43 protein-coding genes (2 of these 43 only partly in view) are annotated in these 57671 nt (G+C 49.4%); 26 read left to right on the top strand and 17 right to left on the bottom strand.

Going from position 1 to position 57671, the window contains the following annotated elements; translation table 11 throughout:
* The 3 genes from ICL80_RS06100 to ICL80_RS06090 form a co-directional block, all read left to right on the top strand.
* Window positions 1-804: the 3' portion of a LysR family transcriptional regulator gene (locus tag ICL80_RS06100; protein ID WP_194215207.1), read on the top strand. Its footprint begins 174 nt before the window's first position; only the last 804 of its 978 coding nucleotides appear in the window; its start codon lies beyond the left edge, outside the window; the stop codon is at window positions 802-804.
* A 134-nt stretch (window positions 805-938) separates the two neighbouring features.
* On the top strand, window positions 939-2207 hold the full coding sequence (locus ICL80_RS06095; protein WP_194215206.1) for a serine hydrolase domain-containing protein: 1269 nt from the start codon (window positions 939-941) through the stop codon (window positions 2205-2207).
* A gap of 19 nt (window positions 2208-2226) precedes the next feature.
* The gene (locus ICL80_RS06090; RefSeq protein ID WP_194215205.1) at window positions 2227-3471 is read left to right on the top strand and encodes a serine hydrolase domain-containing protein; all 1245 of its coding nucleotides are present in this window, start codon (window positions 2227-2229) and stop codon (window positions 3469-3471) included.
* 73 nt (window positions 3472-3544) lie between these two features.
* On the opposite strand, the gene ICL80_RS06085 is transcribed toward ICL80_RS06090, so the two are convergent.
* On the bottom strand, window positions 3545-4399 hold the full coding sequence (locus tag ICL80_RS06085) for an N-acyl homoserine lactonase family protein (protein WP_228073833.1): 855 nt from the start codon (window positions 4397-4399) through the stop codon (window positions 3545-3547).
* A 234-nt stretch (window positions 4400-4633) separates the two neighbouring features.
* Here ICL80_RS06085 and ICL80_RS06080 point away from each other — a divergent pair, with 234 nt between their 5' ends.
* The 3 genes from ICL80_RS06080 (at window position 4634) to glmS (ending at window position 8981) form a co-directional block, all read left to right on the top strand.
* On the top strand, window positions 4634-5668 hold the full coding sequence (locus ICL80_RS06080; RefSeq protein ID WP_194215204.1) for a phytanoyl-CoA dioxygenase family protein: 1035 nt from the start codon (window positions 4634-4636) through the stop codon (window positions 5666-5668).
* Window positions 5669-5804: 136 nt separating this feature from the next.
* Entirely contained in the window at window positions 5805-7160 is a 1356-nt protein-coding gene (gene glmU / locus ICL80_RS06075) for a bifunctional UDP-N-acetylglucosamine diphosphorylase/glucosamine-1-phosphate N-acetyltransferase GlmU (RefSeq protein WP_194215780.1), read from the top strand.
* A gap of 6 nt (window positions 7161-7166) precedes the next feature.
* The gene (glmS, locus tag ICL80_RS06070) at window positions 7167-8981 is read left to right on the top strand and encodes a glutamine--fructose-6-phosphate transaminase (isomerizing) (RefSeq protein ID WP_194215203.1); all 1815 of its coding nucleotides are present in this window, start codon (window positions 7167-7169) and stop codon (window positions 8979-8981) included.
* A 2-nt stretch (window positions 8982-8983) separates the two neighbouring features.
* On the opposite strand, the gene ICL80_RS06065 is transcribed toward glmS, so the two are convergent.
* Entirely contained in the window at window positions 8984-10399 is a 1416-nt protein-coding gene (locus ICL80_RS06065) for a helix-turn-helix domain-containing protein (protein ID WP_194215202.1), read from the bottom strand.
* Window positions 10400-10523: 124 nt separating this feature from the next.
* Here ICL80_RS06065 and ICL80_RS06060 point away from each other — a divergent pair, with 124 nt between their 5' ends.
* The 5 genes from ICL80_RS06060 (at window position 10524) to ICL80_RS06040 (ending at window position 19364) form a co-directional block, all read left to right on the top strand.
* Window positions 10524-12056: an acyl-CoA carboxylase subunit beta gene (locus ICL80_RS06060; RefSeq protein WP_194215201.1), complete on the top strand. Its 1533-nt coding sequence runs from the start codon at window positions 10524-10526 to the stop codon at window positions 12054-12056.
* 20 nt (window positions 12057-12076) lie between these two features.
* A complete protein-coding gene (locus ICL80_RS06055) occupies window positions 12077-14038 on the top strand; it encodes an acetyl-CoA carboxylase biotin carboxylase subunit (RefSeq protein ID WP_194215200.1) in 1962 nt (653 codons plus the stop codon).
* Window positions 14032-16173: a methylmalonyl-CoA mutase gene (gene scpA, locus ICL80_RS06050; RefSeq protein WP_194215199.1), complete on the top strand. Its 2142-nt coding sequence runs from the start codon at window positions 14032-14034 to the stop codon at window positions 16171-16173. Before ICL80_RS06055 ends, scpA begins: the two co-directional genes overlap by 7 nt.
* Window positions 16174-16325: 152 nt before the next feature.
* Window positions 16326-17348, top strand: coding sequence for a GlxA family transcriptional regulator (locus ICL80_RS06045; RefSeq protein WP_228073831.1), 1023 nt, complete (start codon window positions 16326-16328; stop codon window positions 17346-17348).
* 105 nt (window positions 17349-17453) lie between these two features.
* Window positions 17454-19364 carry an autotransporter domain-containing protein gene (locus tag ICL80_RS06040; RefSeq protein WP_194215198.1) on the top strand — a complete coding sequence of 637 codons (1911 nt, stop codon included), beginning with the start codon at window positions 17454-17456 and terminating at the stop codon, window positions 19362-19364.
* Window positions 19365-19463: 99 nt separating this feature from the next.
* Here ICL80_RS06040 and ICL80_RS06035 read toward each other — a convergent pair whose 3' ends face one another.
* Complete coding sequence (locus tag ICL80_RS06035) at window positions 19464-19913, bottom strand: hypothetical protein (RefSeq protein WP_194215197.1); 450 nt, start codon at window positions 19911-19913, stop codon at window positions 19464-19466.
* Window positions 19914-20113: 200 nt separating this feature from the next.
* On the opposite strand from ICL80_RS06035, the gene ICL80_RS06030 reads away from it, so the two are divergent.
* The 6 genes from ICL80_RS06030 (at window position 20114) to ICL80_RS06005 (ending at window position 26374) form a co-directional block, all read left to right on the top strand.
* Window positions 20114-20725, top strand: a complete 612-nt coding sequence (locus ICL80_RS06030) for a 2OG-Fe(II) oxygenase (RefSeq protein WP_194215196.1) — start codon at window positions 20114-20116, stop codon at window positions 20723-20725.
* Between the two features lie 89 nt (window positions 20726-20814).
* Complete coding sequence (locus tag ICL80_RS06025; RefSeq protein ID WP_194215195.1) at window positions 20815-22086, top strand: glucose-6-phosphate isomerase; 1272 nt, start codon at window positions 20815-20817, stop codon at window positions 22084-22086.
* A gap of 35 nt (window positions 22087-22121) precedes the next feature.
* Window positions 22122-22988, top strand: a complete 867-nt coding sequence (gene galU / locus ICL80_RS06020) for a UTP--glucose-1-phosphate uridylyltransferase GalU (RefSeq protein ID WP_194215194.1) — start codon at window positions 22122-22124, stop codon at window positions 22986-22988.
* A gap of 110 nt (window positions 22989-23098) precedes the next feature.
* On the top strand, window positions 23099-24727 hold the full coding sequence (locus ICL80_RS06015) for an alpha-glucosidase family protein (protein WP_194215193.1): 1629 nt from the start codon (window positions 23099-23101) through the stop codon (window positions 24725-24727).
* 52 nt (window positions 24728-24779) lie between these two features.
* Complete coding sequence (locus ICL80_RS06010) at window positions 24780-25604, top strand: cytochrome b/b6 domain-containing protein (RefSeq protein ID WP_194215192.1); 825 nt, start codon at window positions 24780-24782, stop codon at window positions 25602-25604.
* Entirely contained in the window at window positions 25601-26374 is a 774-nt protein-coding gene (locus ICL80_RS06005; RefSeq protein ID WP_194215191.1) for a molybdopterin-dependent oxidoreductase, read from the top strand. Before ICL80_RS06010 ends, ICL80_RS06005 begins: the two co-directional genes overlap by 4 nt.
* Before the next feature lie 6 nt (window positions 26375-26380).
* On the opposite strand, the gene ICL80_RS06000 is transcribed toward ICL80_RS06005, so the two are convergent.
* The 4 genes from ICL80_RS06000 to ICL80_RS05985 form a co-directional block, all read right to left on the bottom strand.
* Window positions 26381-26833, bottom strand: coding sequence for a cupin domain-containing protein (locus ICL80_RS06000; RefSeq protein WP_228073830.1), 453 nt, complete (start codon window positions 26831-26833; stop codon window positions 26381-26383).
* Between the two features lie 10 nt (window positions 26834-26843).
* Window positions 26844-28277, bottom strand: a complete 1434-nt coding sequence (locus tag ICL80_RS05995) for a mannose-1-phosphate guanylyltransferase/mannose-6-phosphate isomerase (RefSeq protein ID WP_194215190.1) — start codon at window positions 28275-28277, stop codon at window positions 26844-26846.
* Window positions 28278-28339: 62 nt separating this feature from the next.
* Window positions 28340-29296 (bottom strand): hypothetical protein, encoded by a 957-nt coding sequence (locus ICL80_RS05990; RefSeq protein WP_194215189.1) that lies wholly within the window; start codon window positions 29294-29296, stop codon window positions 28340-28342.
* On the bottom strand, window positions 29293-30462 hold the full coding sequence (locus ICL80_RS05985; RefSeq protein ID WP_194215188.1) for a glycosyltransferase: 1170 nt from the start codon (window positions 30460-30462) through the stop codon (window positions 29293-29295). Before ICL80_RS05985 ends, ICL80_RS05990 begins: the two co-directional genes overlap by 4 nt.
* A 121-nt stretch (window positions 30463-30583) precedes the next feature.
* Here ICL80_RS05985 and rfbC point away from each other — a divergent pair, with 121 nt between their 5' ends.
* The 6 genes from rfbC (at window position 30584) to ICL80_RS05955 (ending at window position 39496) form a co-directional block, all read left to right on the top strand.
* Window positions 30584-31147: a dTDP-4-dehydrorhamnose 3,5-epimerase gene (gene rfbC, locus ICL80_RS05980; protein ID WP_194215187.1), complete on the top strand. Its 564-nt coding sequence runs from the start codon at window positions 30584-30586 to the stop codon at window positions 31145-31147.
* Window positions 31148-31165: 18 nt separating this feature from the next.
* On the top strand, window positions 31166-32215 hold the full coding sequence (gene rfbB, locus ICL80_RS05975; protein WP_194215186.1) for a dTDP-glucose 4,6-dehydratase: 1050 nt from the start codon (window positions 31166-31168) through the stop codon (window positions 32213-32215).
* Between the two features lie 4 nt (window positions 32216-32219).
* Window positions 32220-33116, top strand: coding sequence for a dTDP-4-dehydrorhamnose reductase (gene rfbD / locus ICL80_RS05970; protein WP_194215185.1), 897 nt, complete (start codon window positions 32220-32222; stop codon window positions 33114-33116).
* A gap of 56 nt (window positions 33117-33172) precedes the next feature.
* A complete protein-coding gene (rfbA, locus tag ICL80_RS05965) occupies window positions 33173-34051 on the top strand; it encodes a glucose-1-phosphate thymidylyltransferase RfbA (RefSeq protein WP_194215184.1) in 879 nt (292 codons plus the stop codon).
* 2 nt (window positions 34052-34053) lie between these two features.
* Window positions 34054-36450 carry a glycosyltransferase family 2 protein gene (locus ICL80_RS05960; protein WP_194215183.1) on the top strand — a complete coding sequence of 799 codons (2397 nt, stop codon included), beginning with the start codon at window positions 34054-34056 and terminating at the stop codon, window positions 36448-36450.
* Between the two features lie 76 nt (window positions 36451-36526).
* Window positions 36527-39496 carry a rhamnosyltransferase WsaF family glycosyltransferase gene (locus ICL80_RS05955; protein ID WP_194215182.1) on the top strand — a complete coding sequence of 990 codons (2970 nt, stop codon included), beginning with the start codon at window positions 36527-36529 and terminating at the stop codon, window positions 39494-39496.
* Between the two features lie 6 nt (window positions 39497-39502).
* Here ICL80_RS05955 and ICL80_RS05950 read toward each other — a convergent pair whose 3' ends face one another.
* The gene (locus ICL80_RS05950; protein WP_194215181.1) at window positions 39503-40174 is read right to left on the bottom strand and encodes a sulfotransferase; all 672 of its coding nucleotides are present in this window, start codon (window positions 40172-40174) and stop codon (window positions 39503-39505) included.
* Between the two features lie 159 nt (window positions 40175-40333).
* Between ICL80_RS05950 and ICL80_RS05945 the strand changes: the two genes are divergently transcribed.
* Window positions 40334-41317 (top strand): hypothetical protein, encoded by a 984-nt coding sequence (locus ICL80_RS05945; protein WP_194215180.1) that lies wholly within the window; start codon window positions 40334-40336, stop codon window positions 41315-41317.
* Window positions 41318-41329: 12 nt separating this feature from the next.
* Here the strand turns inward: ICL80_RS05945 and ICL80_RS05940 are convergent, their stop codons facing one another.
* The 9 genes from ICL80_RS05940 to ICL80_RS05900 all read right to left on the bottom strand — a co-directional run bounded on the left by ICL80_RS05940 (window position 41330) and on the right by ICL80_RS05900 (window position 56187).
* A complete protein-coding gene (locus ICL80_RS05940) occupies window positions 41330-41917 on the bottom strand; it encodes an acyltransferase (protein WP_194215179.1) in 588 nt (195 codons plus the stop codon).
* Window positions 41918-41931: 14 nt separating this feature from the next.
* Window positions 41932-43818 (bottom strand): hypothetical protein, encoded by a 1887-nt coding sequence (locus ICL80_RS05935; protein ID WP_194215178.1) that lies wholly within the window; start codon window positions 43816-43818, stop codon window positions 41932-41934.
* Window positions 43815-44927 (bottom strand): DegT/DnrJ/EryC1/StrS family aminotransferase, encoded by a 1113-nt coding sequence (locus ICL80_RS05930; RefSeq protein WP_194215177.1) that lies wholly within the window; start codon window positions 44925-44927, stop codon window positions 43815-43817. The genes ICL80_RS05935 and ICL80_RS05930 overlap by 4 nt, the downstream gene beginning before the upstream one ends.
* A gap of 102 nt (window positions 44928-45029) precedes the next feature.
* Window positions 45030-47006, bottom strand: a complete 1977-nt coding sequence (locus ICL80_RS05925; RefSeq protein ID WP_194215176.1) for a glycosyltransferase family A protein — start codon at window positions 47004-47006, stop codon at window positions 45030-45032.
* Window positions 46990-48582 (bottom strand): DUF6212 domain-containing protein, encoded by a 1593-nt coding sequence (locus ICL80_RS05920; RefSeq protein WP_194215175.1) that lies wholly within the window; start codon window positions 48580-48582, stop codon window positions 46990-46992. Before ICL80_RS05920 ends, ICL80_RS05925 begins: the two co-directional genes overlap by 17 nt.
* A 34-nt stretch (window positions 48583-48616) precedes the next feature.
* Window positions 48617-49981, bottom strand: coding sequence for an HlyD family type I secretion periplasmic adaptor subunit (locus tag ICL80_RS05915; RefSeq protein WP_194215174.1), 1365 nt, complete (start codon window positions 49979-49981; stop codon window positions 48617-48619).
* Window positions 49981-51828, bottom strand: a complete 1848-nt coding sequence (locus ICL80_RS05910) for a type I secretion system permease/ATPase (protein WP_194215173.1) — start codon at window positions 51826-51828, stop codon at window positions 49981-49983. Before ICL80_RS05910 ends, ICL80_RS05915 begins: the two co-directional genes overlap by 1 nt.
* Window positions 51829-52134: 306 nt before the next feature.
* Window positions 52135-54726 (bottom strand): beta strand repeat-containing protein, encoded by a 2592-nt coding sequence (locus ICL80_RS05905; protein ID WP_194215172.1) that lies wholly within the window; start codon window positions 54724-54726, stop codon window positions 52135-52137.
* A gap of 234 nt (window positions 54727-54960) precedes the next feature.
* On the bottom strand, window positions 54961-56187 hold the full coding sequence (locus ICL80_RS05900) for a glycosyltransferase (protein ID WP_194215171.1): 1227 nt from the start codon (window positions 56185-56187) through the stop codon (window positions 54961-54963).
* 173 nt (window positions 56188-56360) lie between these two features.
* Between ICL80_RS05900 and galE the strand changes: the two genes are divergently transcribed.
* Together galE and ICL80_RS05890 are read left to right on the top strand one after the other, a co-directional pair.
* A complete protein-coding gene (gene galE, locus ICL80_RS05895) occupies window positions 56361-57350 on the top strand; it encodes a UDP-glucose 4-epimerase GalE (protein ID WP_194215170.1) in 990 nt (329 codons plus the stop codon).
* A 97-nt stretch (window positions 57351-57447) separates the two neighbouring features.
* Window positions 57448-57671 carry the beginning of a glycosyltransferase gene (locus ICL80_RS05890; RefSeq protein ID WP_194215169.1) on the top strand. It continues 904 nt past the right edge of the window, so only the first 224 of its 1128 coding nucleotides appear in the window; the start codon lies at window positions 57448-57450; its stop codon lies beyond the right edge, outside the window.

The raw sequence follows: 57671 nt of genomic DNA, 5'->3' as shown, positions 1-57671 counted from the left end.
ACCGTTGCCCGCCGCATTACGGCGCTAGAGGAAAAGCTGGGCATTATTCTGTTTGACCGCACCAACCGGGCATACAGCCTGACAGCAGAAGGTAGGCGGCTGCTTATTCATGCAGAAGAAATGGAAGCAAAGTCCATTGCGCTGATGGATGACATAACCCCCGCAAAAGAAGGGCCACGCGGTGTAGTCCGCCTTGCCACACCGGAAGCATTTGGCAGCCAATTTTTTGCCCGCCACTGCAAAAACTTTCATGCCTACAACCCCGGCATTATGCTGGAGCTGGTGGCAGAGACACGGCAGTTTTCCTTTACCCGGCGCGATGCAGACGCCGCTATTACACTAGCGCGGCACGACCACGGCCGTGTAATGAGTGAAAAACTGGGAGATTACCGACTTGGGCTATATGCGGCCCCCGCGTACCTACAGCAGCGCCCGCCTATTGTGCAGCTGTCTGACCTGAGGCAGCATCATTTTATCTGGTATATAGACGACTTGCAGCCCCTGCCAGAACTACAGCTTCTCGATAAAGCCATACCCGACCCCAAAATTATTATGCGCACCACCAGCGTAACCGGACAGGCCAATGTTGCTGAATCTGGCCTAGGGATCGCCCTTTTGCCCTGCTACCTTGCAGACCGCATGAAAGTGCTAACCACCGTGCTGCCGGGCGAAGTGAGCATCACCCGTGAACTATGGCTCACGATGCACGAAGATACCCGCCATATGCCCCATATGGAATGTGTGTGGAACTTTATGGCAAACCTTATATCTGGTGAACGCCCTGTTCTGATGGGCCACCGCTAACTATTTCACCAGCTAAGCTATACTCACAATTCTGGTTCGTAAAACCTAAAAAACCTGTTTCTCTTGAAATTTTCGAAATTTTCTGATTTAACAAAATACGAACATATGTTCGGATAATTTAGGGGAGAGATAAAATGCAGCCTTCACCGTATATAAAGCACCATAAGATAAAACAAAAATGGTTTCATATTCTGGCATACAGCATAACACTGAATGCCCTTTTAGCTCTTCCCACTGTAACAGCAGCGCCCGCACAAGAACACCCGGAGCTCTCTGAAAAATCCAACGTGTTTATGGCCCGAAAACATGTTGCAGACTATACCATAAGCCCGGTTTCATTCCGCAGTATGGATGCGTTTTTCAACACGGCCCCGGTTACTGCCAAGCCCGGCAAGCCAATCGCTACCGCTTTAGCGCCGCTGGATATAAGCGTACCCATAGCAGGCAAGACCATGTCGCTTCCTGAAGCGCTAACTTACACAGATACAAATGCCCTTCTGGTGATAAAAGACGGCAAAATTGTTTACGAAGAATATAGAAACGGCGCAAACCCTGATAGTCGCTTTATCTCATGGTCGATTGCGAAGTCTGTTACCTCTATCCTTATGGGTAAGGCACTGGAGGCAGGCCTTATTAAAAGTCTTGATGATACTGTTGGTATGTATGTACCCGAGGCAAAAGGCACCGTATTTGAAGATGTAACCCTGAAAAACATGCTGCAAATGCGGGCTGGCACCAGCTATGACGAAATGGGGTCAAACGGTATTTCCCATATAAATATACTGAAAGACCATTCGCTGGTAACAGGTGAAAAACGCTTCACAGATGTAAGCACACTCGGCCTAACACGCACCAGCGAACAGGGTGCGGTATTCAACTATTCTACCCTGACAGCCTCCCTCCTTGGTCGTGTAGTGGAAGAAGCAACAGGCATGTCACTTGCCAACTACACAGAGAAAGCCCTGTGGCAACCTGCAGGTATGCAAATGCCTGCTTACTGGTTGCTGGACGGCAAACTAGGCGAGGGCCAGGCCTTTGCGGGCGGAGGCTTTAACGCAGTCCTGCGTGATTTTGGCCGCATCGGCCTGATGATGCTGAACAAAGGCTATATAAACAACACGCAGGTTGTGCCTGAAAGCTGGGTTACAGAATCCACTATTTATAAAAGCACTGAAGTGCTTATTCCGATCGAAAACCGGGGTTACCAGCATCAGTGGTGGACCTTTATTGACACCCATATTTTCGAGGCTATAGGCGTTTACGGCCAGTATATTTCGGTCGACCCAGACACAAACACCGTGATTGTAAAGCTAAGCTACTGGCCCGACAAAGGCGGCCTTCAGTATGAAATGGATAACAGAGCGCTGTTCGATGCTATCCGCACCTATGTAACACAGCATTAACAGCCTGAAAGAACCGCACATGAAAAACGCATACACCCATCACACATACCTTAAAAAGCACATGTTAAAAGCGGGTATAATAGCGCCCCTTATGCTTATAATAGCAGCCTGTGGCAGTAATAGTTCAGAAACCGCAGAAGGCGGCATTGTGGCCGCCCGCCGCCATGTGGAAGATTATACCATCAGCGCTGTAAGCTTTCGCAGCATGGATGACTTCTTCTACACGGACAGCGTGGCAGCATTGCCGGGTGAACCGCTTGCTTCTGATCCCGTATCGCTTGATTTCAGTGTAACACTGGGAAACACCACAATGGGGTTGCAAGATGCCCTTCGCCACACTCATACCAATGCTTTACTCGTCATGAAAGACGGCAAAATACTGTATGAACAATATCTAAATGCCTCAAACCCTGACAGCCGCTTTATATCCTGGTCGATGGCCAAGTCTGTTACATCTATCCTGTTTGGGATTGCGCTTGAACAAGGCGCTATCAATAGCCTTGATGATACGGTTGATATGTATCTGCCCGAATTTAAAGATACAGCCTTTGAAGGCGTGACCCTTAAAAACATGCTGATGCAACGGGCTGGTACCAGCTACAGCGAATATACCCTAACAGGTACACCGGATGTAAACATACTTGCCGACCAATCCCTGTTTCGCGGTGAAAAGCGCTTTACAGACATACGCACCCTTGGCCTGAACCGCGACAGTGACCAAGGCGAAAGCTTTAACTATTCCACGCTTACATCCTGCATTTTAGGCCGGGTTATTGAGGTAGCAACAGGCGTGCCTCTCGCTCAATATACAGAAGATATGCTCTGGAAGCCCGCAGGCATGCAGAAATCTGCTTACTGGATGCTCGACGGTAAACCCGGCACGGGGCAGGCTTTTGCAGGCGGTGGCTTTAATGCTACCCTTGTTGACTATGCCCGCATTGGCCAGCTTATGCTAAACGGTGGCAGCATAGACGGCAAACAGGTGGTGCCCGCAAACTGGGTGAAGACATCCACCACCTATACGGGCAGCGATCCAGTGCTATCCGGTACGCCGCGCGGCTATGGCTACCAGTGGTGGACCTTTCTAGGCACCGAGATATACGAAGCCGTTGGCATTCATGGTCAGTTTATCTCTGTTGACCCCAAAACAAACACGGTGATTGTAAAATTAAGCTACTGGCCTGAGCGTGGCAGCGGCGATTTTGCCAAAGAAAATCACCAGCTATTAACTGCCATACGCCAACATATTACGGCACCTCAATAGCTTGCATACATACGCCGTAAACAAAAAAGCCCTCCAAAACTGGAAGGCTTTTTTTATTTATTCTACAAATGCTCTAGTCAAGATATTCAGGGAATTTGGGGAAATCTTGAAAATCAGCCTTTTCATGCTGAATAACCACACGGGCACTTTCAATTTCCGCCAAATCCTCAAACACATCCATTGAAACAAGTGTTTGCTCTGGGTCTGTATTAAATCTGGGTACTGTACGCAGTTCCCGTGCGCGGGTCAGGTGGTACATATCGCCTGTGAGCAAAACCGCGCCGCTATTTGGCAACCGCACGAGCAGGGACGAATGGCCGGGTGTATGGCCCGGGGTTGGAATAATCTCCACACTGCCATCGCCGAACACATCATAGCGATCTGTAATCTTAACGGTTTTCGCATTTTCCAGCGCCTTATAGGATGCAAATGTCTGTTCGTCTGCACGGGCTTCATCGCGGAACATATGATCATATTCATTAGCGTTCACGACAAACTTGGCACGGGCAAACAGGCCTGCATTGCCCACATGATCAAAATGGGAATGGGAAATGCTCAAAATTTCAATATCCGCAGGTGTCATGCCCAGCTCTTGAAGCTGATCAGTAAGTTTAACCGGTACCTTGATATGAAACGGGCCATTAATCAGCCCTTCTGGCAAGGCATTTAAACCTTCCGGCAAGCCTGTATCCCACAGCATGTCGCCGTCAGGGTGCCGAATTAGGAAACACGTATCCACAGCAGAGTTTTTCTGGCCGTCATATTTGCCTTCCCGTGAAAAAAGACCAAGATCGAGCATTTCAATCTCGCCGCAATCAAGCGCATAAAGTTTAATAGACGCGCCTTCAGCGTGGGCAGAAAAGCCAGCAACCATGCTTGCCCCAATACAGCCAACAAGTCCAACAAACGCTTTAATACCAATATTCATAAATAGCCTCCACTAGGGTTCCCCTGCTACAGCAAGTGCAGCGATGTATATAGCACTCTGTAAAACAGGATAAAGCTTTACGGACAATTTTGTTAAAAACATGACCATAGGTTTTATTATACGCCGTAACCTTGTTTAACGCAGTAATTATATCCTGTGCTTGCCATATTATTGTAACAGCTATAATACAGCGATTATATTGCAACAGCCCGGAAGCACAATTGTGTACAGGCCATGAAAACAATAACTACTCTGTTAAAGTTGCCATTTTATATGCTTGCGCTTGTAACCGGGGCAAAGTCCTTTCGGGACAATCCTGTTATTGGCTCAACTACACTGAACCGGCTAGGGCTGCATATACTAAGGGTGAAGCTTGCTCACTTTGTTATGCAATGCCGGTGGCTAATGTTAAGCCCCCTTATGCCAAAAGAGTACCGCAAAGAATATCGCCGTAATGGCTTTGTTGTTATACCAGATTTTATAAGCAAAAAGCAGGTAAAGGCCTTGCGCCGTGACATTGCGGGACACACCGGCCCTGTGCGGCAGTTAACACAGGGCAACACTGCAACACAGCGTATTCTGCTCGATAAAGCTGCCACTGAAAATTACCCGGCTCTAAAAGCCCTGACAGAAAACCCTACCCTCGCCAAATACCTGAGCTATGCGGGCGGCAAACTGATGGCCCCTCTCCTGTACGTACAACGCATCAGGAACGGTAAAGGTAGTGATCCGCAAAAAAGCATGCACAGCGATACTTTTCACCCCACCATGAAGGCATGGTTATTTCTTGAAGATGTTAAAGATAAAAATGGCCCTTTCACCTATGTACGAGGGTCGCACCATTTCACACCGTTACGGCTTGCATGGGAATATGAGCGCTCTACCCAGCCAGATACCAGGGCCGACAAATATTCCGAAAAAGGCAGCCTGCGCGCAACGGAAGACGACCTTGCTTCAATGAACCTGCCAAAACCCACAGCGGTTACAGTCACGGCTGGCAGCCTTGTTATTGCGAACACTAACGGCTTTCATGGGCGCGGCAAGGCAAAAGCGGGGGCATCTCGGCTTGAGATATGGGCCTTTAGCCGTCATACACCGTTTAACCCTTTACCGGGCCTGATCGTTCCCGGCTGGAAAAACCTGCGCCACACCATTATTCAGGCTTACTGGCGGCGGAAGGACAAAGAAGCCGCTATAAAAGGCAGCAAGGCAAGCTGGCACCTTATTCCGGCGACAGAAATGCTGGACGATATACCCCCCAAACCATAGCCTGAAAAACAGGCGTATGCAGGTAAAATGCTGACCGCTAATATTTTTCACTAAATTTTCTTCGAATTTTGCTTGATAGGGCGCTATGCTCGCGCAACGTTTTGGCAACTGAAAGATGAAAGGCCTTACCCGATCTATGGCTGACACAGGTATCAATGTCATTATCCTTGCGGCAGGCAAAGGCACCCGCATGAAATCTAGCCTGCACAAGGTTTTACATGCTGTAGGTGGTAAGCCCATGCTTTCCTATCTGATGGAAACCGTTTCAGCACTCGGCACCAAAGAAACCATTCTGGTCGTGGGGAGCGGTAAGGAGCAACTGGAAGCGGCTTACCCTCATGCCAAGTTTGTTACGCAGGCAGAACAATTAGGTACAGGCCATGCCGCCCGTGTGGCCGTTGATGCCATGGGGGCTATCACTGGCCCTGTCATTGTATTATTTGGCGATGTACCCTTCATTCCGCTTTCCATTATGCAAACAATGACCGCAAAAGCTGTTGAAGCTGGTACTGGCATTGTTGCCCTTGGCTTCACCCCCGCTGACGCTGGTCGCTATGGCCGCATGATTGTAGGGGCGGATGGCTGCCTTGAACGTATTGTTGAATATAAAGATGCCAGCGATGCTGAACGTGCCGTAACCCTCTGCAATTCCGGCATGATGGTGATCAATGGCACACACGCACAAAAATGGCTGCATGCGCTTTCAAATGAGAATGCCGCTGGTGAATATTACCTGACTGATCTTGTTGCCCTTGCCCGCAAAGACGGCCAAACAGTGCAGGTTGTGGAAGCCGATGAGGCTGACGTGCTGGGCATCAACAGCCGCGCAGATTTGGCACACGCAGAAAAAGTGCTGCAAACAAAATGGCGGCGCGCCGCACTTGATGCTGGCGTCACCATGACAGACCCTGACACAGTATATTTCAGTGCAGATACCAAAATTGCCCATGATGTAACGATCGAACCCGGTGTATTTTTTGGCCCTGGCGTTACCATTGAAACTGGCGCAACCATTAAGGCCTACAGCCACCTTGAAGGGGCGTACATAAAAGCTGGTGCCAGTATTGGCCCCTTTGCCCGCCTCAGGCCCGGCGCCGATATCGGTGCAGATGCAAAAATCGGTAATTTTGTGGAAGTAAAAAAAGCAACAATCGACACAGGTGCAAAGGTTAGCCACCTGTCCTATATAGGCGATGCCACCATTGGTGCAGATGCCAATATCGGCGCGGGTACCATTACCTGCAATTATGATGGTTTCCTGAAATATCAAACCATCATCGGCGCTGGCGCTTTCATTGGCAGTAACAGCGCCCTAGTAGCTCCGGTAAAAATAGGTGACGGTGCGATTATCGGCGCGGGCAGTGTCATTACACAGGATGTTTCACCAGATGCTCTTGGTGTTGCGCGCGGCAAACAGCATGAAAGTGCCGGATATGCCACCACATTCAGAACCAAAAAAGCCGCTGAAAAAGCGAACAAGTCAAAAGGATAAAACCCTATGTGTGGTATTGTTGGCATTCTTGGCAAGGCCCCGGTTACAGACAGGCTTGTTGAAAGTCTCAAGCGGCTTGAATACAGGGGGTATGATAGCGCTGGTATTGCTGTATTAAGTGACGGTAAGCTTGAACGTCGCCGCGCACCCGGCAAGCTGAAAGAGCTGGAACTTGTTCTGGCCGCAGAACCCCTTGACGGTATGGCAGGCATAGGCCACACCCGCTGGGCAACCCACGGCCAGCCCACAAAAGCAAATGCTCACCCCCACATGACACACCGCGTAGCACTGGTGCATAACGGCATTATTGAAAATTTCCGCACCCTGAAGGATGACATGATCGCCGCAGGCATGGTGTTTGAAAGCGAAACAGACACCGAAGTTGTTGCCAGCCTGATGACCCACTATCTGGATGAAGGCGCCACACCGCTTGAGGCCTTTACCAAAACACTTGGTAAACTAGAAGGTGCTTTTGCTCTCTGTGTGCTGGTGAACGGCGAAGAAAACCTGATGTTCGGCGCCCGCAGAGGTAGCCCGCTGGTTATTGGTTACGGCGAAGGCGAAAATTACGTTGGATCTGACGCAACAGCGCTCGCAAGCCTTTCAAACCGGCTGATTTATCTGGAAGAAGGTGACTATGCCACGCTATCACGCGAAACCGTGCAGGTTTTTGATGAAGACGGCACCCCGGTTTCCCGCCCCACCACCATAAGCCAGGTTGCAGCAACCATGGTGGACAAAGGCAATTACCGCCATTTCATGCAAAAAGAGATTTTCGAGCAACCCACCGTGGTGGCGCAGGCCCTTGGTAGGTACCTAGACCCAAATGCTGGCACCGTTTGCCTGCCTGAAACCCCCTTTGACCTTGCGAACATTCCCCGCATTACCCTTATTGCCTGCGGCACCAGCTACTATGCCGCAGAAGTGGCGCGCTACTGGATAGAGCAGTTAGCCCGCATACCGGTTGATGTAGATATCGCCTCTGAGTTCCGCTACCGCGAGCCAGTTTATACCGAGGGCGGTCTTGCCATTTTCATTAGCCAGTCAGGTGAAACAGCCGATACCCTTGCCGCTCTAAGGCATGCGAAAGCTGCAGGCCAGCATATTGCGGCCCTTGTAAACATGCCCGGTTCCACCATGGCACGCGAAGCCGATGTCGTATTGCCTATTCATGCGGGGCCAGAGATCGGCGTAGCCAGCACCAAAGCCTTCACGTGCCAGTTAGCCGTACTTGCGTCGCTCGCGGTTAAACTTGCTTCAGCAAAAGGCGAGATCAACAGCAATGAAGAAGCAGGCTATGTGAAAGAACTTAACCATATCCCGGCCCTTATGGCCGAAGTATTGCACCACGACGAAGCTCTGCAAGGCATTGCCCGCAGCATCAGCACCGCCCGAGACATATTGTTTGTCGGGCGCGGTATTCATTACCCGATCGCCATGGAAGGCGCCTTAAAGCTAAAAGAAATCAGTTACATTCATGCTGAAGGCTATGCGGCTGGCGAACTGAAGCACGGGCCTATCGCGCTCATTGATGAACACGTGCCCGTTATTGGCATTGCACCCGAAGATAGCCTTTTTGATAAAACCCTGTCTAACCTACAGGAAATTATGGCCCGCCAAGGCAAAGTTGTAATGTTCAGTGATTCGGAAACCAAACAGGAGGGCATGTTCGCCCAGCTTAAAATGCCCTCTGCCGGGTTCCTGTCATCCGCAATACTCTATGCCATTCCGGTGCAGTTACTGGCATATTACGCCGCTGTAGAAAAAGGCACTGATGTTGACCAGCCCCGTAACCTCGCTAAATCCGTGACAGTGGAGTAACGTTAAACCTCGTACGGCACCAGCTTGCGCACATTGGGGTTTACCTCAAAAGTGCGGTCGATAGGCGGCACTGCGCGCTGGCTGCAATTGGTGCGTTCGCACAACCGGCAGCTAATGCCAATGGGCTCATAAAGCCTGTCGTTGCCCATAACCAGATCATCTGCATACACAATATCAGACGCGTGCTTCACCTCGCAGCCAAGCGCAATGGCAAAATGCTGGCTTGGTTCGCCGTATGCGCCGCCTTCTTTAATGATAGGAGCAGCAAGGCACAAATAGCGCACGCCGTCTGGTGTTTCGGCAAGTTGACGGTCAATCCCGCTGCCACTCCCAAAGGCACGGTACACATTCCATAGTGGGCAAGCAGAACCAAACCGCGCGAAGGTTAGCTTGGTGGCGCTGTGGCGTTTCGTGATATTTCCGGCCCTGTCCACCCGCACGAAAAAGAACGGAATGCCCCGCGCATCCGGGCGCTGCAACGTGCTTAGCCTGTGGGCGACCTGCTCTAGTGTTGCCCCAAAGCGTATCTCCAGCAGCTTCAAGTCATGGCGGCATGTTTTTGCCGCCGACAAAAACTGCTCGTACGGCAAAAGAAGCGCGCCCGCAAAATAGTTGGCAAGCCCGGTTTGGCAAACGCTTTCTGCCTGCCGGGTTTTAAAACCAGCCTCGCGGATAAGCGTATCCATAATGCTTTTTTGCTCAAAGAGCGCAAGCTGGTGTGCCAAATGAAAAAACTGTGAACCCGCATGCAAATGCGCCGAAAGTTTCAGGGTTTTGTCTGCACTGCTATACCGGCGCAGCACCCCCCTGTCGCTATCAGCAGCCACCAGTTCCACCTTCACGCCGTGAGTTGTTTCTATATATGCCTTCAAAGCCTCTAGCCGCCCAGCACCAGTGCCCCCAATTTTCTCAGCTAAAGCCTCTGCCGCCTTATCAAGGGCATGAATATAATTGTCGCGGTAATGGAAAAAGTCACGCACTTCCTCATACGGTGTGGGCTGCACCAATGTGTCACTGCGGCGCACAGTATCATCCAGTTCCAGCAAACGCTCGTTCGACTGGTGAAACCGTTGGTGCAATTCAATAATGCCCTTGGCAATTTCAGGCAGATTACTAACCAGAAATTTTATATCCTGCACCGGGTAACGTGTATTTTGAAAAACCGGGTCAGCCAATACTTCGCGCAAGTCAGCGACCAGCCGGTCATCATCGTGACCGGCTAAGCTGGTGATATCAACGCCGAAGCTTTCTGCAAGCGCCAACAAAACCGTTGCTGTTACCGGGCGCTGGTTATTCTCTAACTGGTTCAGGTAGCTGGTCGAAAGGCCAAGCTTTTCAGCAAACACAGCTTGCGATAAATCACTATCGCGCCTGATCGAGCGTAATTTTCGGCCTATATAATGTTTTGAATGTTTCATCTTTACACTTTTTTGCAAAATTGTATTTGCAAATTTGCATAACATTAATTGTGTACACTTTCAACGGTTATCAAAGCAGGATTCAGGCGTTATGGTAGGATAACTTTTAATGTAGGGGCGGGATATGAACACCATACTCGAAGTGCTGAGCGAAAAACGCGAGGCAGCACGTCTTGGCGGCGGCCAACACAGGATTGATGCACAGCACAAAAAAGGCAAGCTTACAGCGCGTGAACGCCTTGAGCTTTTATTTGATGAAGGCTCGTTCGAGGAATACGACATGTTCGTAACCCATCGGTGTCAGGACTTTGGCCTTGATGAGCAATCCTACATGGGCGACGGCGTGGTTACAGGCCACGGCACCGTTAATGGCCGCCTTGTTTATGCTTTCAGTCAGGATTTCACCGTATTTGGTGGTTCGCTTTCTGAAACCCATGCCCAGAAAATATGTAAGGTTATGGATGCAGCCGTCCAGAACGGTGCCCCCATTATTGGCCTGAACGACAGCGGCGGCGCCCGGATTCAGGAAGGCGTTGCGGCCCTTGGTGGGTATGCCGACATTTTCCTTAAAAATACACTGGCTTCCGGCAGTGTGCCGCAAATTTCCCTTATTATGGGACCTTGCGCGGGCGGCGCGGTGTATTCCCCCGCGATCACTGATTTCACCTTTATGGTGCGCGACTCGAGCTATATGTTTGTAACCGGCCCTGATGTGGTGAAAACAGTAACCAACGAAACTGTTACGCAGGAAGAACTGGGCGGCGCGAGCGCCCACACTAAAAAATCATCCGTTGCAGACGGCGCTTTTGAAAATGACGTTGAAGCCATCTCTGAAATTCGCCGCCTGATTGACTTTTTGCCGTTAAGTGCGCTCGAAAAAGCCCCGAAGCGACCAACATTTGACCAATCAGACCGCATTGAAATGTCGCTCGACACGTTGATCCCCGCAAACCCCAACGCGCCGTACGACATGAAAGAGCTGGTTGAAAAAATCGCAGACGAAGGCGATGTGTTCGAGATTAAGCCAGACTATGCCCAAAATATCATTACCGCCTTTATTCGTATTGGCGGTGAAACGGTTGGTGTGGTGGCAAACCAGCCCATGGCGCTGGCGGGCTGCCTTGATATAAACTCTGCCCGCAAGGCCGCACGGTTTGTGCGTTTCTGTGATGCGTTTAATATCCCTATTGTAACCCTTGTGGACGTGCCCGGCTTCCTGCCCGGCACCGCGCAGGAACACGGCGGTATTATTGTGCACGGCGCGAAACTATTGTTTGCCTACGCCGAGGCAACCGTGCCGAAAGTTACTGTCATTACCCGCAAAGCATACGGCGGCGCCTACGACGTGATGTCATCAAAGCATTTGCGCGGCGATGTGAACTATGCGTGGCCCACGGCCGAGATCGCCGTGATGGGCGCAAAGGGTGCGGTTGAGATTTTGTACCGCTCAGAGCTGGGCGACCCAGAAAAAATCCAGAAACGTATCAGCGACTATGAAGACCGGTTCGCCAACCCGTTTGTGGCGGCATCACGCGGGTATGTGGATGAGGTGATCATGCCGCATTCAACCCGCCGCCGTATTGCGCATTCCTTGCAGGTTCTCAAGAAAAAGAAACAACAGAACCCGCCCAAAAAACACGACAATATCCCGTTATAATTTCACAGTAGGCTGAAGATATGTTTAAAAAAATCCTGATTGCCAACCGCGGTGAAATTGCCTGCCGTGTGATAAAGTCAGCCCAGAAAATGGGCATTAAAACCGTTGCCGTATATTCAGACGCTGACGCACGTGCCATGCACACGGAAATGGCAGACGAGGCTGTACACATTGGCCCATCTGTTGCCGCGCAGTCGTACCTGATTGCCGATAAAATTATCGCTGCCTGCAAACAAACAGGGGCCGAAGCCGTACACCCCGGTTACGGGTTCCTGTCTGAAAAAGCATCCTTTATGCAAGCGCTTGCAAAAGAAGGTATCGCGTTTATTGGTCCCGGCGAAAAAGCCATTAAGGTGATGGGCGACAAAATAGAATCTAAAATATTTGCGGCAGAAGCAGGTGTTTCTACCGTACCCGGTAGCCCTGACGTCATAGAGGATGCCGACCACGCCCTTAAAATTGCAGGCGAAATTGGCTATCCTGTTATGATAAAGGCATCAGCAGGTGGCGGCGGCAAAGGCATGCGTGTTGCATGGGACGAGGCAGAGGCCCGCGAAGGCTTTGCCCGCGCCAAATCAGAGGCGGCCAATGCTTTTGGTGACGACCGTATCCTTATTGAAAAGTTTATTGTTAACCCGCGGCATATTGAAATTCAGATACTGGCAGACAAAGCCGGTAACACCGTTTACCTGCACGAGCGGGAATGCTCTATCCAGCGCCGCAACCAAAAAGTGGTTGAGGAAGCGCCCTCTTCCTTCCTTGATGCCGCAACACGCAAGGCAATGGGCGAGCAATCTGTCGCCCTTGCCAAAGCCTGCGGTTATCACAGTGCTGGTACTGTTGAATTTATCGTCGATGTTGACCGCAACTTTTATTTCCTTGAAATGAACACACGCCTGCAAGTGGAACACCCTGTAACCGAACTGATCACAGGTGTTGACCTTGTGGAACAGATGATCCGTGTGGCAGCGGGCGAAAACCTGCCGTTCACGCAGAAAGACCTAAAAATAAACGGCTGGGCAATTGAAAGCCGGATATACGCGGAAGACCCCTTTAAGGAGTTCCTGCCCTCTATTGGTCGGTTGCGCCGCTTTAACATGCCTTCAGAAAAATCAGAAGGCGGTATAACGCTTAGGAACGATACGGGTGTCACAGAAGGGTCTGACATTTCGATGTATTATGACCCGATGATCTCGAAGCTTTGCACCCATGCGCCAACCCGTGAAGCCGCGACAGATGCCATGGCAGAAGCGCTGGACCAGTCTTACATTGATGGCATTCAGCACAATATACCGTTCCTCTCGTCCATTATGCAGCACCCACGCTGGCGTTCTGGCAACATTAGCACCAATTTCATTGCGGAGGAATTCCCAGACGGGTTTGACTACCGCATTGCCACCGCTGATGAAAAGAAAACCATTGCAATACTCGCCAGCCTGTTAACATACCGCGAAAAACGCCGCCAGCTGGCGATTAGCGGCCAACTGGATGAGCACCTTGAAGCCCCAACTGATTGGCATGTGGTGATTGACCGCGAAACATACCCGGTTGATATTGCGACCTCCCCTGCCACCCTTGAGTGGTCACCGGGCGACAGGCTTGCAAAACTTATAATCGGCGATACAAGCAATATCTATCAGGTTACGCCGCAACCTGGCGGCTGGAAAATTAGCTTCCGCGATCTTATGGTACAGGTTTTTGTATGCCGCCCTGCGCTTAGCCCCTTGCTGGCCCACATGCCGGAAAAGGTAGAGGCTGATACCAGCAATATGCTGATATGCCCTATGCCGGGCGTGCTAACATCCCTGCTGGTAAAAGAAGGCGATATCGTGCAGGCGGGGCAATCTCTCGCAATTCTGGAAGCCATGAAAATGGAAAATGTGCTTCATGCTGTGAAAAAGGCTATTGTAACCAAAATTCATGCGGAACAAGGCGCGCAGCTTGCTGTCGATACTGTTATTATGGAATTTGAAGCATGTTAAAAAACTGGCGTAATCTGGCAGAAAAAGAACTGCGCGGTAAAAACCCGGATGCCCTTGTCTGGCAGACCCGAGAAGGCATTGACCTGAACCCTCTTTACACCAAAGAAGATACCGAGCATTTGGACCCTGGTGTACCGGGCTTTTTCCCGTTCACACGCGGGGTAAAGGCCACCATGTATGCAGGCCGCCCGTGGACCATCAGGCAGTATGCGGGCTTTTCAACAGCCGAAGAAAGCAATGCCTTTTACCGCCGCAACCTAGCGGCTGGGCAAAAGGGCCTGTCTGTTGCCTTTGATCTGGCAACCCACCGGGGCTACGACAGCGACAACCCACTTGTTGTGGGGGACGTGGGCAAGGCTGGCGTTGCGATCGACAGCATCGAAGACATGAAAGTGCTGTTTGATGGTATTCCGCTTGACGAAATGTCAGTTTCTATGACCATGAACGGCGCGGTACTACCTATTCTTGCCTTTTATATTATTGCGGCAGAAGAACAGGGCGTAAGCCAAGACAAACTTGCTGGCACCATTCAGAATGACATCTTAAAAGAATTTATGGTGCGTAACACCTATATTTACCCACCAGAACCCAGCATGCGTATTATTGCAGATATTATTGAATATACGTCCGATAATATGCCGCAGTTCAACTCGATCTCTATCAGCGGCTACCACATGCAGGAAGCGGGCGCCACACAAGCGCAAGAACTGGCCTTTACGATCGCAGACGGTATCGAATATGTGCGCACCGCTGTGGCCCGTGGCCGTAACATTGACAGCTTCGCTCCGCGCCTGAGCTTTTTCTTTGCCATTGGCATGAACTTCCTGATGGAAGTATCGAAACTAAGGGCTGCACGCACCCTGTGGGCGCATTACACCAAAGATTTAGGCGCGAAATCAGAAAAATCTATGATGCTGCGCACCCACTGCCAAACATCTGGCGTGAGCCTCACTGAAAAAGACCCGTATAATAATGTGGTCCGCACCACAATTGAAGCTATGGCCGCTGTATTTGGCGGTACACAGTCGCTGCACACAAACGCGCTCGACGAAGCCATAGCCCTACCGACAGACTTTTCAGCACGTATTGCCCGTAATACCCAGCTTATCATTCAGGAAGAAACCGGCATAACCAACACGGTTGACCCCCTTGGTGGCTCGTACCTGATCGAACACCTGACCAACGAACTGGTGACAGAAGCCCGCAAGCTGATTGATGAAGTTGAAAAACTGGGGGGCATGACCAAAGCGGTTGAAGCTGGTTTCCCGCAGAAACTGATTGAAGAAGCCGCCATTAATCGCCAAGCTGATATTGATACCGGTAATGAAGTTATTGTCGGCGTTAACAAATACAAGCTCACTGACGAAGACCCGGTTGAAATTCTGGAAATTGATAACCAGTCGGTTATCCGGCAGCAAAAAGAACGCCTTAAAAAACTGCGCGACACCAGAAATGAAGACGATGTTAAAGCCGCCCTTAAAGCCCTTGCCGACGGCGCTGCGGGCAAAGCGAACTTGCTGGACCTCTGCGTGAAAGCAGCGCGGGTGCGTGCGACACTCGGCGAAATGTCTGACGCTATGGAAAAGGCATTTAACCGCCATAAGGCTGGCTTAAAGCCTAGCCCCGGTGTCTATAGAATGACAGCGTCAAAAGATGCAAAATTTGATTTCCTAATCGGCGAAGTTGAAAATTTCGCAGCCTCTCGCGGTAAAAGGCCTACTGTTCTGCTTGCTAAAATTGGGCAAGACGGCCACGACCGAGGCGTGAAAACAGTTGCGGCTGCTTTGTCTGACCTTGGCTTTAAGGTGTTGATGACCCCCCTCTTTCAAACACCGGCTGAAGTTGCAGACAAAGCAGTTGCAGACAAGGTAGACATGGTGGGGGTTTCCTCGCTTGCCGCAGGCCACTTGACACTGGTGCCAGCCCTAAGGGAAGAACTGGAGAAGCGGAATGCAAAACATATCCGTATAATCGCCGGCGGTGTTATTCCTCAGCAAGACTATGCGGCGCTTAAAGAACAGGGTGTTGCCCACATATTTGGCCCCGGCACCAATATTATGGACGCCGTACCCCACATGCTAACAACGCTGGGGCATAACATGCCGCCCCTGCCGGGTGAAGAAGTAGACATCTAAGAATATTATACGGTTCTGACACCACTAAAGGGGGCTATATGCCCCCATTTTTTTAGCCAAAACCCTAGTATTTATGCAGCTTTTTTTGCTTTGGCAGAAAACGTGGGATTTTTGACCTATCCGTTTTTGCTGTCTGACAGTATTTTCAGACTATGACAAAGACACAACATATCAGCCAAACACATAACGGCGTACGCAGGGTTGCCATGGTGGCATACCCCAACAGCCATATTCTGGATGTAATCGGCCCCCTTGAAATACTTTCAGGCACCCGGTTATTTTTGGATAAAAATACCGCAGGATACGATTTGTTTGTAGTGGCCGAAAAGAAAGGCAAACTGCAAACTTCAAGCGGCATGTATGTTTATGCCGATACAAGCTTTGATGAAGCCTTAGAGGACACAAGGCCCATTGACACCCTTATTATTGCAGGTGGGCACGGCACACTTGATGCTCTGAAAAGCCCAAAATTAATGAGCTATGTTCGCCAGACAGCACGCTCAGCAAAGCGGGTTATTTCCATATGCACAGGCGCGCTTATTCTGGCAGAAATTGGCATTCTAAACGGCAGGCGCGCCACAACACACTGGTGGTGGTGCCCTATTATGGCAGAAAAATACCCGGAAGTGCGCCTAGAGCCTGACGCCATTTACGTGCAAGACGGCAATGTATGGACGTCAGCGGGTGTAACCACCGGTATGGACCTTGCCCTTGCGATTGTAGAACATGACTGGGGTCACGACATAGCCCTGCAGGTAGCGCGCTATAATGTAATGTATATGGTGCGCCCCGGCGGACAGTCCCAGTTTAGTTCGCAGCTTATTGCTCAAAAGGCGCAAGACCCATCGCTCACCCGCGTGCTTGATCATATTTTGCAAAATTTGCACGAACCGCTGACCGTGACATCACTTGCGGCATGCGCCCATATGTCAGAGCGGTCATTTGCCCGTAAGTTTAACAAAGAAATTGGGATGACACCCGCCAACTATGTTGAAGCCGCCCGCTTTCAGGCTGCAAAAGCAGAACTAGAGCACACGGACACTTCCATAGAACAGATTGCCCTAAAAACAGGCTTCAATAACCCCGAGCGCATGAGGCGCACCTTCATGCGTCAGCTTGGCATTTCTGCCACTGAATACAGGGAGAGGTTTAGCACACTTAAAGAAAAATCATAAAAAACTGACAGCAGGAACATAACCACACAAAACGGCCTTTCCGAATATGGCAAGGCCACGAAACGCCGGATAAACGGCCCAAGTTACGACTAAAAGGATAGACTTATGAAACGCAGATATTTTCAGCGAACCCTTTCGCTTACCCAAAACACAAGAAACACGCTTCTTGCATGCTGTAGCGCTCTTACACTGATCACGGGGCAAGCCGCCGCTGATGCAGGGGACGGCAACTGGTATTTCTTTGGTGATAGCAACCTTGGCCAAGGTAACTTTAGCGCCATTGTTGGCTCACGCGGTGAAGATTTTTACCCCAACTCATCAAATAATGGCTTTGAGCGCGATTCAAACGGCCTTATATGGGCTGAAATGATGGGCCGTGATGTTGATATTATTCTCGACCCTGATCTCAATACAAACAATATTAACTTTGCCATTTCAGGTGCACATATGACACGGGGCGGCGACCTTGTGCCCTACGGCGTTGAAACAGGCGTGCTCGTGCAAACAGAAGCCTTTCGTGATCTTGTGAGCGCAGGTTCCATCACCCCAAATACAAATGACGTAGCCTTCATGATTGCAGGCGCGAACGACTTCCTAGACCGCATGGAAGCTGGTGAAGATGCCGAAAGCATTGCTACAGACGTGATCGGCGCAACCTTAGAGAACATCGAAACACTATCTGCCACAGGCATTAAAACCGTTATCATTTCAGAACTGCAACCGCTCCAGTATGCGCCTATTTTTACAGGCGATACGGAAACACAAGCCGCATTAGGGGACATGGTAAGCGCTGTAAACGATGCGATGACAAGCGCCATCGCGGAAAGTGGCCTAACAGGCGACATTAATGTCGTAACACTGAAGTACGCTGACTTGATGGCCTACCTGACAGAGAATGCGAGCACCCTTGGTTTTGATAATACAGATACAGCCTGCCTTAACTCAGACACAGGGGCCATTTGCGCCGCTGACAAAGCCGGGCAAAACCGCCATCTCTTCCTTGATGGCCTGCACATGACAGAAAAAGGCCATTCCTATGTGGCGCGCTGGTGGTCTGCCACGCTTGCGGGCGCAAACGGCAGTGCCGCGCGCATGACAAGCCGCATGCCTGACGCAGTACAGTTTAGTGCTGAAATGGCACAAACCAAACTAAACCGCCACATTGGCAAAACATCTGCAGGCAAGCTGAACCTTTTTGCTGATGTACTGTACGCTACACCAGAAATGAAAGGCTTAGGCACAAACCCAAGCATGGACCTCACGATGAAAGGCGGCCTTGTGGGCCTTGAAACCGCGCTTTCAGACAGGCTCTATGTGGGCGGCAGCATTAGCTTTATGGACACTGAGGCAGAACTCAGCGGCGAAAGCAGCTTCAAGGCATCAACCAAAGCGCTGCACGCGTGGGCATCATACGGGGTACCAAAACTAAACTTTACCCTGACCGGCCAATACGGTGACGCAAGAGTAAAAGACATCAACCGCGACACAGGCCTGCCGAACTACATTGCTGGCGGCAAAACAAAAGGCGAGTTCTGGAACATTGGTGCGGGCCTTGCCACCAACTACCAAATCGGCGCTTTTAACATACGCCTCGATGGCACTTACTATTACGGCAAGGTTGACCTAAACGGCTACAGCGAAACAGGCGTGCCGGGCCTTGGCCTTACCTACGGTGGACAAAACAAAACATCACAGTGGATCGAAAGTAACACCCTTATTGAGGCGCCAAGTTTCAGAATTGGGAACTCTGTTGAAGTGCAGCCTTTTGCCGGCACAGCATGGCGTTACCGCACAAAGGGTGATAGCCACGACCTGACTGCGCAGCTTTCTGGTAACACAGCGGCACCCGCCACTATCAAAACAGTGGCAACCGCAAAAGACCGCTACAGCGCAGAAGCAGGCGTGAAAATGATGTTCTCTGACAAGGTTGCTGTTACCACACGCTATAGCCGCCTGTGGGCGACAGACCTGAAAAAGGGTGACACCTTCCATGTTGGCCTGAACGTTACGTTCTAGAATACACACGTATAAACGCCACTGGCCAGCTAAAGAGCCAGTAACCAAACTGGGGCCTTACATTTAAGGCCCCTTTTCTTTTAGTGACGTGTTCGACCTTTAACTGCGCGGTGTTAGTGTAATCCGCACACTGGTTGAGCGCGAGCCCCGTTCTATAAGCACAATTACAACACGGGTGGGCTTCTGGTATGTGAGCGTGGTATCGTCTGCCTGAAATTCGCTGATCAGCTCCCAGCCATCTGCAGGCATATTATCCAGAAAAAAGCGCGTTACCATCTCGCTGTCAGCTTTGACACCGGCATAAATTTTACCAAATGAATTAGGCCCGCTACCCAGAATGATAGATTTTTTAGCATCTATAGCTGAGCCTTTAGGCAATTTTATATCGCCAATGGTCTTGCCTTCCTGCAAGAGGATTTCTTTTGGTGGCTGCACGCCCGTGCCGTCATAAGCCGCTACAGCCTCGGTTGGTTCTGACCCTTGGGCTGACATCTGGCAACTGCACAATACTGTCATGGCAGCAACAGCACTTACGATTGTTTTCAGCATCTCAAGATTCCCCCTGTATTCACAAGATATTAAGCCCTATATTCATAAATCAGTATGCATACCTATGTCACCCGCTTTTTCACTTTTAGGGAAATTGAGTATATTTAGCATATCCTTATGGATATTTTATATCTGCCCTCTGTACAAATAACCGTAATATTTGCAGAGTAAGAGTTTGTTATTATAGTGTCGGCCTGTTTATGAAACGTGCAATTATTGATCTTAACTTGGAACCAAGGGTTTATACTCTTGATAATTTCATGACCCCCAAAGAATGCGATCATATGATTGCGCTTGGCGGCACCAATGGAATGACACGGGCTTTTGTTTCTGGCGAAAAAGAGGGGGTGGTGTCACAAGGGCGCACCAATGACCTGTGCTGGATCAACCATAAGGCGGATGAAGTAACAACCAAATTGGCGCAACGCATTGCCGGCCTTGTCGGCTTACCACTTAGCCACGCTGAAAGCTTTCAGCTTATCCGCTATGGTATTAATGCGGAATATAAGGCCCACTTTGATGCTTTTCAGCCCGGCACAGAGGCCGGCGACAGGAATATGAAACGGGGCGGCCAGCGCCTGACAACTGTTCTTGGGTACCTGAACACCGTTAAAAAAGGCGGCGGTACAGAGTTTCCCAAGCTAAAAATAAAGATAGCAGCAGAACGCGGAAAACTGCTGGTTTTTCATAATTGTTATGACGGCACAACAAACAGGCACCCGAATAGCCTGCACGCAGGGTGCCCTGTTATTGACGGTGAAAAATGGGCCTTTAACCTGTGGTTCCGCGAGGCGAACCGCAACATGCCGTAAAATGCATTTAAAAGGTACCATAAACACAAAAAAGCCACGCCTGATACGATATAATAAAGCGCCTAAGGGCACTGTAACAGGGAAAGAAAATGTTTAAATTTGCTTTTGGCGATACATCACTCCAGCAACAGATAGAGGCTTTAGGCCTTGCTGGTGCTTATGCCGAAAACCTTAACAAAGCGACGGTCTTTGCAAAAAACTTTGCGGGTAATGGCCTTTTGCCATGCCTGACACAAGCGGCAGGCGGGCCAGATACTGCTGGCATTGAAAAGCTGGCGGCTCATATAACAAGCGGCTTCTCTAATCTGGTTATTCTCGGCACGGGTGGGTCAAGCCTTGGTGCGCAAGCCGCTACTGCACTTGCGGCTTATACAAAAGGCCTTGGTACAAAAATTTATACACCAGACAGCCTTGATCCGTTCCTGATGGACCATCTGTTTGCAAGCCTTGATCCTCTTGAGACGCATATACTAGCGATTTCAAAATCAGGTACAACGGGTGAAACCCTTGCCCAGCTTCTGGCCTGCCGCCAGTGGCTTGAAAATGCAGGCACGCAGAAACCAATGAAAGACCATTTTTCTTTCATTACCGAGCCAGGCAAACGTGCCCTTCGCACATACGGCGATGACCTTGGTAGCCTTATTCTTGATCACCCAACAGATGTGGGCGGGCGCTTTAGTGTGTTAACCAATGTTGGCATGGTACCTGTGGCTGTTGCTGGCCTTTCTGTAAAAGACTTTAGAAACGGCGCTAAGGCAGTGTGTGATGCTTTCTCGGCAGACCCTGCTATGTCGGCCGCTGTTGTAGGCGCAGCCCTTATCCAAACCCTGAATGAAAACCTGGGTGTTACACAGGTTTTAATCATGCCTTACGCCGAAAGCCTGCGCGCTTTTACACGCTGGCACGGGCAGTTATGGGCAGAAAGCCTTGGTAAAAACGGCCTTGGCACCACCCCTATTCGTGCGGTAGGCCCCGTGGACCAGCATAGCCAGATGCAGCTTTTCCTTGATGGGCCTAACGACAAATTCTGCACTATTGTAACGGTGCCAAGCTACGGTAAAGGCCCGCGCATAGATGTGGCTGCCGCCGAAAAATACGGCCTTACCTATATGGCGGGCCGCACCATTGGCGATATGGTTACATGCCAGTCGCGTGCTACACAGGATACACTGCGCGCCAAAGGGCGTTTGGTACGGGAAATTGTAATCGACAGCCTGTCGGAAGAGAATCTGGGCGGGCTTTTTGCCTCTTTTATGTTGGAAACCGTTATCACCGCCCACCTGATGGGGGTTGATGCCTACGACCAGCCAGCCGTGGAAGAAGGCAAAATTTTAACACGAAAATACCTTGGTGAACTTTAATAAAAATCTGGGCATAAGCCCGAAGGGAATATTTGATGCATAAGCCAATTAAAAAAATCGTTCTACCTGTTGCGGGCCTTGGCACCCGGTTTTTGCCTGCAACCAAAGCCATACCAAAGGAAATGCTGCCTGTGCTTGACCGGCCCCTGATCCAGTATGCGGTAGAAGAAGCCCTTGAGGCAGGCATTGACGAGATCATCATGGTAACAGGCCGTAACAAGCAGGTAATGGAAGACCATTTTGACCATGCGTACGAGCTTGAAAAAATCTTGCAGGAAAAAGGCAAGGATGAAGCCTTGGAAATTTCCCGCTCGATGCTGCTTGAGGAAGGCCGTATCACCTATGTGCGCCAGATGCGCCCACGCGGTCTTGGCCACGCCATTTGGTGCGCCCGTGCCTTTGTGAATGGTTCACCCTTTGCTGTTGCGCTGCCCGATGACCTGATTAAAGGCAAGCCCGGCGTGCTAAAGCAAATGGTTGAAGCCTATAACGAAGTAGGCGGTAACATTGTTGCCACCATGAATGTACCCCGCGAGGACACCAGTAAATACGGCGTTATTACCCCCGGCACAAAAACCAAAAACCTGATCGAGGTAACGGGCCTTGTGGAAAAACCACACCCTGAGGATGCCCCCTCAACCGAAGCTGTGGTGGGACGCTATATCCTGCAGCCGGAAGTGATGGACAAACTAGCAGAAAAGCAAATTGGTGCAGGCGGCGAAATACAGCTAACAGACGCCCTTGAAAAGCTGATAGGTGAACAGCCTTTCCATGCCCTTAATTTTGAAGGGCGCCGGTTTGACTGTGGTAGCAAAATTGGTTGGTTGATGGCGAACCTTTCGTTTGCAGCAGAAGACCCCCACCTTGCAAGCCGCATAAAAGAGCTGATCACATTCCAGTAAAACACCTGTTTATATCTTTTTATATAATGGGTTGCATAGAGGGTTATGGCTGTTAAACTGGCCGTAACCCTGAACCGAAACACACAAATCACGACAACAAGAAAAGGCCGATGCCCAAAACAGACTGGTGGCATAACGCAATTATTTATCAAATTTATCCCCGCAGCCTGATGGACAGTAACGGCGACGGTATTGGGGACCTGCCCGGCATTCTTGATAAACTTGGATATATTGCCGATCTCGGCGTAGACGCGATCTGGGTATCTCCGTTTTTCAAATCGCCGATGAAAGATTTCGGCTATGACATAAGCGATTACCGCGCTATTGACCCTATGTTTGGCACCATGGCAGACTTTGACAAGTTGGTAAAAGAAACCCACAAACACGGCCTGAAGCTTATTATCGATCAGGTTCTTAGCCACACATCAAGCAGCCATCCGTGGTTTATCGAAAGCAAATCAAGCAGAACCAACCCCAAAGCAAGCTGGTATGTTTGGGCAAACCCTAATGAAGAAGGGTTTGAACCCAATAACTGGCTTTCCATCTTTGGTGGTCCGGCATGGAAATGGAACAAAACCCGCAAACAATATTATCTGCACAACTTTCTAAAGTCGCAGCCGGACCTGAACTACCATAACCCCGAAGTGCAGGACCAAATGTTACAGGAAACCAAATTCTGGCTGGACCGAGGTGTCGACGGTTTCAGGCTAGATGCCATCAATTTCTGCTTTCATGACAAACTCCTGCGCGACAACCCTTTAAAGCCGATGGAAGAGCGCCGTGGGCGTGGCTTTAGCCCAACAAACCCCTATGCAGCGCAGTATCATATTTATGATAACACCCAGCCCGAAAACCTTGTATTTCTGGAGCGCCTTCGAGACCTGACAGACCAATATAACGGCGTTGCCCTCATGGGCGAGATCAATTCGGAAGACGCGATTAAAACCATCCGCGAATATACCGAAAGCCACCGCCGCCTGCACACGGGCTATAGTTTTGAACTTCTAGTGGATGATTTCTCCACCCATCACATTCGCTATACGGTAGAAGAACAAGAACGCCACATGGCTGGGGACTGGGCATGCTGGGCGATCAGCAACCATGATGTACCCCGTGTTTTATCGCGCTGGGGTGGCATTCACGGCACGCCAGAGCTTGCCAAGCTTTACACTGCTCTTTCTGCATCGCTGCGTGGCTCTGTTTGCTGCTATCAAGGGCAGGAACTAGGCCTAACCGAAGCCACTATCCACCCGCGTGATATGCGCGACCCATACGGCATTCAGTTTTGGCCTGAATTTCATGGCAGGGACGGCTGCCGCACTCCCATACCGTGGAATTCCGCTGCTGATAATGCGGGCTTTTCCACTGCCAAGCCGTGGCTACCGGTACCAGAGGAGCATTACGCCCTTGCTGTATCAGAACAGGAAGATAACCCTGAATCTGTGCTCACCCTATTTAAAACCTTTATGGCGTGGCGCAAAGACCAGCCCGCGCTTTTATACGGTGATATAGAATTTATCGACACACCAGACGGTAGCCTTGCCTTCCTTCGAAAGGCCCCGGAGCAAACCATTTTATGTTGCTTTAATTTTAACGACGAAGTGGTCATTCTTGATGTACCCGCAGATGGAACCCTAACCAGCCTTTATGGGCACGGCTTTAAAACTGCCTCTGACTGTGACCACGATATTTACCTGCCGCCCCATGGTGCATTTTTTGGCGACCTAAAAAAACCGTAAGGCAAAGCACGCCTTGTTCCGTCATCTAGGGCATAAACACAGGACGTGGGCTATGGCGAAAAAAGAAACAATTTACCGACACAGGTTACCGGTTCGTATCTGGCACTGGCTGAATGTTGTCGCGTTTATAGTACTACTCATGAGCGGTTTGCAGATCTTTAATTACCACCCGGCCCTCTACTGGGGCGAAAGCGGCCATCACGGCATGGACAGCTTTATCGCTATCACGGCACCTGCTAAAGATGCTGTATCTGACCGTAGCACCCTTACCATTGGTTCTATGGAATTTGACGTAACCGGTATTCTTGGCATAACGCGTGAAGAAAATGGCCGGATGCGCAGCTATGCTTTCCCACCTTTGGTAACCCTGCCGTCCAACCGCAGCTTGGCGCTGGGGCGCGATTGGCACTTTCTGGCAGCATGGCTTTTTGCCATCAATATTGTTGTGTATTTGCTATACGGCCTGATCAGCCGCCATTTCTGGCGGAATTTCACACCTTCCCGTGCACAGCTTAAACTACGCCATATAGCTGCTGACCTATGGTTGCACCTGCGCTTTAAGCGCCACCACGGCGAAGCGGCAAAAAACTATAACCTTCTGCAAAAGCTGGCCTATATCACTGTTGTTTTTATCTTATTACCCGTCATGATTTTAACAGGGCTTACCATGTCGAATGCGGTAACCGCTGTGTTCCCTGAGCTTTTTACCCTGTTTGGCGGCCGGCAATCTGCCCGCACAATTCACTTTATCGCGGCAAGCGGCCTCGTTGCTTTTGTTATCATTCACTTTATCCAGCTTTTTGTTGCAGGCTTTATCAATGAAATGCGCAGCATGATAACCGGCTGGTTCACTGTGCCGGAGGAAAAGAAAAAATGAGCAAACCTCTTATTACCCGCCGTAAATTGCTTTCATACGGCACAGCCTTGCCGCTTGTGCCTACCGGGCTTTTCCTAAGCGGCTGCCAGCAACAGCCGGACACCCCAACCTTTAGGGAATTGCTTGATTTTGGCCGCAGCCTGACCATGAAATCGCAGCGCCTAATGCTGGCACACAAGCCACTTGTGCGCGAACTGCCTGCCAGTGAAATATCGGCGACCTTCCCCTCAAACGGCACCCATAAACCAGCGGGCGACACATACCAGCGCTGGCTTGATAATAGCTTTACAAATTGGCGGCTTGCCGTAGACGGCATGGTTGAACGGCCCTTGTCGCTAAAGCTGGATGATATTAAAAGCATGCCAGCACGCAGCCAGATTACCCAGCATAACTGCGATGAAGGCTGGTCCGCCGTGGGTCAGTGGAAAGGCGTGCCACTTGCCACTATTCTCATGATGGCAGGGCTAAAGCCTGATACGCGCTTCATTATTTTTCACTGTTCTGACGGCGACGGCAAAAACTATTATTATGAAAGCATCGATTTGTTTGATGCTTTTCACCCCCAAACAATTCTGGCGTACGAAATGAACGGCGAGCCACTGCCGGTACAGCACGGCGCGCCCATCAGGTTACGGGTTGAGCTACAAATCGGCTATAAAAACGCAAAATATATCGAGCGTATTGAGGCAGCCAACACCCTGCGCCATGTTGGCAAGGGTGGCGGCGGTTACTGGGAAGACAAGGGTTTTCAGTGGTACGCAGGCTTATAACCGGCCTTATTCAATCGGTGCATCAGGGGAATATATAACATATATTTTGGTATAACCTTTAGTTTCCCAAACGCCTTTCCATTCCTTGCCTATGGTCACGGCATCACCCGCTTTTATCTCGGTAACGGTGCCGTCATCCGATGTAAGGGTAACGCCGCCTTCCAGAAAATACATAAATTCGTCCACACCGTATGGGTCAAGCGCCATCCGCACTGGGCCTGATTTATACATGCCGCTATCAAACTTCTTGTCGCTTGAAAGGAATGTTTCCACATCCTGTGTTTCGTAGGGGCCAAGCTCACTTTCATACTGGTGGATAACCAAACGGGGGTCTTTGAAGATAGCGCCCGCAATTTCATCCTTGGAAAGTTTTTCAGGATGCTGCATTTCTTCTGCTGCTACAGGAGTTTGAAAAAGCACAAAACCCGCAACCATTAGTCCTGATAAAATCGCTTTCATAACACAGCTCCTATTTCTCTTTTTCGCGGTTAAAATCATCCTCAAGTCTTACAATATCATCTTCACCCAAATAACTGCCTGATTGAACCTCAATTAGCCTGAGCGGTATTTTACCGGGGTTTGCAAGCCGGTGCACAGCGCCAAGCGGCAAATAAATTGACTGATTTTCGCTCAGCAAGTGGGTTTCAGCGTCGCGTGTTATCACAGCAGAGCCTTCCACAATAATCCAGTGCTCAGCCCGGTGATGGTGCTTTTGCAGGCTTAAGCGCTTGCCGGGGTACACTTCAATTTCTTTCACCTGATAGCGGCTGCCAACGGCCAGTGTGCGGTAGTTGCCCCACGGGCGGTAAACAGTGCTATGAAAATCCACTTCTGGCCGTCCACTAGCCTTCAGGCTATCTACCAGCCTTTTAACGTCCTGATCACGATCCTTAGGGGCCACCATTACAGCGTCGTCTGTTGCCACCACGATAAGATCATCCACCCCAATGGTAGACACAAGCTTCTCGCCCGCATGAATAAAACAGTTATGGCTATCAAGCGCCAGCACGTCACCCACTAGCACATTACCGTTCTGGTCTGGTGTTTGCACATCAGCGAGTGCTGAAAAACTACCCACATCAGACCAGCCGAACTCTGCCGGTACAACTGCCGCACGGCTGGTTTTTTCCATAATGGCATAATCGATGCTGTCGGCAGGTACAGCGCTAAATTCTTTTTCACCCATACGTAAAAAGTTAAGGTCCGGCACTGCGCTTTTCAGAGCTTTTTCAGCAGCTTTCAGCATGGCTGGCTGATGCTCTTTAAATTCCGCTAAAATAGTGCTGGCCGCAAACATAAACATGCCGCTATTCCAGCTATAGGTGCCTGCTTCCAGATACTTGGCAGCCGTTTCAGCGTTTGGCTTTTCCTGAAAAGCGCTTATGATACGCGCACCCTTCGCGCCCTCAATTTCAGAGCCAGCATTAATATAGCCATAGCCAGTTTCCGGGCGTGTTGGTGTCATGCCAAAACATACCAAATAGCCTTTCTTGGCGGCACATGCTGCTGTATTAACAGCTTTATGAAAGCCCGGCATATCCAAAATAACATGGTCTGACGGCAGGAACAGCAGCAAGGCGTCTGGGTCAACCTTCGCGATCTTAAGGGCCGCCACAGCCACAGCGGGCGCGGTATTACGCCCTACCGGCTCCAACAGGACTGATTGCAGGCTCACATCCACTTTTGCAGCCTGCTCATTAATGATAAAACGGTGATGCTCGTTAGCAACCACCAGCGGTGCGCCAAACCCGTATGTTTCACCCACACGTTCCAGCGTTAAAGTAAACAGGCTTTTTGTCCCCAGCATTGGCAGGAACTGTTTTGGGTACTTTGACCGCGACATGGGCCACAGCCGTGATCCCGAACCACCAGACAGAATGACAGGATAGATCGTTTTCTTCATAAGTTCCTCAGCTTGCTACCTTTTGGTATTCTGATGAAGATAGGGTTAGATTATCGATACGGTCAATGAAGCTTTTTAACAGTTTCAACAAATTCAGCAGCTTCTACCTCTGACACCCATAAAGGCAGCGTACCCATATGTGTTGTTTGCACCGAAATTTTCACTCCAAGATTATAGGCCACAATCAAGCGTATCAAAAGGTCCGACCCTTCAGCAACCTCTACTGTGTCAGAGCCAGATTTTTGCATTTCCACTGCCAGTCGCTGTGCTTCATAGGCAATCTTTCGGCTAAGGAGAACGTCTGAACCCTTTACTGCAGCAAATAAGGATACATACTTATACGTGCCGCTCCCTGCATGGCCCACCAAGGCCTTAACGCCTTTCACTTTAAACCCATGCGCCACAAGCTGCCGCACATCTCGTATATAGGTCATGGCGCGCTGAGTAGATGGTTTTTGCCACAAAAATGCCAAGCGTGCCAAAATACGCAGCGCACGCTCAGGCGCGCCGTCGTCTTCCGCTTTTTCGTAGGCAGAAAGCAGTAACAGTTCATCGCGGCATCGCAAAATTTCGGCAACAGCAACATCTTCCACATCAACACTGTGGTGCTTAAGCTGAAAACTGCTGGTAATGCCAACAGGTGCCCCATTTGATGTACGCGCAATTGAAAACAGCGCCAACGGACCACCTTTGCGCCCAGAAAGCCATATGCGCTGCAATCCCGCATTATTCACAGGGTCAGCAAACAAAAGCTGTGTCTGCTCTGCCTGTTTTATTTCCCTGCCCCATATGGTGAAATACCGAATGCGAACCTCTACAGCGCCGCGCACACCGCCCCGCTGTGTGGTTAGGGCTTCAATGTCTAAACAGCGCAAACGGGCACGCCCCAGCAGGAAAAACCGTTTCAAGGGTCGCCGTGCCAATAGTATTTTTTGCGGATGCAACATGCCAAAAACGCCGAAACGCGAAGCTAGAAAATCACTTCCTGTTAGCTTTCTGTAATCAGCCAAGGCGCTCACAGTCTGCTCCGCAACGCTTCAAAAAACCGGTTTGAAACCAGCGCTGGCTGGCGACTCTCTGCCCATGCTTTAATAGTGTTGCAGGCTTCAGGGTCTTTTGCCGTTGCCGCCGCTTTAAGAGATCCTTGCACCACCCCTTTCATGCCCGGGCCGGTATCAAAGAACGCAATATGGTCTTCAATCCCTTCAAACACAGCTTTAAAATCTCTTGATGTAACAATGGGCTTACCAAAGCTGGCGGCGGTCATCAGAACACCGGAATTAAGGCCGTTTATATAAGGGCACATAACCACATCTGCGGCCTGAAAATATAATTGTACATTCTGGTCATCCACAAAAGACCTTACTGACAAAACATCAGGCCTACCTGCCGTTAAACCCAGTATTTCCTCGGTAAACTCTGGCGTACTAGAGCGACCTACAAGCAAAATGCGAGCGTCGCCGTCAAACGCTGCCTGTAGCGAATCAAGCCGGGCTAAAAACTCGCGCGCGCCTTTTTGTGGGAGCATTTTTCCAAAAAGCAAAAATACTGTTTCATTTTCACCAAGGCCTAGCTGAAACCTAGCTGTACTGCGTGACATGTAATTGCTGTACACCCCGGTATAGGAAGGATGGGGCACGATAAAGGTTTTATCCGCAGGTACACTATAGTGCGGCGCACACAGGGATGCACTTTCCGGGTTCATGATATGCAAAAAGTCAGCCCGCGCCGCAATAAGCGACCTAAGGCTATATTCTTCCTCCTCAAACACACTTTCATGCGATACCCGGTTATGAATGGTCCACAATAGTTTGTGGCCGCTTGACTGGATATTGTCTAACAGGTTTAAAAACTGCCAGCTTGCAGCTTTGGCCGCTGCCGCAGTTTCAACCGTGTCAAATATTCTGTGTACCCAGTGTAAATGTAGAATAAGCTTTACGCCGTCAGGAGCAAGTGCCACATCGTCAAGCCTGCCCACAGGGAAACAGGCAAAACCATTTTGAAATGCCGACGCATACAGCATATGTTGAAATGGGTTTCTTTTATCCTCAGGATAAAAGGCAAGCAAATAGCCTTTTTCCCGTCCCTCCAGATTATACCCTTCAGCGGCTAGCGCCAAGGCACCGTCCATGCAGGTTTCCGTAAAAGACCGAACCGACCCATATTTTTCAAGTTGATTTAGCATAAACTGTCTATACTGTCCCCAAAGCTACTCAATGATTAAAATCTAAATCGTTCTTTTAATTTAAACATCATTTTAATATAAAGGCGACTGTATTAAATCCAGTCATACTTCAGGTCATTTAATGTTAATTGAAGAACTTGCCCTTCCGGGTGTATATTTGTTTACCCCAAAACGTCACGGTGATGATCGTGGTTTTTTCTCTGAAACATTTAGCAAAGTACAATTTGCCGAGGCTGTGCCCGGTGTTGAGCTGATTCAGGACAACCATTCTTTTTCAAAAGATATGGGCGTAATTCGCGGGTTGCACTTTCAATTGCCACCACACGCACAGGGCAAACTGGTGCGGGTACCAAATGGGCGTGTGCTGGATGTGGTGGTTGATCTGCGTGTTGGCTCCCCCACCTACGGCCAGCACCTGTCGGTTGAACTATCTGGCGAAAACTGGAAACAACTTTGGGTACCAGCAGGCTTTGCCCACGGTTTTTGCACGCTCGAGGCCAATACCGAGTTTTGCTATAAAGTAAGCGCCTATTACGCCCCGGAAAGTGATAGTGGCATTATATACAATGACCCTGACCTAGCGATCGACTGGCCCGTGGGTGAAGACAAAGCTATTTTGTCTGCAAAAGACCAAAAACTACAAAAATTTCGTGATTTTACATCACCTTACATTTTTAATGAATAGATAGAGAAAGCACCGGGCATGAAAATACTTGTTACAGGAGGGGCTGGATTTATCGGTTCTGCTGTCTGCCGTTATCTGGTGCAGGAACTCGGGCACAGTGTTGTGAATGTTGACAAGCTTACATACGCTGGCAACCTTGCAAGCCTTAAGGAAATTGAAAACAGCCCACTTTACCATTTTGAACAGGTGGATATCTGCGACAGACCTGCGCTTGACAGTGTATTTACCGCACACAAGCCCGACGGTGTGATGCACCTAGCGGCGGAAAGCCATGTTGACCGCTCGATCACTGGTGCCGCAGACTTTATTAACACCAATATTATTGGCACCTTTAACATGCTGGAAGCTGCACGCAGCTATTGGGGCACACTCAGCGAAGCAGCCAAAGCAGCTTTCCGTTTCCTGCACGTTTCAACCGATGAGGTTTATGGCAGTTTAGGGGCTGAAGGCCTGTTTCAGGAAACAACCCCTTATGACCCAAGTTCGCCTTATTCGGCCTCTAAAGCATCAGCTGATCATTTGGCAAATGCATGGTATCATACATATGGTTTCCCGGCGGTTATCAGCAATTGCTCGAACAATTACGGGCCGTACCACCTGCCTGAAAAACTCATTCCACTGGTTATACTGAATGCCCTCGACGGCCAGCCCCTGCCTATCTACGGTGACGGCACCAATATTCGAGACTGGCTGTTTGTTGATGACCACGCCGCCGCGCTCTTTACTGTGCTAACAAAAGGCAGGTTAGGCGAAAAATATAATGTAGGCGGCAGGAACGAGCGCACAAACCTTGAGGTTGTTACCCGCATCTGTGAAACGCTTGACAGGCTGCGCCCTAAAAATGCCCCTTATGCAGACCAGATTACCTTTGTAACAGACAGGCCCGGCCATGATGCCCGCTATGCGATTGATGCCAGCAAACTAGAGACAGAGCTGGGCTGGAAAGCACGGGAAACCTTTGAAACCGGCATTGAAAAGACTATTGTATGGTATCTGGAAAATGAATGGTGGTGGGCACCACTGCGCACCCATGCGGCGGAACGCAAGGGCGTCTTGAAAGGCAAATAATATCATGCGCATTTTTATTGCTGGCGGCTCTGGGCAGGTTGCCCTTTCCCTACAGGAAGCTGCAAAGGCAAAAGGACTGGACTATATAGCAGCAGGAAGGCCTGATTTTGATCTGGCCAACCTTGCAAACCTTGAAAGCTATATAGCAGACCATAAGCCCACTGCAATCATCAATGCCGCCGCCTATACCGCGGTTGATGCCGCCGAAGACGATGCCACCACCGCGCTTGCCATCAATGCAGACGGCGCAGGCAAGTTGGCGCGCATTGCTCACAAAATGCAGGTACCTTTTGTCCATATTTCAACCGACTATGTTTTTGGCGGCCTGAAAAAAACACCTTACACAGAAAAAGATCCGGTGCGACCAACCGGTGTTTACGGCCACAGCAAACTTGCTGGCGAAATCGCTGTTAAGGCCGAAAATACCAAAGCGGTTATTCTGCGTACAGCATGGGTCTATAGCCCTTTCGGGAAAAACTTTCTAAAAACCATGCTGAACCTTGCCAAAACCAAAGACACACTCGGTGTGGTAAGCGACCAGCTAGGCAACCCAACCTATGCAGCGGACATTGCGGCCGCATGCCTGCATGTACTGGATGTATTAACCAGTGGAGAGCCAGATAAAAAACACGCAGGGGTTTTCCATCTGGCAGGCACAGGCAGTACAAGCTGGCACGGTTTTGCTGCTGAAATTTTCAAGGAAGCCGCTAAATACGGTCATCCTGTACCCACGCTGAACCCGCTTACAACGGCTGAATACCCTACAAAAGCAAAACGCCCCGCGAACAGCAGGCTAAACTGTGATAAATTTGAAAAAACATATGGCTTTACCATGCCCAGCTGGCAAGACAGCACGGCACACTGTATCAAACGGCTTTTCGAAGAAGGCCTACTCGGCTAAGCTTTAAAAACATTTACACAAACAGGCTTTATAGCCTGTGATCCAAGGGGGATTTCATGAAAGGTATTATTCTGGCTGGCGGTTTAGGGACACGACTGCACCCGATCACCAAATCAATCAGCAAACAGTTATTGCCTGTTTATGACAAGCCGATGATTTATTACCCGCTGACCACCCTTATGCTTGCGGGCATTCGGGAAGTGCTGATTATCAGCACACCGCACCACCTGCCCCTATACCGTGATTTGCTGGGTGATGGCAGCCAGTGGGGCATTGAGATACAATATGCCGAGCAGCCAAACCCTGAAGGACTAGCGCAGGCGTTTCTGATCGGCGAAAAATTTGTAAATGGCCAACCCTCTGCACTCGCGCTCGGTGATAATATTTTTTATGCAGCAGGCTTCACGCAGTATCTGAAAAAAGCTGGTAGTGTGGAAAAGGGCGCTTATGTCTTTGCCTACCCTGTTGGCAACCCCGAAGATTTTGGTGTGGTTGAAATGGGGCCTGATGGTCGCGCGCTTTCGATTGAGGAAAAGCCCAAAGCCCCAAAAAGCAACCTTGCTGTAACCGGCCTATATTTTTACGATAAAGACGTGGTTGATATTGCTAAATCGATTAAGCCATCCGCGCGCGGTGAGCTGGAAATAACCACGGTCAATGAAGTTTATATGAACCGGGGCGACCTGAACGTCATCAAACTGCTACGCGGTACAGCATGGCTTGACACAGGCACTGTTGACAGTCTCTTGCAGGCAAGCCACTTTGTGCAAACAATTGAAGCGCGCCAAAGCCTGAAAATCGCCTGCCCCGAGGAAGTGGCATGGCGTGGTGGTTTTATAGACGATGCCAAGCTCGCAGAAATGGCGGGCGAATATAAAAACAGCTACGGCACATACCTTAAGCATATCCTTAAATATGGCCCTTCCGGTTATTAACTATGTGGGCATGGTTCAAAAAACAGCCTAAACGCATTACAGAAGCAGACATTCGGTTTCTGTTTTTGCTGTGCTTGGGGCACGAACCGGAAGACACCACAGAAATTACCAAGCGCCTTGACCTTAGTATATTTGGCGCTGCCAAGTCGCTCATCGCATCGCGGGCTTTTTACCGCGATATTCTGATGCCGCTTAGCCTTGGGCGCAAGCCATTACAGCAGAGCTATAGCACGTACCAGCAAAGCCTAATTCAGGGTGGTTTACAACAACACTTCAGCCACACTGTTACTAGTGGCCCACTGCTACAAAACCATTTTTCGGCACTGGTTTGTGCCATGCAGGCCCCCCGGTTTTTAAGGGTTCTGGATGCGGCCTTACCCCACCTTGAAACGGCATGGCTAAAAGCACGGCTACAAGAATGCATCCAAAGCTCCAACCATACTTTAACAGGCCGACTAGAACAGCTTGAAGGGACACACCTGTCAGGTTACGCCGTTGATACAGAAATGCCTGACCGGCCCATTATGCTGGATATATTTGTAAATGACACCTACGCAGGCAGCAGCCAAACAGGCTCGCTTCGCCGTGATGTTCAGGAAATATACGGCGGCCAAGGCCGTTATGGCTTTACCCATGACCTGCACCTGCCCCAACACCAGCAGGAAATGGATAGCCTTGTCATTACCATATACGACCATGAAAGCGGCAACCCCATTTGCAGGCCGCGTGAATATGCGCCCGTCAGCGCAAAAAATGCACACTATGTGCAGTCACTTGTGCTTGAGCTTGCTGAAACACGCAAACAGCTTGAAATCACGGCGGCTCCGGCGGCAGATGCACTCTTTGAAACGTTGACAAAAATTGAAGGGGCACTACCAAACCTTCAGCAATATGCCGCTTTTCCGGTAACCGAATATGCAGGCTTTAAAGCGCTGTACAAAACAGCACGTGCGCCCAGTTTACCTAAAAAAGCACCTACTATTGTATCGGTCAACAGCCCAACCGCTGCCGTAACCGCAACAGAAGACCTGATCATCATCTATGATAGCAAAACCGAGCTGCATGATGATATAGCTGCATGGATTCAAGCTGCGGCACTTGCAAACCCGGAAGCCGCACTGTTTTTTGCAGACCATGACAGCATAAAACCGTGCGACACCCACCATAGCCCTGTTTTCAAAAGCGCCTTTGATATCGACATGCTCTTGCAGCGACCAGGTTATGCCTGCGCTTTTGCAGTGCGCCGCACCGCCCTGACAGAGCTGGGCGGACTGGTACAAAATATGAAAACCGCCATATGGTATGACCTGTGGCTCAGGCTCTATGCAGCAAAAGGCAAAAACGCTTTCCATCATATCCCGCATGTTTTGTGGCATTACAAGGAACGCCCCTCCGTATCGGCCGGTAGCGCAGAGGCCGCACTCAATGCCTTTCTGAAGCTGAAAGCCCCAAAGGCCATAGCAGTGCCCCATAGCGACTATTACGGCGGCAACCTCGCCGACACTTATACAGTAAACTGGCCGCTTGACGATACGATGCCAAAGCTCGCCATTATTATCCCAACCAAAGATGCCTTGCCGCTGCTACGCACCTGTATTGACAGTATTCGCCGCACCCTAGAATACCCATACCAGACAGAAATTATTATCATGGATAATGGTAGCCAAGAGGCCGAAACCAAACAGTGGCTGCGGGAAGCCGATAATATGGATGGCATTCGGGTTCTGGTGCACGATGCACCGTTTAATTGGGCCGAAATCAATAACCGTGCCGTTACTGAAACAGATGCAGACTATCTCCTGTTTCTAAATAACGACACAGTCGCGATGGACAAAGGCTGGGATCATACCTTGCGCGCACAGCTAAACCGGCCTGAAATTGGCCTTGTTGGTGCGCGCCTGTTATTTGAAGATGGCACCTTGCAATATGCAGGCTATGTGCTGCATCCCACGGCTATTGTTCTAAAAGAAGCTTATAACCAGCCACCCGGTGCAGGTGGTTACGGCAACAGAAGCAAACTTTGCCATAACACTTCCGCTATTATCGGGGCTTTTATGGGCTGTCGCCGAAGTGTTTATAATGATGCTGGCGGCTTTGATGCAGCAGGCCTTGCTGTTGCCTTTAATGATGTGGATTTTAGCCTGGCCGTTAAACATAAGGGCTTTGTAAACCTTTACTGCCCGCACATCACATTTCAACATCACGAATCTAAAAGCCGTGGCTATGATGCACAAAGCACAGAAAAAACCAAACGTGTTGATATTGAGAGAAAAGTAATGCAAGAAAAATGGAGTCATATTTTAGTAATGGATGATTGCTACTCTCCGGCCTTTCTTGCTCAAGAACCAACACATATGTTTCTTGCAGTGCCGAATAAAGACTGTATAACCGCTGGTTAGCACGGGGGCGGATTTAAAGGTCATTATAGTTTTATCTGTGGGTGTAAAACTATAATTAACGTTGGTGCATCTGTTTATGAAAAAAATTTTATCAGCTGCTTTACGTCTTTTTCATAAAAAAGATCACCTCTCCCCAAGAGTTGTTAGAGAATATCTACTAACATCAGGGCTTTTTCAATTCGAATGGTATGCGACCCGCTACCCGGAAGCGGCCAAAGCCGGTAACTCACCGCTTGAGCATTATTTAACGATCGGCGAAAAAGCAGGCTATCACCCCAGCCCTTATTTTGACCCAGTGTGGTATAGGGGTCATGCAAAAGGCACCAAAAAATATAAAGGTCCGGCCTTACTCCATTATGCCTTGATAGGCTGGAAAAATGGCAAAGACCCCTCCAGTGTTTTTTCTACCACCTTATATTTGCAAGAATACCCCGAAGTTTTGAAAGCGGATATATGCCCCCTGCAGCACTATCTTCAGGAAGGTGTCTATACCGGAAAAGTTGCTTTTCCGCGCCAGCTTCAAAAAAGCAGTGATGGGGCAAAACTATTAAAAGACATGCGTCTCATTGCAGAAAGTGATCTGTTTAACCCAGAATGGTATAAAAAATACTATGCCGACTTCTGGGACAGGGAAAATTATATAAACCCACTCTACCATTTTGTAACAAGGGGCCACGCCCAGAACAGAAAACCAAACCCTGTATTTGAAACAGCATGGTACAGGCAAACCTACGCAAAGCAGGTTGGCAAAGAAAATCCGTTTGTCCACTATCTGAAAAGCGGCGAACAGCAAGGCTTCATGCCTGCGCCAACCTTTTGCCCACGCGCCTATTTCAAGCGGCACAAAAACCTGTCACCGGGCGAAACAAGCGCACTGAAGCACTATATTCAAAATGGTTTTGGGATTGGTGAACCCATGCCCAAGCCTGTTGTCAAAAAAACCAGAACCAATGGTTCGGCAAAGCTACCCATTGATCCGGGTCTAAGAGGCTTGATTGACTATACAAAAAGCGAACTGGCCCCCCAGAAACTGACATTTGACAGCACTTCCCTGAAAATTCACTGGGTTATCCCTGATTTTGCAGCAGGTGGCGGCGGCCACATGACCATTTTCCGTATGACAGAATACCTAGAGCGCATGGGGCACAGGCAAACAATTTGGCTGTACAACCCCACCATGCACACAAGCGAAACAGACGCGCACGATGATATTCTCAAGCATTTTCAAAATTTCAACGGTAGGGTTAAATTTCTCGACAAGCGCTTTGAAAAAGCGAAGGGTGATATCATAATCGCTACTGACTGCTGGACTGTGTGGCCGGTTTTATCTGCATCCAATTTTAAACGCAGGTTTTATTTTGTTCAAGACTATGAGCCCGCATTCCACCCTATGGGGTCTGCTTTTCTTACGGCTGAACAAACCTATAGAGAAGATCTGGACTGTATTTGCGCAAGCCCGTGGCTGCAAAAGATCATGACAGAAAAATATGGGCGCTGGGCAAAAGCCTTTTGGCTGGCGGCGGATACCAAACTATACTTCCCTGTACCAAAGAAAAAAGAAAACAAACGTCCCCGTATTGCTTTTTATGCCCGCTATTTTACAGCCCGGCGGGCAGTTGAGCTTGGCATGCTTGCCCTTGAAGAACTTGCAAAAACCGGTGCTGATTTTGAAGTACATTTTTTTGGGGCACCGCTGAATTTCACCACAGCTTCTTTCCCTTTTGTAGATCACGGTGTGGCAGCGCCCGAAAAACTCGCAACCATTTTCCAAAAAGCCGATATTGGTGTTGTTTTTTCAGCTACCAATTATTCACTGGTACCACAGGAAATGATGGCTTGTGGCTTGCCTATTGTCGAGCTTGACGGTGAAAGCACACGAGCCATTTTCCCAGATACCGTCGTAACCTTTGCGGCACCACACCCAAAAGCGATCGCGGAAGCAATCCTGTCGCTATTGCAAAATGATAGCAAACGCCGAAAACAGTCTAAAGCAGCGCTTGAATGGGTACGCAGCTTTAGCTGGGATCAATCTGCCAAACTTATTGAAACTGCCTTTCAGCAACGGCTAGAAAGCTTGTTTGAAAACAAAAAAAGAACCCTTAAAAAACCAGCAATACTTTCTAGCACTGGCATAAAAGCTTCTGTGGTTATACCTACACTGAACGCTGGTACCGTGTTTGAAAAAGTGCTTGAAGCCGTTATGGACCAGCAAACAGACTGGCCCTTTGAGGTTTTGGTTATAGATAGCGGCTCGACGGATAGCACGCTTGAAATAGTTGCAAAATACCCAGCTGTGAAGCTGCACCAAATCGCTAAAGAGGATTTCAACCACGGCGGAACACGCAATTTGGGGGTAGAGCTTACAACCGGTGACTTTATAGCTTTTCTAACCCACGATGCCCTGCCCGCCAATAACCGCTGGCTCCATAATTTAGTCACCGCTATTGAACGGTTTCCAAATGCGGCAGGCGCGTTTGGCAAACATCTGGCATGGCCTGAAGCATCACCCTTTACCAAACGTGACTTAAACGCCCATTTCGACAACATGGCAAAAGCACCACTATACCTGGACCGCAACAGCGACAAACTGCGGTATGAAAATGCCGATCCAGTGTGGTTACAGCGCTTGCATTTTTACAGCGATAACAACAGTTGTATGCGCCGTAGTGTGTGGAAAGAGATTCCTTACCGCGCTATCAAGTTTGGCGAAGATCAGGTATGGGCAGATGACATCATAAAAGCCGGCTACGGTAAAGTATATGCCATTCAGGCTGTTGTTTACCACAGCCATGACTATGACGAGAATGAGACCTATGAACGCAGCAAAATAGAAGCTGCTTTTTTCAGCCACTTCTTTGGGTACACGCTCATTAAAAATGAAGAGCAACTGCAAAAAACCATTGAAAGCAGTAACCAGCACGATGAAAACTGGGGTAAAGAAAACAAGGTTAGCCAAGCTGATATTACCATCCGGAAATCTTTAAATGCCAGCCGCCTTAAAGGTAGCTTTGATGGCTATCATACTGATACGGATAGTATGTTCTAAGTCAGGTTATTTACAGTGATTCAATTCTTTATTGATCACTTTTCGTATGCAATCTTCATCAAAACTTTCCCCTAGAAAGTCAAAAAGGCCCGCAAACGCGCCCGCGTTACCTTTAAAATGCTCGTATTTCATCAGGTATGACCGCTCAGGATATTTTGCTGCATAAGCCGCATACAGGCTATCGCAGGATTCGACCATGCTGCGCACCTTTTCTGGGCTCATGGTTCTCCACCAGCTTGACCGGGCCACGTCCTGCCAGTTGCGGGTATTAAAAATAAACTTTGTACCCGGGAAAAAATGGTTCATGAAATTCAGGAAGTTTTCAAACTCACCGTCACCAACCTGATGAAAACGAATTTCCTTAAAGCCAACAACACGGGCATTCTCGGTTGGTTGCAAAATCTCTTCTACAAACAGGGCACACAGGCGCTCTGCATAGCGTACAGGGTCAATCATATTAGCGCCGTACCACGGCTTTTCTGGTGTTGGATTAGTTTTGCCGTGCTCGTGTCGCGCTACAAAAGCAAGCTTATATGCCTCAAAAATCGGCTGCAAAAGCTGGTTATTTTCACCCCTAATATGATAACCATCAATTGACTGAAGCACTGTTTGCAAAACAGTAGAACCAGACCTGCCGTAGGTCACAACAAAAACATACCCACCTGATGGATGCTGCATAAACCGAAACTTTCTTTCCTGTAATTAGCTCGCACCATATCGCCTATGGCTTTAGTCTGTCCATGATGATTTTAAGAATGTGAGGCAACCTTTTTAAGGCAATTGATAAACAGAATTTCTCAGGTAGGATATAGACATAGTCAAACGTGGGGATTTTCCGTGCCGCATAGAGTGTGTATTATATCAGACCCCGCTTGCCCCGCGGCCTCTGACGCCGCGTATGCAGCACTCACACATGAAAAATCTGTACAGCTGATTGACCTGCCCTCAGGCGGTACAGAAGCTACTAATAGCATGGTCGCTGCCAAAGAAATGCTTTCAAGTGATATGGCAGATTACCTTTTGCCTGCCACTATAGAAATGGCCCAAATACTATTGAGCGCTCGCATTTCACCAGCACGCCTGATTACTGCCCACGGTCTAAGTGCAAAAACCAAAGCACCACATAGCCACACCGTTGCCTATACGCAACAAGATGGGCACCTAACCTTTGCCGCAGACACACCGTGGGCCGCAGGAAATGGCCCCTTCATAATAAGCCAAACATCAGCTGCCTACAGGCAAGCTATACGTGCGAACCAGCGTTATCACCCCATTGGCGGCTGGGTGTATGCAGACAGAGCTGTAACCGGCATATCCCCGAGTGCCGCAACCTTGCTACGCCAGTTCGGTGTGAATGTGTGGGCACTCGCTCTCTTTGAAAAAGCGGGCCATCCGGTTTCTGTTATCCAGCAAAATATTGCAGGTACCCTAACCAGCAACGATACCGCACCGCAGTTTCAAGCCCCGGTATCGCACCTGTATCTGGATATGGATGATACACTTTATGTTCACGGCAGGCTTAACCCCCACGTCACCCGCCTTATTGCGGCATGCCAAAGGATATGCCCGATAAGCCTGATCACCCGGCACTTTCAGCAGCCGGAAATCACCTTGGCACAGTACGGCATAGCAACCAGCTTGTTTCATGAAATCTTGTGGATCACGGATGGTAGCCCTAAAAGTAACCACATCAACAAAGGCCCCGATGTTGTCTTTATAGACGATTCCTACAAGGAACGGCTGGATGTCAGGAACAGCTTGGGCATTATAGTTTTACCGCCAGACATTGCTGAAATTTTGCAGCCCATCACGGCATCATAAAAACAACAATGGCTAAATATCTGACAGTAGCCGCGCTTCAACCGTGCCGTCGCTATCTACCACTTTTCTGGCTTTAATAGCGCGTGCAGGGTTACCTGCATAAACAGTCCATTCTGCTGTCGTATTTTTAATAAGTGACAGCGCACCAACACTGCTGCCAGTTGCCAACTGCACACCCGGCAACACCACCGATCCGCTGCCAATAATTGTATGCTTGCCAACAGTTACCGGGCCGGTTGCTACATTTGTATAGCGTTCGGGTACCATAGGGTTTGTAAAAGCCCCGCCAACATAATCATCATTGGTGGTATAAAGCCGCACTGCCTGCGAAATATTGGCAAAGTTACCAAGTGTAATACCGTGCTTGCCAAGCAGAAAACTACCCCCGCCAATATGGATATAATGCCCGATTGTAACGCCCGCATCCCCCGCGACAATAGTGGTGCCGCCATCTATTCTGACATGCGACCCAAGGGAGATATTATGCAAATTGATCAACGTGCAGTTTTTGGCAACCATCACGTTTTTGCCAACGGCCTTAAAGCCCATCTGGCTTAACGCACTGCTATCATAATAGCCCGGATCAAACGGATTTTGCATCTAGCACCATTTCTTTATGTACCGGCTTCCATCATTTCACGAAGCGTAGCACAGGACCATGATTTGGTGCCAGCCGCTTGTATTTTTTCGTGATGCCGATAGGCTGCCTCTACGGCGAGCCCAAAGCTTTCGCAGGTTCCACCGGGTTCTATCATCATGCCCTTGTCATAATCAAAAGCAGCATTTGCCTTACTGATCGCAACACGTGTGGCATCATCCTCGATCAGTTTCAGCACCGCCTGTACATAAGCTTTCACAGACCGCGCTGACAGCCACTCTGGCTGTTTAAGGTGTGACACCATTTCAGAATCGTTCATGGCGTGCATTTCATCACCCACCAAATTGACAATAGGCAACCCAAGGGGGCCTGCATCCAGAATGCCGTTTGTTGCCCCAAAGGGAAAAGAGCTCAGGAAAATATCACACGCGCTCAACGATTTCAGATAGTCGTTATAATTTGTGCGGGGCAGCACCTTGGCATTAAGCATGCTTTCAACGCGGCGCTTAAACGACTGGAACAAAGGCCCTATACCATTAGGGAAGAAAATAAACTCTACCGGCCTTTTCGATTTTTCCTGAATAGCCTGACATACCGCTAAAAAGCGCGGTGTGATCTTGCGTGACCATGCTGGCACTGCAATGCGCACAACAGCAGGCTTTGGCCGTATTTGAACAGGTGGAAACTTGGTGTCTGGCCTCAGTTCATAGCGCTGTGCCGCGTACCAGTGCAGAATTGTATCTGCAATCGTATTTTCGCTGCCGATCAACCCTTCAACAATCATCGAGTAATCAATTTTATCAGAATGGGTGGTTGCAGGATGGCCGTATGTCATAACCTGAATGGGTGCCAACCGCAGGTTAGAGCCCAAAATAGACATACCGCGCATACCAACACTCGGATAGTAAATCACATCAGGCCGGTATGATTTTACTTTGTCAAAATATGGTTTTGGGTTCGCCGTTACAAAGGGCGTACTGTCAATCTTATCAAACATATATTCGATAGCCGGGTCACATGTGCCCCCAAGCGACATGTAAACCAGCTTAAACCTGTCTTTCAAGGCCCGAATGGCAGGGCCGTAACAGCGGTGCATGGCGTGCACACTGTCGTAAAGTTCAGCCATAATAACCAGTGTCGGCTTTCGTTTCACGGCCCTTCGCTCAGTGTCACTGAAATCAACATCTGTAATATCATGCGCTTTAAGCCAGCGCCTGACCATTGCGTTCATTGGCTTCTTTATATCGTGCTTGTTTTGCGCTTCCGCATAGCTGCACCCCATATAGGTGGGGCCCAAATTCTGGATAATATTATCACTGACCGGTATATCATTCCAAAGGGCCGCATTATCAAAAATACGGCTTCGGGCCTTTTCGGCCTGCGGGTGCCACACGACCTGCTCAGATAAAAAAGCCGCCGCAACCGGCCACGACATTTCCGGGCTTTGCCTGAAAAGCAGGTCCATCAGTTGGTCTGTAACCGCATTAACAGAAAGGCCGCAAAATAGTTTTGGGATGGCATGAGCCTGCAGCGTTACAGTGCCATCCGGGTTACTGGTGCCCATGCGCTTTATAAAATGCGCAGTACCGCGAAAACCGCTAACTTCAAACACTTGAGAAATAGCCCGTTTATAGCGCGTAAACAAAAAATAGCTCTGCCGGGTGACACGGTATTCTTTATCACATAACCAGTTGGTAATGGCTGACGCGAGAATTGTGGCTTCCGTTTCTGACTGAGGTGTAAGCCCCCGCAGCGTATCGCCAAAAGCATCTTTACCACCCTCAATACGCAGAAGTAACTTTGAGAAAAGATCATGCGCAAGAGTATAATTTTTCGCCAAAACACTTTGATCAAACTGATCAATCAGTTCTGATAGGGGCTGCTTTTTTTTATCCGCGCTCATACTATACCATCTCTTAATATGGCACAAATCTGCGCCACATCATCTTTTGTTAAAAATCCATGGAACGGCAACCCAAAAAGACCGTGCTGCAAATGGTTCGCCACACCAAGATTTTCGGCATGACCGCCCACTATATCAACACACTGCAGCGCCGGGTGCTGGTGTAACAGGGGCAGATACCAGTGGCGTGTCTGGATCGCATGGCTCGCCAGCTTCTCGGTTAAGTGCCGCGCCTTACCATCGCAGAAAACACATAATACCGCAGGGATAAAAGCATCATGGCCTTGCTGGCGCTGAATCCCATCAGGCAGCATATCGCTGTACCACGCGGCAACCTGCCGGCGCTTTTCAGTAACAGCTTGCCAGCGGCGCAACTGCGCCAAGCCAACAGCTGCGTAATATTCACCAAACTTTGCATTAGTTCCAATTTGCTGGACCACCCCTGCTGTACCTAAAAAGCCAAAGTTCGAAAGCGACTGCGCCCTTTTCACCAGGTCGGCATCTGCCGTTACAACCAGCCCGCCCTCGCCAACACCAAACGGCTTGGTTGCATGCAGGCTAAAAACGGTAATAAGCTCTGGCTCAACATCTTGCACACCAAGGGCTGCTGCCGCATCCAGCACAACAGGAATGCCGGTTTCTTTCTGGAAAGACAGCCATGCTTTTGGGTCAATAGGCCTGCCAAAGGTGGCAACGGGTACCACGACATCAAAAGAGGTATCCTGTAATGCTGCCTTTGCGATTTCAGGCGATAACAGCCAGCTAGCGGCATCTACATCAGATAGCACAGGTGTATACCCAGCATTAAGCACGGAAAGAGCCGTTGCCGGAAAAGTGAGTGCTGGCAAAAGCACCCGCGCATTTTGTGGTAAATTCATTACCTTTAAAACAAGCTCAAGCGCCGTGGTTGCGGAAGAGAATGTACCCACAGCAATATCCGCCGCGTTATTTGGCAACAAAAAGTCTGCCATTTCGCGTTCAAAGCGCCGCGTTAACGGCCCAAAATTTGTGTACCATCTGTTCGCCTGCATTTCCGCAACAAATGGCTCTAATTCAGTGCTATCCGGCAAATCAGGGACAAGGCAGAATATTTTATAATCAGGTGTCAAAATACACTCATTTCAGGCAAAAATTTATCCATAAAAGCTATAGGGCTTTATCTCTACTGATGCAATTAGCCGATTACAACCAGTGATTTAAAGGCCTCTTTATCAATATATATCATCAGGGCACTCTGATATAATTTTACCCGCAGGAAAACCTGCCGCCACCAGATCTATATACAGTTCTGAGCCCAGCGTGATCAATTGGCCAATGGCATGCTCATAAGCTAGGTAACGCGATGTTGAACTCTCTGTTTTTGGACAAACCACAATTATTTTAGTGCCATACTGCCTAAGCTCGCCGGCAACTTCAAGGCACGCTGCATCCCCCACAATATACAGTGTATCCGTTGAACGCAGTAAAACAGAAACAGCCTTAATCTGGTCTACCAGTAGTAACTTCCGTTCAATGGTTGCACCCAGATATGTATAATTATCACCTACCGTTGGGCTAACCGGAAAAGTAATAATATCCGTGATTATCTCTTGCCATGCAGCAGGTAAGGGCAGTTTTCCTTTAGCATCAGGCTGCTGATACTCAATAAAACACGCTATTTCTCGCCCTGCATCATGGCTCGCCTGCATTGTTGCTGTAAGATAACCTATACTCATCTGGTCAAGCTTATCTAGGCTGAAAGCAAAAACATCACGCCCCTGCGTATGCCCTACCGGGTAGGCTTTCAATCCTTCCGCGGCACAGGTTTCATCAACGAGCAGCTTGCGAAGCGCTCTAACATCAGGGCCGGAATATTGCCGGTTATGATGCTTCACCCATGGCTTTTGACCGCACAGGCCATCCGCAAACTCGACAAGCGCGGCCTTCAGGTCGACCGAGGCCTTATCTTCAGTCTGTTGGTTAGCCTGCACAGGAACACCGCCCCACAGCAAAGCCGGTAAGGGAACATACAGGGTGTGTAGCTTATTAAAGGCCTTGGCTCTATCTGTCTTATGGCCGCCAACATAACTCTTTAAGGCGCGCTGCCTAACCAAAAGCGCCTGCAGCATAGAGGCGTCTTTAACCGCTTCTATATCGTTTGGGCCATTTTGAATCTGCACGCGGCAAACATCAGCGGTTTGCGCCTTTAATCCCCAAAAGCATGTACGTAAAAAGACACTAAGGCTTTCCAGACGCTGCGCTTCATTTGGTGTTAAAAGTAACAAAAACTCAGGGAAAAAATGCGCATGTTCTTCATGAAGGCTTGCTTCAAACAACTGCTTAAATTCACCTAGTGATATACTGGTTCCCGGCAAAACGGGGTCACTAGTAAGCCGTATGGCCGTATCGCCCGCTATATATATTGCAAATACCGGTGCTTCCTGCTGCTCTAGCGACAAAATATTACGCGGTGCATAAAGGGCGGCGTGCTTTTTATATAACCGGTTTAAAAGGCCGTCATGCTCGCGCTGCGATGCGGCCAGCATACTTTCGGGCCTTCGCCGATATATAAACCCAGAGTGCTGTGTACGCACCCCTATATAACCAGCCTCCATTGCAGATAGCCAAAAGTCCCAGTCTTCAAGGCCAGACCGCATACTGTCATCAAAAAATATGCCCTGCCGGAAAACATCCCCCCGAACAAGGGATCCAGCCTCAGAAATATTACCGCGCAGATGCTTTAGTTTGCTGTAAACAGGCGCTGTTTCACGGGTTTCAAAACCATTTTCACCCCACGAAAGACCAAAAAAACTAATATCCGGATAAGCCCAGCCAACAGCCGGGTCATCCCCTAAAGACGTGCGAAACTGTTGCAGTGAATAGGGTTCTATTCTGTTATCAGCATCCAGAAAATAGATCGCGTCCAAATCTGGCGCTATATCAAATAAAAACCTGATCCCTGTATTGCGGGCGCCCGGCAGCCGGGTGTTTTCCTGTCTTATATAAAAAAGCCGCTCTGGATAAAGAAGCTGAAGGTCATGCACAACCCGGCCTGTTTCAGGAAACCGGCAACCATCATCAACCACCACCACCAAAACAGGCTGATCACATACCTGTTCGCAAGCGCCCATGATTGCCTCGGCCAAAAAACCTGGGTGGCCATAAGCTGGAATAACAACACCCAGTGCTTTTTTATGAACTTGATTCAATGCTTGTATCCAGCCTTCCGGTTACAAACGGCGTATTCAGTTTGCTTGTCACGTAAAAACCATACCAACGACACCAGCCACAACTGATACTGCCTTCAGCCGGCAGTACAGCAAACACCGCATCCATCGAACTATTTTTATCAGCCGGTATCTCAAGTTCTAATAACCGGCGTTTTTGGGCGCTCAGTGTTACAGACTGCCAAACAGCCCCTGTTTTTCCGCTCGAACCAGCCATCACACCCTTTTTAACCTGTGCTGCAATATCATCTATAAGGCGCGGCTTATCAGCATCCATACTGCTTGGGATTGCGGCTAAAATATAGGTAAAAGCAGGTGCCGCAGGGTGCGCAGTCGCCACATCACAAGCAGCCCAAACGCTGCCAGCAGCTATTGCATCTTTATAGATAACAGCCGTTAGCCCTTCCATCATGGGGTGCAATTGCAAATCACGGCTGGCACCATTCATGGTTACAAGGGCAAACTTATGCTGGTCAGATAGCTTTTCATGAGCAACATGGCCGCGGTAATATTGTAGTGCTTCCCCCGGTTCTGGCAGTTTAAGCGCTTGTACCTGCAAAAGTGGCTGCTCCGTTTTAGGAACAGGCACTTGGCCGTCAAGGCTGGTTAAAGCACCCGGCGGCAGAAGACCCTGTTTTATTCTAAGGGCCAGAGATCTGTTATCCTGATCACCAAACCGCGATGTTTCAGCATCTGCCATGGCAAGTAACAGGCCGTCTGCACTGTGCCACTCAAGCTCCAGCAATGCGTCCCCAATGGACAACAGCCCCAAGCCCGGCAAAAGAAATCCGTTCCAGCCTTCAACCAGATTTGAAACGGGAACAGTTTCTTCCATCAAACGCGCACCATCTGCCGCTCGCTTGATCAAAAGCTGCAAACTACCGGTATCGGTTTTAGGCGGTAACTGTCTCACAAAAAGCGACACGCCCCGCAAACCAAGGCATGCAAGAGGTAATGTTTGCCCGTACCTTGCTGTATCAATGTCACCGCCCGGCCCAACAGTTTCTGTGCCTTGTTTTAAGCTTACACCGTCAAAAAGCTTCTCATACCCAATGCCCGTCATCATGCGCTGGGCGGTATCAAGCTGTTGTTGCAGAATCTCAAGGTTGCGTCTTTGTGCCGTAATGGCCTGATGATACAGCGCAACATTGCTGCGTATCTTAATCAGGTTTTTCAGCAGTACATCATTAATAAACTGCCTGCATTTATAGCGTTTCCAGAAGAAAGGCGCGGGTTTCAGCAAAAGCGTTGCTGGCTTTTCAGAAATATCATGCTGTTCAAAAGTGGCCGTCAGGGTTTCAATCAGCCCATTATATGACGCGCTGTACACCAGTGCCAGCAACCCTGCGGGTGCGCCCCTTAACGGCGTTGTTTCACGGGCTATACGATCCGCTTTTGCAGGCAGTGATATACGCCCGTCCGGCGATAATAGCAGGATAGCAATATCCGGGTGTATTGCATCCTTCACTATCCGGTAACACGCTTTCGCAACCACAATGGAATTCACTGCAGAGTACATTTTTTTTGCGGCTTCACGAGTAAGGACAATCTCTGTCACTCGCACTGTCTCCCCCTAATGCTATATCTTATAGCTACCCTTTAAAGGCGCGGAAAGCAAATCTCGTGAAGGGTTTCGCCATAATTGCCGCAAAGGTTGTTGGCTCTGTTTGAATATAGGCTTCCGCAATATTACCCGGCAAAAGCTGTTTTGGAATATGATCAGGATCAACCAAAATCTTTACCAGATACTTGCCCGTTGGGTCCTGCTCGCTCGTAATGGTATCCGCTGATACATAAATGAGCTTGCCTGGCACAGGTGTCATTCTGCTTTGCTTGTCAGACGGGAATATCACTTCAACATCCTGACCTGTGTGAATATGCTCACGGTCAGTTGGCTGCAAATAAGCTTCGATCGTCAGGGCATCGTCGTCCGGAAATACCACAAACATTGTTTCGCCCGGCTTCACCACTTCGCCGAGCGTATGTTTGCCCATCCGAAAAACCGTCCCCTCAACAGGCGACCGTATAATGGAGCGATCCAGCATATCGGTTAGGCGGGCAACACTGGAATCTGCTGAACTTAAAGTTTTTTGCGCTTCAATCAGCTGATTGTTGGCTTTTTCTTTGAACTCAAGCATGTTCTGGCGTTTTTCAGTCTGGTAATTTAAAATTTCGTTGCGCGCTTTTTGCATATCAAGCTTCACGTTGGCGACCGTTGCTATAAGCTCCACGACCTTACGCTCTGTAGCAAAAACACGGGTACGGGCAATATGGCCCTGCTCCAAAAGAACTTTAAAATCCTTCAATTCCAGCTCAAAAAGCTCAAGCTGGCGGTTATAGGCTTCCAGCACTTCCTTCTGGCCTTCTATATCACCCTCAAGCCCCTTTATCCGGGTGTCAAGAATTTCATCAGTGGCACGACGAAAGTTACGGCCTGCAACAAATTCATCGGTCTGGCTTGAAATGGCCTCGATCACCCGTGGGTGGTCTGCTACGGCCGGGTCAATATCCGTTGGAAACTGAATATCAGCAAGATTATGTACTTCCGCACGCAGCCGGGCTAGCTGAATTCGGGCAATAGCACGCTGCAATTGGTTTGATTCAAGCTGAGCCGCAAGTTGAAGGGGGTCAAGAAGTGCAAGAATATCGCCTTCTTTCACCTTATCGCCCTCTTTTACATTCAGCTCTTTCAGAATACCGCCTTCAAGGTTTTGAATAAGCCGGTTTTTACCTTCTGCAACCACCTTGCCGCTGGCAATAACAGCACCGCCAAGCTCAGCTGTTACAGACCAAATGCCCCCAAAAACAAAGACAATAATAAACACATAAAGCGCTTTTCTCAGGAGTGGCTTGCGATCAACATCAATATTTTCCGCCCATTTCTGAAGCGACGCTCGCTCGAACTTATCAGATTTAACAGCCGGAAGGTTTGAAGAAACTGGAACAATATCAGACATCATGCTTCCCCTTTTGTTTCTGTAGCAGGCACGCCGCTATCTGGCTGTTGCGGTTTTTGTGGTGCAGAACTTTCTTTCGACGCTTGAGGTTTTTCTTTAGGTGTTGCAGCTTTTGCACCCGCCGCACCATTCGTGGGTGCGGGTTTGTTGCTTGCCGCCGCCTTCTGGATTGCGGCCTGATTTTTTGTGCTTACAGCGCCGCTTTTCAAAACCGTGTCTTTATCGCCGTATTCTTTAACAATACCCGCCTGCATCACCATGACTTTGTCTACAAACTGCAGCACACTAGGACGCTGGGTTACAATAATAGTGGTAATTTTATTTTTCTTCGCAAGCCTCAAGGCTTTGTGGAAGGTGTTTTCACCTTGCTGGTCCAATGCGGCATTTGGTTCATCAAGAATCAGTACTTTTGGCATGCCATAAAATGCACGCGCCAAAGCAATAAGCTGTGACTGACCACCGGACGGCTGAAAGCCACTACGGGAAATAACGGTATCGTAACCGTCAGGAAGCGACATAACAAGCTCGTGGACACCCGCAAGTTTTGCGGCATGTATCGCCAGCTCTGGTGGGTCATCCACCCGCATGCGCGCAATATTTTCACGCACAGTCATATTAAAAAAGCTAATTTGCTGGGGCATATAGCCAATATGCTGGCCTCGTGCCGTTGGGTCCCACGTATTAATATCCTGCCCGTCAAGCGTTACCATGCCTGATGAGGGTTGCAGATAGCCGACCAGCATTTTTGCCAAGGTCGATTTACCAGCGCCAGATGGCCCGATGATCGCGACAATTTCACCCGAACGAATCTTGCCAGAAATACCCTTGATAATAGGCTGCGCACCAGGGCGCGGCACATAAACCACGCGCTCAATACCAATCGCGCCAGACGGCGACGGCAACTGTGTTCTGTTTTCAGGCAAGTTAATATCTTCAAGCCGTGTCATGAGACGCGCCCGCACGTCGTAAGCCTGCACAAGGGTGCGCCAGCTTCCAACAACAGCTTCAACCGGCATAAGTGCGCGGCCACCAATCATGGCTGCCGCAAAAATAACACCACCTGTTGCATGATCAATAAGCACCAAAAATGCACCGGTCGCAATAAGCGCAACCTGTACGATCTGCCGCGTTGCTTTACTGGCGCCGGCAAAAGCTGCCATTTTAGTAGAGGATTCAACCTGCCGTTCAAGCTGCTCACCGTACTTGTGGCCCCATTCTGAAACCGCTTCTTTGTAAAGACCTTGTGCTTTAATAAGTTCTTGCGAAGACAGATGCATTTCAAGTGAGCGGCTAGCTGATGTCGCAGCTTCCAGATGGTCTTTATTAAGAACGGAAGTTACACGCGCACCCCACACACCAATAAAAAGAATAATTCCGCCACCAACAATAACAGCGGCCCCCAGAACCGGGTGAATTAAGAACAGCAAAAGCAGGTAAAGTGGGAATGTAGGCAGGTCAAACAGCGATGAAAAAGCTGGCGATGTTGCCACCTGCTTCAGGCTGGCAAGGTCACGCACACTCTGTGCGTTAGAATCCACTGACCGCGCCAGTTCCCCCGCAAGAATAAGGCCTGAAAGGTTAGCCTCCATACGGGTAGCAGCTTTAATAAGGAGTGCGTTTTTCACATAATCAAAAAAGCCATAAACGATCAAAATAACAAGGGCAAAAATCGCCAGCGCAAAAAGCGTTTCCATATTACGCGACATCAAAACCCGGTCGTAAACCTGAAACATAAAAACAGGCATGGCCAACATGCAAACATTTGAGATCAGAGAAAAGCCAACCGCTGTCTTTAGGGTCTTTCTAAACGCATGCTCTTCACGTTTATAGTCTTCAATAAGCGCCATACAGATACCCTCGATTACGCTGTAAATACTACCGCTCGCTGTACGCCAGCTTGATATGGTTGCCTCAATAGCATAGGTCAGAAACGGTGTCGACCCGACATAAGCATGAATGCCCTGCTATCACAACCACAAACATGGGCCTTCATACACATTCATACACATCCTAAAACACCGTAGTCGACATAAACCCTGCCTTACCGTATTTGCTACGCTGTTCCTGCTGTTTTTCCTGCGGCATTAAAACGCAGACAAAGAAAAAGGGAGGCAAAAGCCTCCCTTTCCGTATTCTTTAGATAATAACTCAGCTTAGTTAAGCAGAACATCACCAGCGTTAAACGCAAGTTGTAGATTAGAGAGCGTAACACCAAGAAGCTGAATACTATCATCACCGATTACGATAATAATATTACCATCACTCTCAGTAGTTACAGCCGACAGCTCGGCATAAGTATCAATGGAACCAGCAATTGCCCTTAGGTCAAGTACGTCATCACCAATAGAGAAGCCGTTAATCACGTCATCGCCAGTACCTGTTTCAAAGACAAACACTTCATCGCCGCCACCAGCTACAAGCGAGTCATTACCGGCACCACCATTGATCGTGTCATCACCACTACCAGTAATTGTGTCGTTACCAGCACCGCCAGAAAGATCGTCATTGCCACCAGCATTAGTAATTGTGTCGTTACCATCACCGCCGTCAACATCATCATTACCAGTACCGCCGTCGATAGTATCATTTCCATCACCGCCAGCGATAGTATCATCACCAGCACTGCCTAAGAGATCATCATTACCAGCACCGCCGTCGATGTCATCGTTACCAGCACCACCGTCGATGTCATCTTCACCGTCTTGACCAAAGATAACATCGTCACCGTCGTCGCCGTCGATATCATCGTTGCCAGCACCGCCGTAGATTTCATCATCACCGTTGCCACCGTCGATTTCATCTTCACCATCGTCAGCACCGCCGTAGATTTCATCATCGCCGTTGCCGCCGCTAACATAGTCATCGCCAGTACCACCGAACAGGACATCATCGTCGTTGCCGCCGTAGACTTCATCCTCACCAGCGCCGCCGAAGACTGTATCATTGCCTGAACTACCTTCGATGTAATCGTCACCGTTAGCACCGCCGTAGATAAGATCGTCGCCGTTACCGCCTTCGATAGAATCGTTACCAGAACCGCCACCGATAGTGTCGTTACCGCCACCACCAACAACAGTATCGTTGCCATCGCCTGCCCAAGCAACACTGCCAGCATCCAGAACGTCAGTTGCACTAGCTGCGTCACCGAATTCTACAACGTCGTTACCTGTTGTATCCCAGTTGCCAAGCACGATAGCATCGTTACCAGCACCGCCGTAGAGAGTGTCAGCACCAGAACCGAGCGCTGCTGTGCTATCTGCAGCAACCCAAAGGCTAGCGGTTGTTGAACCGCCACCAACGATAGTGTCGTTACCAGCACCACCAGCAAGAAGGTCAGCACCGAGGCCACCACGAAGAGCATCGTCACCAGTATCATCAGAGCCAGCGTAGAATGTGTCGTCGCCGTTACCGCCGTCAACGATATCATCACCGTTACCGCCGTTACCGTAGTCGTTACCAGCACCACCGAGGAGCGTATCATTGTTGTTACCGCCGAGCAGTTGGTCGTTGCCAGCGCCGCCGATGAGTGAATCATCACCATTAGCACCGATCAGTGTATCAGCGCCTGCTGCACCATGCAGCGTATCGGCGCCGTCATCGCCAGTAAGTTTTGAACCAGTAGCCTGCGCATACAGCTCGCCGTCTTCACTTACAGTTACAGTAACTGTAATAGTAAGCTCGTCGCCGTTAGAATCTTCGAGAACAACATCAAACTCAACAGTGTCGTCTTCAGATGTCAGATCGTATGAAGCAGATGGGTTCAACGTAATGTTCGTTGTACCGTCAGCAACTTGAAGATCGTTGATTGTAACAACAGAGCCGTCAGCAAGTGTAACAGTTGTAGAAGTAGCTGTAACCGCAGTGCCACCAATAGATGTGATTGTATATTCGTCGTCCGCGATACCAGCACCGCCAGTGTCTGATGTTACTGTAACCACGCCGTCAAACTGGTGAAGATCACCAGAAAGGTCGATCGGATGCGTTGCAGAACTTGCAGCACTATCGCCGTCACCGTTTGGCATTGTATCAGCATAACCTGATGTGAAATCAAATCCTGTACCTGAGTTCAGTGTAATTGTTACGTTGTCAGCAGAGATGATCTCAATAAAAGACAGAGTGTCTGTACCACCAGCTGTTGTTGTAACAGATGCAGAAAGATCTGCTTGAGTTGTATCAATGTCGCCAGAGAAGACTGCAACGTCCGCTGTACCGTTATTAGCAATACCGTCGCCATTAATGTCATCGTTACCAGCACCACCAGCGATAGTGTCGTCGCCGTTACCGCCAGCAAGCACATCATCGCCGTTACCGCCATTGATGCTATCATTACCAAGGCCGCCATCGATGTCGTCGTTACCTTCGCCGCCATTCAGGACATCATCACCTGCACCACCAACAAGCGAATCGTCGCCGTTGCCGCCGCTGATGTCGTCGTCATTAGCGCCGCCGTCAATAGTATCCTGACCAACAGAACCGGTGATAGTATCATTACCTGCGCCGCCAAGAAGCGTTGATGCTCCGGCAGCATCATCAGCGACCAATGTGGCACCAGCACCTACTGGACCAGTGATTGTGTCGTCGCCGTCACCACCTTCAACACGCGTACCAGCACCACCACCACGGATAGTATCATTACCGTCACCACCAGAAAGGACATCTACCCCGCCTGGACCACCATCCAGCAGATCAGCGTCGATCGTGCCTTGGATGGTATCATTTAAACTTGAACCGAAAAACGTTGCCATAGTTATCCTCCTGAAAAGCAACCTAATATTTATTGAGGCACGAACTAGATAGTCTGAAAGCCCCCATAGCACTCTCTCTAATGGGAGAACACTATTAATGTCAACAGCATAATTATCGTCAGTGTCTCAATAGTCAAGGCAAATCAAACACCTCAACTACTTTCTTCGCAACAACATCACTCTTGCAGTGTCATTTCAATAGTACAGTTTACCTGCCCCATAAAAAAATGGAGTTCAGGTCGTTATGTGTGACCCATTTGCAACAGTTTCGATCAACTCTTTATATTTTGGCAGCAAATCATGCGTTGAATAGGCCTCAACAATCGTTTGTCGCGCCTTTGTGCGCAGATCATTGTAATCATTTTTAGTGTCCAGCACCTGATTTACTTGACTGACAAGTTTATCAACCTCAAAGAAAGGCACCAGAAGGCCATTTTCACCGTGTGTCACAACTTCGTGCAGCGGTTCTGTGTCTGAGCCAACAATCAGCGCACCTGTACTCATGGCCTCCATCAGGGACCAGGAAAGCACAAACGGCGCTGTAAGATAAATATGCGCTGACGTAAGGCGCAGCATGTCCCGCATATATGCCAGAGGTTGCAGGCCCATGAAATGCAGGCGGCTGTGGTCGAACTCGAAAGTCTCTAGCGCCCATGTTTTAAAGCTTTTGCCGTCAGGCCGGGCAGAGCCATAAGCCACCCTGTCACTGCCGAGAATCACCACATGCAGGTTTGGCCGCTGCTTCTGTAAAACAGATACAGCCTCCATAAACTGCGGGAAGCCACGGTAATCTTCCATTCCGCGCGCAACATAGGTTATAACCTCGTCATTCGCTGTTAGCACTTTACCATCTTTCACCTTGATTTTGGCCCCTTCTGCTGGCGAGAAGAAGTCAATATCCACACCGTCATGCAGCACAGAGACATTCTTTTTAAAAATGGCCGGCAGTTTACCATGCTGGAACTGTGTTGGGCTTTGGCCCCAGTCCATCGCTGCCAAATCATGCAGAATCGGCGTATTTTTCATACGAAGGCGTAATTCTTCGTTGGGGCCGTATGGTTCACTGCGGAAAAATTCGCCGTCGCTACCGTGGCAGTGATAATACCATTCAAAATAGGTTAGCAGTTTTGCGTCTGGAAACAGGTCTTTTAAAAACAGCGATGCCCCCCAGCCAGAATGCGACAATATAATATCAGGCTTGAAGCCTTTTTGCTTTAGTGGCAACAGCCCTGAATAGGCGGCATGCCCCATAAGAACAGCGCGTTCGCTTGACACCAGCGCAGGGTGAACCCCTTTGGTTGCTTCCCGGTGCGGCTTGTAACGCGCCTTGATCAGCTTGGAAGGCTGCTTGTTCCCCTCAAGAGTAGCGGCCGTCATTCTAAATCCGGGCTTATCCTTCAAATACTCGGAAATACGCTTATATTGGCCCGGAAAATTATTATGAACAAACAGGATCTGCATCCATGCCCCCTACTACTCTTATAAAATGCTTAAGCACGCAGTTAGCGAAAAATTCGGTCAAGTGCAATGACTTGCTGCACCAAGCAGCAATATCTGCACATAAGCTTGACAGAAATTACCAAGGCTTTATGTCTGCCATCTGAACCAAATACAATTGATCGGGCAATGGATTTATGACAACTGTTCTGATACCGGGCGGCGCTGGTTTTATTGGCTCCCATACAGTCAGGGCGCTGCAGACAAGCGGCTTTGAATCCATCATACTCGATAACTTATCAAATGGTCATAAAAGCAGCATTCCTGAAAATAGCCTGTTTATTGAAGGTGATATTCAAAACAGAGCACTTCTTGATGAAATATTCACCCAGCATAAAATCGATGCAGTGATTCATTTTGCGGCTTTTATCGAAGCCGGGGAAAGTGTGGTGAACCCGCTTGCGTTTTACAGCAACAACACCGGCGGCACACTTTGTTTGCTGGAAGCCATGACCGAGCACGGCATCAGGCCGATAGTTTTTTCCTCCACCGCCGCTGTATACGGCCAGCAGGAAACTGTTGCCACCCTTAGTGAAGACCTGCCTAAAAAGCCGATCAACCCATACGGCGAAAGCAAATGGGCGGTTGAATGTATGCTGCGTGATACCGCCGCAACCGGCGCGCTTGATGCCATTGCCCTCAGGTACTTTAACGCCGCAGGCTCTGACCCAGAGGGCAAAACAGGCGAACTGCACGACCCTGAAACACATCTTATTCCGCTTGTTTTGCAGGCAGCAAGCGGCAAGCGCTCGAGCATAAAAGTGTTTGGCACAGATTACGGCACACCAGACGGCACATGTATACGCGATTATATCCATGTATGCGACTTGGCATCTGCCCATGTAAAAGCACTTGAACACCTGCTTGCACTTGGCAGCACAAAAGGCTTTTACGATGCTTTTAACCTTGGGACCGGCAATGGCTTTTCTGTTCGGGCGGTAATCGAATCAGCGAAGCGGGTTACAGGCACTGACTTTGCCGTTGTGGAAGAAGGCCGCCGTGCGGGCGACCCGGCTGTGCTGGTCGCAGACAGTTCAAAGGCCCGGAAACACCTTGGCTGGGAACCTCTGTATCCAAGCCTTGATGACATGGTAGCCCACGCATGGAATTTCCTGAAAGACCGTTAGGGCAAGGCATGCCACGCAAAATCTTTTGCCTTTAAGCGCGCCGGTGCCTATCTTCACCTGAAATCGCGCACAGCTATGATTGCACCACTGGGACATTATGCAGATTCTTGTTACATCCCCTATTCCATCGCACCCGCAAAATCACGGCAACCGCGCCCGTGTTTACACCCTGTGCCGAACACTGCAAAAACGCGGCTATGAAATCCACTTTATATACGGCGGGCTTGAAGGACTAACAGAAGAACAGGAACTGGCCATGCGCCGCACTTGGGAGCATGTTTATATTGTGCCCCACAACCCTGCTTTTAAGAAAAAGTCGCG

Source organism: Kordiimonas pumila, from assembly GCF_015240255.1.
Classification (GTDB): domain Bacteria; phylum Pseudomonadota; class Alphaproteobacteria; order Sphingomonadales; family Kordiimonadaceae; genus Kordiimonas; species Kordiimonas pumila.
The sequence above is the reverse complement of the archived record's forward strand: the minus strand, read 5'-3'. Positions and strand labels throughout refer to the sequence as shown.

Coding starts and splice junctions, on each gene's coding strand:
- ICL80_RS06095 (WP_194215206.1), top strand. CDS start 939: ATGCAGCCTTCACCGTATATAAAGCACCATAAGATAAAACAAAAATGG.
- ICL80_RS06090 (WP_194215205.1), top strand. CDS start 2,227: ATGAAAAACGCATACACCCATCACACATACCTTAAAAAGCACATGTTA.
- ICL80_RS06085 (WP_228073833.1), bottom strand. CDS start 4,399: ATGAATATTGGTATTAAAGCGTTTGTTGGACTTGTTGGCTGTATTGGG.
- ICL80_RS06080 (WP_194215204.1), top strand. CDS start 4,634: ATGAAAACAATAACTACTCTGTTAAAGTTGCCATTTTATATGCTTGCG.
- glmU (WP_194215780.1), top strand. CDS start 5,805: ATGGCTGACACAGGTATCAATGTCATTATCCTTGCGGCAGGCAAAGGC.
- glmS (WP_194215203.1), top strand. CDS start 7,167: ATGTGTGGTATTGTTGGCATTCTTGGCAAGGCCCCGGTTACAGACAGG.
- ICL80_RS06065 (WP_194215202.1), bottom strand. CDS start 10,399: ATGAAACATTCAAAACATTATATAGGCCGAAAATTACGCTCGATCAGG.
- ICL80_RS06060 (WP_194215201.1), top strand. CDS start 10,524: ATGAACACCATACTCGAAGTGCTGAGCGAAAAACGCGAGGCAGCACGT.
- ICL80_RS06055 (WP_194215200.1), top strand. CDS start 12,077: ATGTTTAAAAAAATCCTGATTGCCAACCGCGGTGAAATTGCCTGCCGT.
- scpA (WP_194215199.1), top strand. CDS start 14,032: ATGTTAAAAAACTGGCGTAATCTGGCAGAAAAAGAACTGCGCGGTAAA.
- ICL80_RS06045 (WP_228073831.1), top strand. CDS start 16,326: ATGACAAAGACACAACATATCAGCCAAACACATAACGGCGTACGCAGG.
- ICL80_RS06040 (WP_194215198.1), top strand. CDS start 17,454: ATGAAACGCAGATATTTTCAGCGAACCCTTTCGCTTACCCAAAACACA.
- ICL80_RS06035 (WP_194215197.1), bottom strand. CDS start 19,913: ATGCTGAAAACAATCGTAAGTGCTGTTGCTGCCATGACAGTATTGTGC.
- ICL80_RS06030 (WP_194215196.1), top strand. CDS start 20,114: ATGAAACGTGCAATTATTGATCTTAACTTGGAACCAAGGGTTTATACT.
- ICL80_RS06025 (WP_194215195.1), top strand. CDS start 20,815: ATGTTTAAATTTGCTTTTGGCGATACATCACTCCAGCAACAGATAGAG.
- galU (WP_194215194.1), top strand. CDS start 22,122: ATGCATAAGCCAATTAAAAAAATCGTTCTACCTGTTGCGGGCCTTGGC.
- ICL80_RS06015 (WP_194215193.1), top strand. CDS start 23,099: ATGCCCAAAACAGACTGGTGGCATAACGCAATTATTTATCAAATTTAT.
- ICL80_RS06010 (WP_194215192.1), top strand. CDS start 24,780: ATGGCGAAAAAAGAAACAATTTACCGACACAGGTTACCGGTTCGTATC.
- ICL80_RS06005 (WP_194215191.1), top strand. CDS start 25,601: ATGAGCAAACCTCTTATTACCCGCCGTAAATTGCTTTCATACGGCACA.
- ICL80_RS06000 (WP_228073830.1), bottom strand. CDS start 26,833: ATGAAAGCGATTTTATCAGGACTAATGGTTGCGGGTTTTGTGCTTTTT.
- ICL80_RS05995 (WP_194215190.1), bottom strand. CDS start 28,277: ATGAAGAAAACGATCTATCCTGTCATTCTGTCTGGTGGTTCGGGATCA.
- ICL80_RS05985 (WP_194215188.1), bottom strand. CDS start 30,462: ATGCTAAATCAACTTGAAAAATATGGGTCGGTTCGGTCTTTTACGGAA.
- rfbC (WP_194215187.1), top strand. CDS start 30,584: ATGTTAATTGAAGAACTTGCCCTTCCGGGTGTATATTTGTTTACCCCA.
- rfbB (WP_194215186.1), top strand. CDS start 31,166: ATGAAAATACTTGTTACAGGAGGGGCTGGATTTATCGGTTCTGCTGTC.
- rfbD (WP_194215185.1), top strand. CDS start 32,220: ATGCGCATTTTTATTGCTGGCGGCTCTGGGCAGGTTGCCCTTTCCCTA.
- rfbA (WP_194215184.1), top strand. CDS start 33,173: ATGAAAGGTATTATTCTGGCTGGCGGTTTAGGGACACGACTGCACCCG.
- ICL80_RS05960 (WP_194215183.1), top strand. CDS start 34,054: ATGTGGGCATGGTTCAAAAAACAGCCTAAACGCATTACAGAAGCAGAC.
- ICL80_RS05955 (WP_194215182.1), top strand. CDS start 36,527: ATGAAAAAAATTTTATCAGCTGCTTTACGTCTTTTTCATAAAAAAGAT.
- ICL80_RS05950 (WP_194215181.1), bottom strand. CDS start 40,174: ATGCAGCATCCATCAGGTGGGTATGTTTTTGTTGTGACCTACGGCAGG.
- ICL80_RS05940 (WP_194215179.1), bottom strand. CDS start 41,917: ATGCAAAATCCGTTTGATCCGGGCTATTATGATAGCAGTGCGTTAAGC.
- ICL80_RS05935 (WP_194215178.1), bottom strand. CDS start 43,818: ATGAGCGCGGATAAAAAAAAGCAGCCCCTATCAGAACTGATTGATCAG.
- ICL80_RS05915 (WP_194215174.1), bottom strand. CDS start 49,981: ATGTCTGATATTGTTCCAGTTTCTTCAAACCTTCCGGCTGTTAAATCT.
- ICL80_RS05910 (WP_194215173.1), bottom strand. CDS start 51,828: ATGGCGCTTATTGAAGACTATAAACGTGAAGAGCATGCGTTTAGAAAG.
- ICL80_RS05905 (WP_194215172.1), bottom strand. CDS start 54,726: ATGGCAACGTTTTTCGGTTCAAGTTTAAATGATACCATCCAAGGCACG.
- ICL80_RS05900 (WP_194215171.1), bottom strand. CDS start 56,187: ATGCAGATCCTGTTTGTTCATAATAATTTTCCGGGCCAATATAAGCGT.
- galE (WP_194215170.1), top strand. CDS start 56,361: ATGACAACTGTTCTGATACCGGGCGGCGCTGGTTTTATTGGCTCCCAT.